Origin of the sequence: Tepidiphilus thermophilus (genome assembly GCF_001418245.1) — a bacterium.
GTDB classification, from domain to species: domain Bacteria; phylum Pseudomonadota; class Gammaproteobacteria; order Burkholderiales; family Rhodocyclaceae; genus Tepidiphilus; species Tepidiphilus succinatimandens.
On record NZ_LIPU01000011.1, the window covers coordinates 1 to 54,159 of the forward strand.

Sequence of the window (54,159 nt, forward strand, 5' to 3'; positions counted from 1 at the left end):
CACGACCGTGACCTCAACGCGGCGATCAACCTTCAACGGCTGGCCACCGCAACGGCCCTACCCGTGGCGAGTCCGTCCGGTAACGGCGGCGCTACTTCAGGAGGGGTTCCTGAAGTAGTCGGGAAAGTCACGCCTGTCAGGCACGAGCACGGTCATCAAGACGGCTCGGGGCAGGAAGAGAACCGTGCGCACTTTTGCGTGCGTTTTTGAGAGCAGTTCCGAACGACGAGCGACAGGGGTGAAACGATGGTTGAAACGAACGGCGCAATGCGCCAGAAGATGGAGTTCCAGGCCGAGGTGCAGCAGCTTCTGCACCTGGTGGTGCATTCGCTCTACTCGAACAAAGAAATCTTCCTGCGCGAGCTCGTCTCGAACGCCTCGGATGCCTGCGACAAGCTGCGCTTCGAGGCGGCGCAGCATCCCGAGCTCTTCGAGGGCGACGGCGAGCTCAAGATCTGGATCGACTACGACCGCGACGCGCGCACCGTGACGATACGCGACAACGGCATCGGCATGAGCCGCGAGGAGGCGGTGGCGCATCTGGGTACCATCGCCAAGTCGGGCACGCGCGAGTTCCTGCAAAGGCTCGGCGCCGAGGGGCAGGCCGATGCGCGCCTGATCGGGCAGTTCGGCGTCGGTTTCTACTCCGCCTTCATCGTGGCCGATCGCGTCACCGTGCGCTCGCGCCGCGCCGGGCTGCCAGCGAGCGCCGGCGTGCTGTGGGAATGCGCCATGACGGGGGATGCCGCCGGCACCTTCGAAGTGACCGAGATCGAACGTCCCGAGCGGGGCACCGAGGTGGTGCTGCACCTGCGCGAGGGCGAAGACGAGTTCCTCTCGGGGGTGAGGCTGCGCGAGCTCATCCGCAAGTATTCCGATCACATCCTCTGGCCCATCCTGATGCGCAAGGAGCGCTGGGACGAGGGCCGCGGCGAGCTCGTCAAGGAAGAGGAATGGGAGCAGGTCAATCGCGCCTCCGCCCTGTGGGCCCGCCCCAAGCAGGAGATCGCGGAGGAGGAATACGTCGAATTCTACAAACACGTGGCGCACGACTTCGAGGCGCCGCTTTCCTGGGTGCATGCCAAGGTGGAGGGGCGGCACGAATACACGATGCTCCTCTACCTGCCGCAGCGCGCGCCGTTCGACCTCTTCGAGCGCACGCCGCGCCATGGGCTCAAGCTCTACGTGCGGCGCGTCTTCGTGCTGGAGGATGCCGAGCGGCTGCTGCCGCGCTACCTGCGCTTCGTGCGCGGGGTGGTCGACGCGGCCGACCTGCCGCTCAACGTCTCGCGCGAGATGCTGCAGGATTCGCGCGAGATCGAGGCGATCCGCGCCGGCGTCACCAAGCGGGTGCTGGGGCTACTCGAGCAGCTCGCCAAGAACGAGCCGGAGAAATACGCCCGCTTCTGGCGCGAATTCGGCCGCGTGCTCAAGGAAGGCATCATCGAGGATCCGGCCAACCGCGAGCGCATCGCCGCGCTCCTGCGCTTCGCGTCTACCCACAGCGACTCGCCCGAAGAGACGGTCTCGCTCGACGACTATCTGGGGCGCATGAAGCCGGGTCAGGAGCGCATCTACTACCTCACGGCCGAATCCTTCGCCGCGGCGCGCCACAGTCCGCACCTCGAGGCTTTCCGCAAAAAGGGGGTCGAGGTGCTGCTGCTCACCGACCGCATCGACGAATGGTGGGTGGCCTATCTGCCCGAGTACAAGGGCAAGCCCCTGGCGTCGGTGGCCAAGGGCGAGATGGACGCGGCGCTGCTCTCGGAAGAGGAGAAAAAAGCGCGCGAGGAGGCCGACGAGCGGCTCAAGCCGCTCCTCGAGCGGCTGCAGGCGGCCTTGGGCGAGCGCGTCAAGGCGGTGCGGGTTTCCTCGCGGCTCACCGAGGCGCCCGCCTGCCTGGTGGTCGAGGAGCACGAGCCGGGGATGCAGCTTGCGCGGCTGCTGCGTGAGCTCGGGCAGGACGCGCCGGCGCACAAGCCCATCCTCGAGCTCAATCCGACGCACCCGGTGATCGCAAAGCTGCAGGCGGCCTCCGACGAAGACTTTGCCGAGTGGGCGCTGCTCCTCTATGAAGAAGCGCTCCTCGCCGAGGGCGGCAAGCTGGAAGATCCGGCGGCCTTCGTGCAGCGCATGAACCGGCTGCTTCTTACGGCGTGACGCCACCATGGCGAGGCGCCATGCCTCGCCGCTTCAGCCGTGCTGGCGCAGCTTGCGCATCCGTTCGGCCGGCGTGATGATGTCGGTGAGGCGGATGCCGAACTTTTCGTTGACCACGACCACTTCGCCCTGGGCGATGAGCGTGCCATTGACGAGCACGTCCATCGGCTCGCCGGCAAGCCCTTCGAGCTCGATCACCGAGCCGTGCGCCAGTTGCAGCACGTCGCGGATCGCGAGTTTCGTGCGCCCCAGCTCCACGGTGACGCGCACCGGGATGTCGAGGATCAGCTTGAAGTCGTTGAGCTTGTCGGTCTCGCTGCCGCCGGTGCCGAATTCGGGGAAGAGATCCTTGGCCGGCTTGGCCTGGTAGGGGTCGCTCGCCTGCTTGAGCTCTTGGGCCACGCGCGCCATCTCGGCGTCGTGCTGCGCCTGCTCGGCGAGCGCCGCCGCCCATTCGTCTTCAGGGGTGGCGGCGCCGCCTTCGCCGGTCTGGGCCTGTTGCTGCTGCATGGCCGCAGCCCAGTCTTCAGCGCTGACCTTGTCTTCTTCCTGCGGGGTGTCGTTTTCGGCCATGGGGAGAATCCTCGCACGGGGATCAGGAGGGGGTTGAGGAAGCCGTTCCCGTCAGGGTCGGTGGCGGGGCGGAGGCTTCTTCCTCTTCCGGTTCTTCTTCGGCGACGAAGTGGTCGACCTCGAGCGCGTAATGCCCTTCGCGTGTGCCGTAGCGGCCACGCAACACCGGGATGTTCTCGCAGAAGAGGGTGGTGAGCTCGGGAATGTCGAGCGGGATGACATCGCCCACACGCAGCTCGACCAGATCGCCCAAGGTCATGTCGGCGTAGCCCAGCTCGGCGCGTAATTCGACTTCGGCCTCCATCAGACGCCGCCCGAGGTTGCGCGTCCAGCGCGTGTCCTGCGTCATCTGGTCGCTCTGCATGGTCGAGTAGAGGAGATCGCGTACCGGTTCGAGCATGGAGTAGGGCCAGCACAGCAGCAGGTTCGCCTGGCCGATGCCGAAATCCAGGGCGAACTGGGAAGTGACGACGATCTCGGAGGGCGTGGCGATGTTGGCAAACTGCGGGTTCATCTCCGAGCGCACGTAGTTGAGCTCGATCTTATAGACCGGCGCCCAGGATTTCTGGTATTCCTCGAAAACGACGTTGAGCAGCCCCAGGATGATGCGCTGCTCGGTGGGGCTGAAGTCGCGCCCTTCGATGCGGGTGCGAAAGCGCCCGTCGCCGCCGAAGAGGAGGTCGACCACGAGGAAGATGAGGTTGGGCTCCATCACGATCAACCCCGTGCCGCGGAAGGGTTTCATCTGCACCAGATTGAGGTTGGAGGGGATGACGAGGTTGCGCAGGAACTCGGCGTATTTCTGCACGTGCAGCGCGCCCACGGCCACTTCGACGTTGCGCCGGATGTAGTTGAAGAGTCCGATGCGCAGGTTGCGGGCGAAACGCTCGTTGATGAGCTCGAGCGTGGGCATGCGCCCGCGTACGATGCGCTCCTGCGTGGCGAGGTTGTAGGGGCGGATGCCGCCTTCTTCCTGCGGAGCAGTCTCCGGTTCTTCGCTCTCCCCGGTGACATCCCTCAGAAGTTCATCGACTTCTTTCTGGGTGAGGAACTCGCCGCCGCCGACCATGGTATGCGTCCGTCACGGTTACTGGATGATGAAGGAGCGGAAGAGCACGGCTTGCACCGGGCCGGTCGGCCCCAGCGCTTGCTGGCCGGGAGGCGGAGGGGGATAGCCGAGCACGCGGTTGATCTCGTCGGTGAGCTCGCGCGCGAGCTGCTCGCGCCCTTGCGGGGTGACGAGCTCCGAAGGGAGTTTGCTCGATAGCAACAGGTTGATGCGATGCTGCACTTCCGGGAGATATTGCTTGAGGACGGGGTCGAACTTCGCATCGGCCAGCCGCAGGACGATGATGGTCTGCAGGTAGCGTTCGCCTTCGCCGGGCGCGAGGTTGACGACGAAAGGATCGAGGGTGACGAAGACGGGCGGGGCCCCGGGGGTGACCATGACGGGGGGTGGGCTGCCGGGTTGGGCGGTGGCGGTCGCATGTGCGGTGTCGTTTTCACTCGATGCGGCCGCGCGCTGCTTGATGAGGAGCAGCGTAAGGGCGCCTGCTGCCGCCAAGGAAAGAGCGAGAAGGACGACGAGCACGAGGATGAGCAGCTTGGCCTTCTTGCTCATGCCTGCAGTCGGCTCGGCTGAGGTTTCGGTGGCGGGTTTTTCTTCCGGTTTGGCCATGGGTTTTCTCGCTTGCCCTCGTCAAGAGACAGGATAGCGAAACATTATCCCCCACCGAAGGCGGAAAAGCGCCCCTTCCCCGGCGCAATTCCCGTTCAGGCGTAGTGATCGATCAGGCTGGAGCCGGCGCGCGTGCCCTGCAAGGAAAGAGGAGCGGGATTGGCCCCCGCGCGTGGCGTCGTGCCGGGCAGTGGGCGGCCAGATGCGGGATCTTCCTGCGATTGCGCGTTCGAGCCTTCCCCTCCCGTACTCACGCTCGTCTGGCCCAGCGACAGACCGGATTGGGCGAGCTGTTCGCGCAGTTGCGGCAGGGCGTGTTCGAGGGCGTCGCGCGCGGCCTGGCTGGCGGCGACGAAATGGGCGGTGAGCTGGTCGTGGTTGAGCTGCAAGGTCACTTCGAGCTTGCCCAGCGAGGGCGGGGTGAGCTGCAGTTCGGCCTTGGTCTCGCCGCGGCCGGCCACCCAGACGAGGCGTTGCGTGGTTTCGCTCGCCCAGCGATCCGCGTCCGCGGGCGGGGTATGGACGGTGAGTACGGTCGGCGCCGAAGCATCGGCGCGGGACGAAAGGTGAGGATTGGGCGTGAATCCGTCGCTGCGTACGGTCGGGGAGGGGGTTTGCGTCGAATCGGCATGTTCCGCGCGGACGGAGGACGGCGTTTCACTGGTCAGCGTTTTCTCGGGTTTGAGGGCATCGGCTGGCGATTTTTCGCTGGGAGCGGCGGATGCGGCCGCATCGAGCAAGGGAGAGGGGTCATGTTTCCCGCTGGGGGAATTTTTTAGGGTGGCGCCGGCCTCGGCGGGGGATTCGGCGGACGCCGCTTCGCCGCTTTGACCTACTTCAGGAGTCTGGGCGCCTTCCTTGGGCGCGTTGGATAGTTTCTCGAGCGCCGCGCGCAGCAGCGCCAGAGGCGAGCCCGGCACGGCGTTGCTATCGCTAGCCGTCGGTGCGGCCGCAGCGTCGTCGTTCGGTGGTGTCGGCGAAGAGGTGCTGGGCAGTGCCAAATTCGCGTCGGGGGCGGCGCCCGAGGAAGGGGGGAATGCGGCGGCATCCGTGGCCGTAGAGCTCGTCTGCTGCTGGGCGCTGCCGTTCGTGGCGGCAAGAGTGGAAACGACGGGAGCGCGCGCTGCAGAGAGGGGCTTTCCGTCACCGTCCGCGGAGGGAAGCGCCTCGGAATGCCCCGCGCTCGCTGCCGTCGGCATGGCGGCTGCGGCAAGAGCTGCCGCTGCCGCGTCGGCAGGCGCGGCAACTTCTGCCGCCGTTCCAGGTTCTTCCGCCGACTTCTCTTTCTTGGAATCGGACTTGTCCGACGTGGCAGAAGGAGAGGCTTTCTCCTTCGCTGTCTCGGCCTTCGCGGGGGGCGTCGGTGCAGGATCGTCGTCTTGGGACGACTGCGGGGATTTTGCCGTCCCGCTCGCCTCGGCCGGCGCGGTTTGCGCCGTCTCGGCGGGAGCCGGCGCTGCCGCAGGGGCGGAGGATGAAGTTCCTTGCGACTCATGGACACGCCGCTCGAGGAGCCGGGCGAAGGTGTCGGAGGAGCCCGCGGCGGAGGAGCTCGGTATGCTGCCCGGGGGGTTCACCCCTAAAACCGGGTCGAGGCGGGCAGAGACGGCGGTTTGCAGGTTCATGACGGCCTCGCGAAAGGAATGGTCACCTTGCAGATAGCAATAAAGATGCCAGATTGAGGGTCAGCGCTCGTCAGCCCCTTCTTCACGGGCGCGACGGAGGTGTTTCTGGGACGCATGTTCGTCCAGCATCTTCTGCGCCAGTCGCTGGGCTTGGGCGAGCGCTTCGGCGTCGGCGCGCGCTTCCAGCACCTCGAAGGCGCGTCGCCGCGTGCGCACGGCCTGCCAGGCGCGGTGCGCCTCTTCCAGCCGTTGCGCACAGCGCGCAAGCTCCTCGCGCTGCAGGATCAGGGCGTCGTCGAGGCGGGCGAGGAAGCGGCGATGGTTGAGGATCAGCTCGGGCGAGGCGTCATCGCGCAGGGCCTGGCGCAGCCTTTCTTCGTATTCGTCGCGGAAACGTTCGAGCAGGGCGAGCTTTTCCTGCGCTTCGCGCTGGCGTCGGCTGCAGGCGCCCATGCGTTCGGCCGCCTCGTCCTCCTCGCGCTGGACCAGCTCTTTCAACAGGCGAAAACGGTTCTCGGCCATGATCTCGAAGCTCAGGAGAGCACGCGGCGCAGCCCGTCGAGCGCCTCGGCAAAGGGCACGGATTCGTTCATGCCCTGCTGCAGGAAAGCGGCCATCGCCGGCTGGCGCCGTACCGCTTCGTCGAGTTCCGGGTCGGCGCCGGGCTGGTAGGCCCCCACGGCGATGAGATCGCGTGCGCGCTGGTAGCGCGACCAGAGTTTCTTGAAGCGGCGTGCGAGTGCGAGGTGCTCTTCGCTCACCACTTGCGGCATCACGCGCGAGATGGATTGTTCGATGTCGATGGCGGGGTAGTGACCGCTGTCGGCGAGCGCGCGCGAGAGCACGAAGTGGCCGTCGAGGATGGCGCGGGCGGCGTCGGCGATTGGGTCCTGCTGGTCGTCGCCTTCCGTGAGCACGGTGTAGAAGGCGGTGATCGATCCCTGATCGTCGGCGCCGTTGCCGGTCCGTTCGACGAGCGCGGGTAGCCGGGCGAACACCGAGGGAGGATAACCCTTGGTCACTGGCGGCTCGCCCACGGCGAGCGCGATCTCGCGCTGGGCCATGGCGTAGCGGGTGAGGGAGTCCATGATGAGGAGCACGTGGCGCCCCTCGTCGCGAAACTGCTCGGCGATCGCCGTGGCGTAAGCCGCCCCTTGTAGCCGCAGCAGGGGGCTCACGTCGGCCGGCGCGGCCACCACCACGGCCCGCGCCAAGCCCTCGGGGCCGAGGTTCTGTTCGATGAATTCCTTCACTTCCCGGCCGCGCTCGCCGATGAGCCCCACGACGATCACCTCGGCCACGGTGAAGCGCGCCATCATGCCGATGAGCACCGATTTCCCTACCCCCGAGCCGGCGAAAAGCCCCAGCCGCTGACCGCGGCCGACGGTGAGCAGCGCATTGATCGCGCGGATGCCGACGTCGAGCGGCGTGTCGATGGGCGTGCGCGCGAGCGGATTGATCGGCGGGGCGAAGAGCGGACGCAACGCGGCGCCGGCAAGCGGCCCCTTGCCATCGAGCGGACGGCCCGCCGCATCGACCACGCGCCCCAGCAACGCTTCGCCTGCGGGGAGGTGCTTGGCACGGTCGGGCGAAGGGGCTTCGGGGACCTCGTCGGCGTGCAGCGCAATGGGCGGCGGTTCGGGCGGCAGGACCCGCGCCCCGGGCGCGAGGCCATAGACCTCCTCGGTGGGCATGAGAAAGAGCTTGTCCCCCTGAAAACCCACCACTTCCGCTTCCACGGTGCCGCCGGTGGGCGTTTCGATGCGGCAGCTCGCGCCCAGCGGCAGCTTGAGGCCCATGGCCTCCATCACCAGCCCGTTGATGCGCACCAGCCGCCCGGCCGGGGTGAGCACCGGCGTGCGGCGCAGCGCCTCGCGCCAGGTGCGCAGGCGCCGGCGCAAAGGGTCGAGGACGAGCGTTTCGGCCTCACTCATGGGGTACCTTCCCCGCCATCATCCGGCACGTCGGTTTCTTCTTCCCAGTTGGCGCTCTCGGGCCAGAGGCGGGCGACGAGGCGGCGCCAGCGGGTGGGCACGGTGGCATCGACGACGTGGGAATCCGATTCGACGAGGCAGCCGCCGCGCCCGATCGCGGCATCGGCAACGAGCCGGTGCCCGCCTTTGGCAAGTTCCGCTTCGAGCGCTTCGCGGACCAAAGGGAGATCTTCGGGGTGGAGGCGGATCGTGAGATGCGGCGCCCCGTCTTCTTCGAGCAGGCGGCGCACGAGGGAGACGATGCGCTCGGGGGAGGTGCGCAGCTCGTCCTGCAGCACGCGTCGCGCGATTTCCACGGCCAGTGCGGCGATCTCCTCGGCGAGCGTCTCGCGCGTGCGTTCCGCCAGATGTTCCAGCCCTTCGATCAGGGAGGCGGCCAGCGCCAGGCGCTGCTGCCATTGCGCTTCGTACTGCGCCCGAGCCCGGGCTTCCCCTTGGGTTCGCCCTTCGGCCTCGCCCTTGGCGTAGCCCTCCTGATGGCCCTGGCGCCGACCTTCTTCCTGCCCCTGGGCAAGCCCTTCGGCGCGGCCGGCGGCAAATCCTTCCTCGTGGCCGGCGGCGAATCCTTCGCGGCGGCTCTGCTCATAGAGGGCTTCGAGTTCCTCGACCGTGGGCAGCTGCACCCCTTGGCGCGCCGCTTCTGCGCCGGCTGGTGGCTGGTCGCGGCGGTTTTCCGCCTCGTCGAAGGAAGGCGGCTGCCAGGGACGGTAGAGGCCGGTGGCCTGATGGCGGTCGATCGGCATTCAGCGCGCGCTCCGGCTCACACGAACCCCTCTTCGCCGCCCTTGCCGGGCAGGACGATCTGCCCTTCTTCGGCCAGACGGCGCACGATCTTGAGAATCTCTTTCTGCGCCGCCTCCACTTCGGAGACGCGCACCGGCCCTTTCGCTTCCAGATCCTCGCGCAGCATCTCGGCGGCGCGCTGGGACATGTTCTTGAAGACTTTCTCGCGCAGCTGCTGGGAGGCTCCCTTGAGGGCGATGACCAGCTGGTCGTTCTGCACCTCGCGCAGCACCGTCTGCAGGCTGCGATCGTCCATGTCGATGAGGTTCTCGAAGACGAACATCTCGTCAAGAATCTTCTGCGCCAGGTCGGGATCGTATTCGCGCACGGCCTCGATGACCTCGTTCTCGAGCTGTGCGCCGGCGAAGTTGAGGATCTCGGCCACGTGTCGCACCCCGCCCATGGCCTTGCTTTTGGTGCTGGAGGCAGCGTTGGCGAGCAGGTTGCCCAGCGCCTCGTTGAGCTCCTTGAGCGCCAGCGGCTGCACGCCTTCGAGGGTGGCGATGCGCAGGATCACCTCGTTGCGCAGCCGCTCCGGGAAGTGCTTGAGGATCTCCGCCGCCTGGTCGAATTCCAGGTGCACCAGGATGGTGGCGATGATCTGCGGGTGCTCGTTCTTGATGAGATCGGCGGCGGTGGCCGGATCGAGCCACTTCAGGCTCTCGATCGCGGCGGTGTCCGAGCCCTGCATGATGCGGGCGATGATGTGGCTTGCCTTGTCGTCGCCCAGCGCCTGGGTGAGCATCTCGCGGATCTGCTCCGGATCGGGTTCGATCGGAGCGCCGCGCTGCACGTATTCGATGGCCTCGTCCAGCACCGGTTCTACTTCCTCGCGCGGTTTGGCCGGCAGCGCGGCCATGACGGTGCCCAGTTTCTGCACTTCCTTGGGACCGAGGTTCTTGAGCACCTCGGCGGCCTCGGCCGGCCCCAGGGTGAGCAGCAGCAAGGCGGCGCGTTCGACGGCATCTTCACTCATCTCAGCGTCTCTCCGCGGTACCGAGCCACTCTTTGATCATGTTGGCGAGCAGCTTGGGATTGTTCTGGGCGATGCGCCGCAGCTCGGCCACCTTGCGCTCGAACGGATCGCCGGGCCTGACCGTGCCCAGCTGCACGATCGCGCCTTCCTCTTCTTCCTCCGCGCCGGCCGGCGGCACCGCGGTGGGAGCGCCGGGCGCCGGCGTTTCGGCCTTGGTGGCGACCGTGCGCACCAGCGGCCGGATCACGCCGAAATAGACGATCACCAAGGCCACGGCCAGCAGCAGGTAGCGCAGCACCTCGCGCACGATCTCGACCATGACCGGGTCGTTCCACAGGCGTTTCCACCACGGCACGGGCGGCTCTTCGATCTTGCCGGCGAAGAGCGCCCCGGAGACGGTGATGCTGTCGCCGCGCGTCGGGTTGAGCCCCACTGCATTCTGCACCAATTTCTCCAGCTGGGCGAGCTCTTCGTCCGAAGGGATGGTCTTGACGCCTTCGCGCGTGGTCTCGGTCTTCTGGTTGATGACCACGGCCACGGTGAGGCGGCGCACGTCGCCGAGCGCCTTTTTCGTGTGCTGGATGGTGCGGTCGAGCTCATAGTTGATGGTCGCCGTGCGTTCGCGCTTGCCCGTGGGCGCCGCCGTCGCCGTACCGGTACCGCCTTGGCCGACTTCCGGCGTGGTGATGGGCGCAGTGGCGGGCACCGGTGGCTGGTTGGTGAGCGCGCCCGGCACGCCTTGCGGCGCCTGGTCGCCGCCGTAGCGCTCCTCGATGTGCTGGCTGCGGATCGCCTGATCCGGCGCCGGATTGGGACGGTAGGATTCGCTGGTGAGTTCCGTCTGGTTGAAATCGACCTCGACGGCCACCTGCGCCTTGAAGTTACCCGCCCCGACGATGGGTTCGAGGATGGATTCGACGCGCCGTACGTAGGCCGATTCCAGCTCCTGGATGAAGGCGAGCTGCTTGGCGTCCAGATCCCCCTTGTTCTGGTCGGGCGAGCGGGTCAGGAGATTGCCCGACTGATCCACCACCGTGACGCGATCGGGCGTGAGCTCTGGCACGCTCGAACTCACCAGATGCACGATGCCGGCAATCTGCGCTTCATCCAGCACCCGGCCCGGACGCAGCGTGACCATCACGGAAGCCGAGGGCTTTTCCTTGTCGCGCAGAAAACCCGTTTTCTTGGGAATGGCCAGATGCACGCGCGCGGCCGACACCGCGCCGATGTTCTGGATAGTGCGCGCGAGCTCTCCTTCCACCGCGCGCTGGTAGTTGATCTGCTCGGCGAACTGGGTGATGCCCAGTTTCTGATTGTCCATCAGCTCGAAACCGACGTTGCCGCCGCGCGGCAGCCCCTGCGCCGCCAGCCGCAGGCGCAGGTCGTGCACCTGGGAAGAGGGCACCAGGATGGCGCTGCCGTTGTCGGAAAAACGATACGGCACGTTCATCTGCTGCAGGGTGGTGACGATCGCCCCGCCGTCGCGCTCGTCCAGATTGGAGAAGAGCACGGCGTAGTCGGCGGGCTTGGACCACAGCAATAGCCCCACGATGAGGGCGATCGCCAGCGCGAGCGCCGCGCCGGCGGCAAGTTTCTGCTGCAGGGAAAGCGCCTTGACGCGCTCGAGCAGGTTCGCCAGCGCCGGCGGCAGGCGGGTTGCCGCGGGGGCTTGGGCGGTCAGCGTCGTGTCGGCCTCGGCCATGATGTCGTCTCCTGCCGCGAGGGCAACGGTCTCAGGCTGCATTATCGCGCCTCGGGCGGCAAGCCGTCGTGGAAATAACGGCAAAAATCGCCGGCAATTCCTGCCGCCGCCGCTTTGTCGTATAGTAGGAAAACCATGACCGCCGATTCCGCCGCCTCGCTCACGCCCGAACAGCTCGCGCGCGCCTTCGAACAGTTCGCCCGCGCCTCCGACGCGCTCACGCGCTCCTACGAGGCGCTGCAGGCGCGCGCCCAGATGCTCTCCGAGCGCCTCGAAGTGCTGCTGCAGGCGCTGCCGGCCGGCGTGCTGGTGCTCGATGCCCAAGACCGCGTCGTGCAGGCGAACCGGGCGGCCAAGGCGCTGTGGCCCGGCCTCGAGCCGGAAGGGCGCGCGTGGGCAGAGCTCGCCGCCACGCTCCGGCCGACCGACACGCCGCAGGAAGTGGAGTTACCCATGCCCGGGGGCACGGCCCGCCGGCTCAATCTTTCCTGGGCCGATCTCGCCGCCCACGGCGGGCGGCTGCTGCTGCTGCACGACGTCACCGAAGCGCACCGCCTGCGCCAGGCGATGGAGCGCAACCTGCGGCTCGCCGCCATGGGCGAGATGGTGGCGGCGCTCGCGCACCAGCTGCGCACGCCGCTTGCCGCCTCCATGCTCTACGTCGGCAACCTCGCCGCCGGCGAACTGCCGCCCGAGCGCCGCGCCCAGCTCGCCGAGCGGGCGCAGGAGCGGCTGCGTCACCTCGAACGGCTCATCGGCGACATGCTGCTCTTTGCCCGCGGCGAAGGCGGGGCGCGCGGTCCGGTGGCGCTGGAGACGCTCGCCCGCGACGCGCTGCACGCACTCGAACCGCTCGCCGCGGCCAAACGCGCCCGGCTCGAAGGGCGGCTCGAACCGCTCGCCGGCGCCTGGGTCCAGGGGGACGCCAAGGCGCTCGCCGGCGCCCTCACCAATCTGCTGGAAAACGCCCTGCAGGCCATCCCCGAAGGCGGCACGGTACGCCTCGAAGGGGAACGTGAAGGAGCGCGCGCGCGTCTTGGCGTGAGCGACGAGGGCCCCGGCATCCCCGCCGACAAGCTCGAGCGCATCTTCGAGCCGTTCTTCACCACCCGCAGCGAAGGCACGGGCCTGGGGCTGGCGATCGCCCGCGGCGTGGCCCGCGCGCACGGCGGCGACATCGAAGCCTACTCCCGCCCCGGCGAGGGCAGCCGCTTCGTGCTCTCGTTGCCGCTTTCCCCACCGCCAATGGAGCCAGACGCATGAGCGAACCGCTGCCGATCCTCATCGTCGAGGACGACGCGAACCTGCGCGACGCCGTCGCGCTCACCCTGGAAGTGGGCGGCTACCGGCCGATCGCCGTCGGTTCCGGCCCCGAGGCGCTCGCCGCCCTCGAGCGCGAGCCGGTGGCCATGGTGCTCACCGACCTCAAAATGTCCCCCATGAATGGGCTCGAAGTGCTCGAAGCGGTGCGCCGGCGCCTGCCGCAGCTGCCGGTCGCCCTCATGACCGCCTATGGCGACGTCGCCAGCGCCGTGGCCGCCATGCGCGGCGGCGCCTGCGAATTCCTCCTCAAGCCCTTCGAGCCGGCGGCGCTGCTCTCCCTCGTGCGCAAGTACGCCCAGCCGGGAGGCGACGACGAACTCGTCGCCGCCGACCCCGCCAGCCGCCAGCTGCTGCAACTGGCCGAACGCGTGGCCCAGACCGACGCCACGGTGCTCCTCGAAGGCGAATCGGGCGTAGGCAAGGAAGTCTATGCCCGATTCATTCACCGCCACTCCCCGCGGCACGACGGGCCGTTCGTGGCCATCAACTGCGCCGCCATCCCCGAGCACCTGCTCGAAGCCACCCTCTTCGGCCACGAGAAAGGCGCCTTCACCGGCGCGAGCACCGCCCAGCCCGGCAAGTTCGAGCAGGCGCAGCACGGCACGCTGCTGCTCGACGAAATCTCCGAGATGCCGCTCGCGCTGCAGGCCAAGCTCCTGCGCGTGCTGCAGGAAAAGGAAGTCGAGCGCCTCGGCGGCCGCAAACCGATTCCCCTCGACGTGCGCATCCTCGCCACCACCAACCGCGACCTGCCCGCGGAAGTCGCCGCCGGGCGCTTTCGCCAGGACCTCTACTACCGCCTCGCCGTCTTCCCCTTGCGCATTTCGCCGCTGCGCGAACGCCCCGGCGACATCCTGCCGCTCGCGCAGCGCTTTCTCGCCGTGCACGGCGCGCGCTTCGGCAAGAACGGCGCCACGCTCACCGACGAAGCGGCACGGATCTTGCTTCAATACGGCTGGCCCGGCAACGTCCGCGAACTGGAGAACACCTTGCAGCGCGCCCTCATCCTCGCCCCCGGCAGCGTGATCGACGACGCGGCGCTTGCCGCCTGCCTGCCGCTGCGTGCGCCGTCGCCCGCCGCTGCACCACCGGAACCGGCAGGCACTGCGGCAACTCCTGCCCCGACGGCAGCAGAAGGGGAGGGCAGCGCCCAGACGGTGCGCGAGCGCGAACGCGAGCACATCCTGCGCGTGCTGCGCGAAGTGGGCGGCTCGCGCAAGCGCGCGGTCGAGCGGCTCGGCATCTCCGAGCGCACGCTGCGCTACAAGCTGCAGCGCTACCGCGCCGAAGGCTACGCCATTCCGGGCGACGAACAATGCTAGAATGAACGAAGGGCCGGTGAAGGACAGGAGGCACGACCATGGACACCAACGGCATCAACCAACTGCTCGCCGAGATGCAGCGCGCCCAGGCGCTCGCGCAAGGCAAGCCTGCGGCCGCCGAAGCGCCGCAGGAAGCCGGTCAGGTCGATTTCGCCTCCGTGCTCGACTCCGCCCTCAAGGACGTGAGCCAGGCGCAGGGCCAGGCGCAGGAGCAGGCCAACCGCTTCAGCGCGGGCGACCCCAGCGTCGACCTGCAAAACGTCATGATCGACCTCGAAAAGGCGTCGCTCGCCTTCAACCAGATGGTGCAAGTACGCAACCGCCTGGTGAGCGCCTACCAGGACATCATGAACATGCCGGTGTGACTCACTCCACCCCCAGCCCCGCTTTTCGCGCGGCCAGCTGTTCCCGCTGCAGCTCGAAGAGGTAGCGATAGAGACGGTTCGCTACCGCCATGGGTATGCCGACGAAGCGAAAACCCACCCGCATGGGAATGGCCTTTGCCGGACCGGGAATATCGAGCGGCAGGACGTTGCGCACTTCCATCGCGGTTTCCAGCGAATCCATCGGCGGCAGGATCAAGCGCGCGCTGGCCAACTGCGTGCCGTGCGCTGGAGTGGGCACGTCCGGCGGAAAAAGCAGGGAAACGCCACCCACGCTCAGATCGAGGATGCGCAATTTCAGCTTGGCGTGCTCCGCCTCTTGGGGCGAAAGGGGAACGATGGCCGAGCGCGGCAGCTCGCACCACCAGGTGGGCGTGGGCGGCTTCAGACGGAAAAATTCCCGCCGCTGCAGGCGAAGCATGGTACGGGGCAGAGGAGCCGCCAGGGCGAGCACGCCCTGATGTTCCACCCGCTGCAGCCGTTCGGCGGCAAACTGCAGCGTGATTCCCTCCAGTTTCCCTTGGCAGACCACGCCGCGCTCCAGCGCCAGGGCGTTGAGCCGCTCGTCGCCGCACGGGTCGAGGAAAAAATGCTCCTCGGTCACCTGCAGCACCATGGAGGGGAAAAGATAGCGTCCGCCGCCGAAGACGGCGATCGGCGTGCGCCGCGCGGCCAGCGAACGCAAGAGCACGGCGATCTCGCGCGGCATGCGCAGCACGTAGTCGGGATAGCGTTCCGGATCGTAGAGCTCGAAACGGTCGGGGGCGAGGGACATGATGACGGCGAAGGACGCGGATACGGGGCTTTATAGCACGTTTCGTGCCGGCGTGAACGGCCCCGGCGGCGGGCCGCCGCGCTTGGCCTGCTCCAGACGGTAGACCCAGGCAAGGAGCTCCGCCACCGCCACGTACAGTTGCGGCGGAATGCGCTCGTCCAGATCGAGCTGCATCAGCAGCGCGAGGAGCTCGGGCGACTCATGCACATACACGCCGGCCTCGCGCGCCCGCGCCAGGATCTGCTCGGCGAGCACGCCCTTCCCCTTGGCCACCACCTTCGGGGCGGGTTCTCCTGCCTCGTAGCGCAGCGCCACCGCGGCGCGCCGGGAGGGCGAAGGGGGAAGCTCATCCTCCGGTGCTGCGTCCATCGCCGTTTTCCCCGCGGGTCACGTCGAGCCTCGTCAGACGAATGCCGTCCGCTTCCATTCTTGCGGCCAGCGCCGGCGCCGCGGCGCGCAGCAGGGCCGAGGTGTCCTCGGAAGGGGAGGAGACGCGCACCGCCAACGTCCCCGCCTGCCATTGCAGCTCCGCCTCCACTTCGCCCAGCGCCGGCAGGCTCAAGCGCAGGCGCGAGCGCCAGATCGGCGCCTCGCCCTCGTCCGGCGACGAGCGCGCCTCGCGCTCCTGCGGCGCTTCCAGGTCCCAGAACACCGTCCACCCCGGCCAGGGAGCAAACTGCACGTGGAGCTGCTGCGTCGCCAGGGCATCGAGCTGGTGCTGCACGATCGGCACGAGCCGCGCGGGAATCTGCGTGCCGGCGGGCGTCGTCTCGTCGGCCAAGGCCGCGGCGGCAAACCCGGATCGACTCGGCTCGGTGTCCGCTGACGCCGGCATCGCCCCGGCGAAGAAGGTGGCGAGCAGGCGCTCGGCGCCGGAGGAGGTGAGCGCCACCGGCGCCTGCTGCGCGAGCGCCGCCAAGAGGGCGGGGGGAAGAAGCGCCGCCGCGGGCGTGCCGGCTGCCGGCTCCTGGGCACCTGCCGGGATCGACGCCGCCGCGGCAAGGCGCGCCCCCTCCGCCTGCTGCGCCGTTCCGGCGGCGGTCGGTGTTTCGAGCCCCTCCGGGCGCGAGGGCGCTGCCCGCAGCGCGGCGCTTTGCGTAGCGGCGGACGAGGTCTCGCCCTCCTGCAGCGGGGGTGCCGGAGCGCCTTCGGCCGGGAAGGCGGCAGAAGGGGCCGTCTGCCCGGCTGCGGGGGCGCTTGGCGGAAGCGGCGCGCCCGCCAGATTTCCCTCCGTCGGCACGTTCTGCGGCTCGGCGCGCAGCGCCTCCAGGGGATAGCGTCCCTGTGCCCACTGTGCCAGATGCGATTCGTAGAAGAGGCCCGAGCGCTGCAGCGTTCCTTGCAAGGCCGCCGCCAGCTGCGGGACGTCGGCTTCGGAGCGCGGCGCCGCGGGCAGCAGCGGCGCCGCCTGCGCACTGCCCGCGGGTAAAGGCAGGCGCTCCGGCGCCGGCTGGGTCAGCACCTGGCGCAGCAATTCGCCGGTGGGCGAGAGCTGGGTGCGCACGGAGGCCGCGCCTGCGCCCGTCGCCGCTGCGGCCGCGCCCTCGTTCAGGCGGGCGTAGATCGTACCGCCCACCTGCCGCTCGACCACCAGCTCCAGCGTGTCGCCGCTCTTCACCGGCCGATCGAGCGCGAGCGTCATGTCGCGCCCCCCCACCAGCGCCTGGAAAGTGCCGTCGGGCAGCGGCCGCTGGATGGTGGCGCGCAGCACCTGCCCCGGCAGCACCTCCGGCAGGCGCTCGGGGATGGGGCGGATGCGCTCGACGCCCCCCACCTGCGGCTCGGGGCGCAGCAGATCCGCCTCCACCATCATGCGCAGGCGGGCGACGACGTCGGGCGGGATCATGAGGCCGCCTCGAACGCCCTACGGCGCGCTCGTTGCACGCGACGGCGCTGCGGGCTCCTCATGACGGTTGCGCCTCAGCCCGGCGGCGCGCCCCAGGCGCGCAGGAGCTTCGCCAGGCTCGCATGCGCCGGCAGCAGGTGTGCGCCGGCCGCCTCCAGCGCCGTGCGCGCCGCCGCGATCGCTGCCCGCCGCTCGGGCGAAGCCGGATCGTGCGCCGCGCACCAGGCGCGGTCGGCCTCGGCGAGCCGCGAGAGTTCTCCCATGATCGCCGCCGCGCGCCCCCAGTCGTTCGCCTCGGCGGCCGCGGCAAACGCCGCGCAGCCGCGCGCGAGCTCCGCCCACGGCGCCTCTTCGGCAAGCGTCGTCATCGGTTCACCCCGCCGTGGCCGCGGCCTGCTGGCGCGGCATCTCGGCCCAGGCCTCACGTAGGGTGCGCAGCAGCCCGCTCACCTCCTGCACCGCCGCGGCGTTGTTGGTGGCGTTCGCCTGCGTCAGGCGCTCCACCATGTAGTCGTACAGGGCGGCGAGGCGCTCGCCCAGCTCGCCGCCGCTCTCCACGTCCAGCGAGGCGTGCAGCCCGTCATGGATGATGGCGATGGCCCGGCTGATGGACTGAGCGCGCTTGGGGATGTCTTTTTGCTCCATGGCGACCACGGCCTGCGCGAGCGCCATCAGCGCACCGTCGTAGAGCATCAGGATGAGCTGGTGCGGATCGGCGCTTTGCACGGCGGTCTCCAGGCTGACTTGCGAATAGGCGTTGGCGCCTCGCATCCGGTTGAACATGCCTTCTCTCCTCGGCATCAATTCTTCGTACTCGCCAGCAGGGCGTCGAACTGCTGTTGCAGGTAGCTGCCCAGGCTGGTGTACTGCCCCACGATGCTGTCCATGGCGCTGAACTGGCGCTGGTAGTTCTGCTGGATGCGCTCGAGCTGCGCTTCCAGCCGTTCTTTTTGCTGGTCGATGAGGCTCACCTTGGCGTTGAGCCCCTGCACGCGCGTCTCGAGCAGCCCCCCTGTCTGCAGGTCGGCGGTCAGCAGCGTATCGAGCCGGCTCGCCAGCCCCGGCTGGGTGTCGGTGCCCACCAGCATCTGGTTCACCGCCTGCGGCTGGTCGCGCAGCGCCTGCGCGAAGGTGGCCGCGTCGAACGAGAGCGCGCCTTTGTCGTCGAAGCTCAGCCCCAGGTCGGTGAAGCTGCGCAAGCCCCCGCTGCCGCCGAGCGAATTGAGCGTGTTGCGCAGCTGGCTCTGGATGGTGCGCAGGGCCGAGTCACCGGAGAGCGGCCCGGCGGTCTTGCTCTCCGGGTCGTAGTAGGTGAGGGTGTAGAGGGTGTTGTTCACCGCATTGTAGGCATCCACGAACTCCTGCATCGCCTGGGTGAGCGCCGAATCGTCGCGCTGCACGCTGAGCGTGGACGTCTGCCCTGGCGTGGCCGACTGCAGGCTGAGCGTCACCCCCGGGATCAGGTCCTCGATCGTGTTCGAGGAGCGGGTGACCTCGAGGCCGTTGAACTTGAGCTTGGCATCCTGCGCCGCCTGCACCTGATAGACGGAATTTCCCGGTTCGGTCAAGGGGTTGGTCGGATCGAACGTCAGCCCTGCGAGCTCGCCCGTTCCCGTGAGCGAGAACGCTTGCCCCGTGCCGGTCTGCCGGCTGGTGAGGACGAGCTGCTGGGCCGTGCCGTTGTCGACGATGCTCGCGCTCACCAGCGAACCGGCCTGGTCGTTGATGGCGTTGCGCAGGTCTGCGAGCGAGCCGCCGCCGGAAAAATCGACCTCCACGCTCTGCCCGCCGGCGCTGATGGTGAGCCTGCCCGCGCCGGGAGTGAAAGGCTGCGTGGCGCTGGTGGCCACGCGCTGCGCCTGGGCGAGCTGCTGCACGCCGATCTCGTAGGTGCCGGTGCTCGCCCCGGCGCTCGCGCTGGCGGTGAAGCCGGCCCCTTCGCTCACGCTGGCGGTAGTGGCGTAGCGCACGCTCGGGTCGTCCAGCCGCTTGACGGCCGACTGCAGGGTGGAGAGCGCCGACTTCACCTGCCCGAAGGCCGAAATCTGCGTCTGCACCGTGCTCTTGCGCTGCTCGAGCGCATCGATCGGCTTGCGCTCCACCGCCATCAGCTTGTCGATGATGCCGTTGATGTCCAGCCCCGAACCGATGCCGGAAGAAGTGATGGTGGCCATGGTGCGCTCCTCGAATCAGGCTTTCTGGTGGACGAGCAGGCCCTGGAGCTTGTCGAGCGCCTGGGCGATCTCCAGCATCTCCTTGGGCGGAATCTGCCGGATCACTTCCTTGGTGGAGGTATCGATCACCTGCACCACCATGCGCTCGAAATCCTGGTCGAGGGTGAACTGGATGCCGGCGCTGGAGAGCGTCTGCACCGCCTGCTGCACCCGCTCGACCGCGCCCTGCAACGTGTCGCGGTCGACCGGCGCCGAAGAAGCCGCGGCACCTGCCGCCGTTGCCGCAGCGGCCTCGGTCGCGCGCGGTGTGGCCGTTGGGGAGGGTGCCGTGTCCGCCGCGGCAGCAGAAGGCGCCGGCGCGCGCGGCGGCTCGGTGAGCACCGCGCTCGCCGCGCCTTGCGGTAACGACACGGAAGAAATCGGGACGTTCATGACAATTCCCCTCAAAGCAAAGCGGGCGGCGTCAGGATCATCGTAGACCCTGCGCCGCCCGTGTCAAGCCCCGATCAGCGCAGGAGCGTCAGCACGTTCTGCGTCGAGGCGTTCGCCTGCGCCAGCATCGCCGTGCCCGCCTGCTGCAGGATCTGCGCCCGGGAGAGGTTCGCCGTTTCGGCGGCGAAGTCCGCATCCAGCACCCGCGACCGGGCGGCGGCCACGTTCTCGCTCGTCACCGAGTTGCTCGAGACCACCGAGCTGAAGCGGTTCTGGATCGCCCCGAGGTCCGCGCGCAGGTCATCGACGTAGGCCAGCGCCCCATCGACGATCTTGAGCGCGTCGTTGGCGCCTTGCTGCGTACCGATGTCGATGTCCGCAACCGATTTAAGCTCCCCGTAGTTAGCCGTGCCAGCTGTATCGAACAAATCTCCTGCCACGGAGACGCTGACACTGAAAGGTCCGGACGAATTGAAGGTGACTTCGCCACCGACGCGGGTGCTATTAGCTCCTCCGCTCGTCAAATTGACCGCATTACCCTCACTTCCGGCGACCGAGATCGTGCCCCCGGCGCTATTGTTGAACCCTTCGATCCCGATATCGTACCCTTCAGCCTGAACCAGCGTCAATTTGCCCGTTTCTTTATCAAAGGAGGCGGATACGCCGGTGGTGCCGGTCGTCTGGTTGATCGCATTGGCCAGTGCAGACAAATCATTGGGGTCGGTGATGTCGGCTGTGACCTGCGCGGTTTTGTCGTTAGCTCCATGCAGAGTAAAGCTGACCGTTCCTGCGGAAGCCAAGGAGCTCATCGTTACGGTTGTGCGTGCGGTGGCGGTTACGCCCGTTTTCTCGCTTTGACTATTGACCGCATCAGCGATTTGTTTGGCCGTTACGCCAGCGGTGATGGTGGTTGCCGAGGAGAGCGTGGCTTCGCCGCGCGGGCCTTGGATGGTAATGTCCTGAGCGGACATGTTGTTCGCTGTGGGATATCCGGCTGAGGCCGCAACCGCGGCTTCGATCCCTGCGGAGCCGGTGGTCGAAATTTGGTAGGTGCCGATTGATGCGGCCCGAGAGTCTCCGATGGAGAAACCGATGGTTTGGTTGGTGTAAGCCCCTACTTGGAACTGCTGGCCGGTGAAAGAGCCATCGAGCAGGTTCTTGCCGTTGAACGAAGTTTGGGTGGCGAGTCGCGTGATTTCCTGCTGCAGCTGGTTGACCTCCTTCTGCAGCGAGGCGCGGTCGGTGGCAGTGTTGGTATCGTTGGCCGACTGCACCGCGAGCACGCGGATGCGCTGCAGCGCGTTGGTGATTTCGCCCAGTGCGCCTTCGGCCACCTGGGCGATCGACATGGCGTCGTTGGCGTTGCGCGTGGCTTGGTTGAGGCCGTTGATCTGCGCCGTCATGCGGTCGGAAATCGCCAGGCCCGCCGCGTCGTCCTTGGCCGAGTTGATGCGCAGGCCCGACGAGAGCCGCTGCATGGCGGTCTGCATGTCGTTCTGGCTCTTCAGAAGGTTCCTCTGCGCGTTGAGCGAGGCGATGTTGGTGTTGATGACGGATGCCATGATGGTTCTCCTTGCGTGAGTGGATTGCCGGGTTTGGTAGGAGTGTTTACGGCATCATGCGGCGGGACTTGAGGAATTTTTCCCGTTGGGGGGCATGGCGCCCGCGCGCGGGGGCTTGGGCGTTTTGCCCTCACGCCGCCACAGTTCGTCGGGCACGCCAGCGCGGCGGTTATAGACGCGGGCGAGCACGAAGAGGAGGTCGGAGAGGCGGTTGAGGTAGCGCCGCGGGGCGGCGTGCAGGGGTTCTTCCTGCGCGAGCGCCACCACCGAGCGCTCGGCCCGGCGGCAGACGGTGCGGGCGAGGTGCGCCAGCGCAGCCGCGCGGCAGCCGCCGGGCAGGATGAATTCCTTGAGCGGGGGAAGGTCGGCGTTGTAGGCTTCGACGAGCGCTTCGAGGCGCGCCACCTGCGCCTCGCCGAGCACGGCCGCGCCGGGCAGGCACAGTTCCCCGCCCAGGTCGAACAGGGCGTGCTGGATCTCGGCGAGCACCGCGCGCAGGTCTTCATCGGCGGTTTCGCTCGCGAGCAGCCCGAGCACGGCGTTCAATTCGTCTACTTCGCCCAGCGCTTCGATGCGCCGGCTGCTCTTGGCCACGCGCGAGCCGTCCCCGAGGCCGGTGGTGCCGTCGTCGCCCGTGCGGGTGGTGATCTTGGAGAGGCGGTGTCCCATGGGTGACTCCTTCGTCGAGAGAGCGGCCCGCCAGGCTGGGGCCTGGCGTTTCGTGCCGGACCTGGGTATAATACCGCGCTTGCCGGAGAGGTGGATGAGCGGTTTAAATCGCACGCCTGGAAAGCGTGTTCAGGGGAATACCCTGACGCGGGTTCGAATCCCGCCCTCTCCGCCAGTTTGCCCGCGCTCCGGGAGGCCGGGATGCAACGATTCTTCTTCCTGCTCGGCATCCTCTTCCTGCTCGCGGCCCTGCTCTGGCCGTGGCTGTCGCGCTTTCCCTTCGGCCGCCTGCCCGGCGACATCGTCATCGAGCGCGAAAACTTCACCTTCTACTTTCCCCTCACCACGAGCATCCTCGTCTCGGTGCTGCTCTCGCTGCTTTTCTGGCTGTGGCGCAAGTAGCGCCCAGGCGCTCGACCGGCGCGAACTTGATTTTCGGGCGGGGAGAGGATAGAATTCCATTTCTTCCAGGCCGCAAGGCCGCGCACCACGCCGTTGTAGCTCAGCTGGTAGAGCAACTGATTCGTAATCAGTAGGTCGGAGGTTCGAGTCCTCTCAACGGCACCAAAGGCACCGCTCAGGTGCTTTTTTCATCCCGCTGAAACGCGCACGTTCTCGTTGTAGATCGAGAACCAAGCGCTGCCATCCGAGGCTTACTTGCCCGACTCCTCCATCGGAGCGAGCTCCAGCACCACCGGGGCGTGATCCGAGGGGCGTTCCCATCGCCGGGGCTCGACGTCGATCGTGCAGGCGCGCAGCCGCGGCAGCACAGCGGGTGAGACGAGGATGTGGTCGATGCGCAAGCCCAGGTTGCGCCGGAATGCTCCTTGGCGGTAGTCCCACCAGGAGTACGACTGCGGCGGCTGGGGAAAGCGGCGGAAGGCGTCGACGAGCCCGAGCGAGAGGAGCCGGGCAAAGGCGGCGCGCTCGGGGGGCGAAGCGAGGATGCCGTCCTGCGGCCAGTCGGGGTGGGTGTCTTCGGGCGCCGGGGCGATGTTGAAGTCGCCCATCAGCACGAAAGGGCGCTCCGTGAGCCGCTCCCGTTCGATCCAGCGGGCGAGCGCCTCGATCCAGGCGAGCTTGTAGGCGAACTTGTCGCTGCCCACCGCCTGGCCGTTGGGGAAATAGGCGCTCGCGACCCAAAGCGGCGCCTCGCTGCCGGGTTCGTCGATCTCGGCCACGATGAGGCGCGCCTGCTCGTCGTCGAACTCGGGAACGCCGCGCACCACCTCGCGCCACGGCAACCCCTCGCGCACCAGCAGCGCCACGCCGTTGTAGGTTTTCTGCCCGTGCACCGCGGACGCGTAGCCGAGTTCGGCAATCGCTTGCGCGGGAAATTTCTCCGCCGGGCACTTGAGCTCCTGCAGCGCGAGCACGTCGGGCCGGGCGGCGGCGATCCAGCGCTGCAGGTGCGGCAGCCGGGCGGCGATGGAGTTGACGTTCCAGGTGGCGAGTTTCATGGGCGGGATTGTACCGCCGCACTGCTATGATGAAAGCGCTTGCCGGCACGAGAGGGGACTAGATCATGGTCGATGATGTTCGCTGGAAACGGCGGTTCGAGAATTTTCAGCGGGCGCTGAATCAGCTGAGCGCGGCCGTTCGCTTGTCCGAGACGCGACCGCTCACCGACCTCGAAAAGCAAGGATTGATCCAAGGATTCGAATTCACCCATGAACTCGCCTGGAACGTGCTGAAAGATTATCTGGAAATGGAGGGGATCCAAGGGCTCGTTGGTTCGCGAAGCACAGTGCGGGAAGCCTTCAAGCGCGGATTGGTGCGCGATGGCGACGTGTGGATGGACATGATCGAAAAGCGCAACCTGTCCAGCCATACCTACAACGAATCGGTGGCCGAAGCGATCGTCTCGGCGGTCGTCGAACGCTACCACGCCGCTTTTCTGGAACTGCGCGACCATCTGGCGCGCCTGGCGAGGGGATCGTGAGCGCGTCGCCGGATTTCGGCTTGCCGCAGCGCACGATCGACACCATCCGGCGCATCCTGGCCGAAGTTCCCGAAGTGGAGAAAGCGGTGATCTTCGGCTCGCGCGCCAAGGGAACGTACCGACCGGGGGCGGACATCGATCTGGCCTTGTTCGGCCCCAAGCTCGACCTCGATACGCTCGGCCGCATCGCGGGACAACTGGATGAATCGCCCATCCCTTATCAGGTCGATCTGTGCCTCTTCGACCTGATCGATCATCCCGGTCTGCGCGAGCACATCGAGCGTGTGGGCAAGGTGTTCTACGAGCGGGAGAGGCAGGATCGGACGCCGGGCTGCGACGGAGGCTAGCGCAGCCGCATGCTCGAACCCAAGAGATTTGGTTACAATGCCTCTGACACAAGCGCCGGATGCGGCGTTGGGGAGGGGGAATGAAGTGCGTGATCCTCGCCGGGTGTTATTTTTAAGCCATATTTTTTTATGTAAAATAAATTTTTCCTGATTTGGTGAAAAAATGATCCCTAAAATTTTTCATAGAATTTGGTTCGGTGAAAACAAGAAACCTGAAGAATACGATATGTGGTGGGAGGCATGGCAGAGACAATATCCAGATTGTGAGTTTAGGACATGGACTGATAATGACATTGGTGAATTATATCTTACATCAGAAATCATAAAATTAGCAAAAGGCTATGCCAGGAAATCTGATGTTGCGAGATATGAAATATTATATCGTTTTGGTGGGGTTTACTTAGACTGTGATTTTATGCCTTGGCATTGGTTTGATTTCTTTTCTTGTGATGATGATATTGTTGTTTGTAATGAAGATGAAAGTAATGATTACTGTAGCATAGGGATGATAGCAGCAAAAATTAAGCATCCAATTTTCTTGGAGATAATTGATGATATAAAAAATAATAAAGGTAAATTAAATGAAATTCCTCCAAATATTGGAACCGGGCCTTGGTTATTTGGAAAGCATTTGAAGGAATATAGAAATAAAAGACTTGATGCTAAAAGTTTTTATCCGTTTCATTATAATGAAACGTCCGCTAAGTTAATAATAAATAACCTGAGAAATTCTTATGGTATTCATTGGTGGGGTGGGTCTTGGCTAGGGGAAAATGAATTAATAAATAAAATTGAAAATGCATTAATAAATGAAGATTTTTTTGAGGCAAAAGCTCTTATAAAAAAAATATCTCCAAAAAGAGGGAAGGAATATGAAATTTACATAAATGAAAAAATAAAAAATAAAAAATACAAATGGGATCAAGTGAAAAGCGATTTTAAAGTTAGTAATGTTAATATTTTTGATTTTGAAAAAATATCTATATATTTTATTGATGCTAATCCTGATGGTATTATTTGGCAAATTGGTTCGGCGGATGGAATTTTTGTTGACCAATTACGTCCTGTTTTAGTTAACAAAGATCCGAAAACAGTTCTTTTTGAAGCAAATCCTTATTTATTTGAAAAATTGAAAAGGAATTATGCTAAAAATAAAAATGCAATATTTATTAATTTTGTTTTTGGATCCAGTAATGGATTTGTTGAATTTAATGCAATTAATCCATATAAAATATATGAGTATAAGTTGCCAGATTGGGTTTTAGGGATTTCTTCTTTATATAATGATAAAAATGCGCTTGGAGGATTTACAATAAATGAAGATTTAAAAAATAAAATATGGAAATGCGTTGAAAAAATTAAAGTAAGGCAAATAAATTTTGAAAAATCTAAGTCAATGACTTACGGAGTTGGTCCAGATATATTATTAATAGATGCAGAGGGAATGGATGCTGAAATTATTGATTTGATAGTAATTAAAAATAACCATAAACCAAAAATTATTCAATTTGAACATCAATGTTTGTCCAATGCTGAAAAAGAATTTATTGAAAAATTTCTTTCTCATGATTATAAACTTATTTTTGCTGGTAATGATTTAATTGCGATTAAAAAAGATTTTTTTATTGATTACTGTTCTTATTTATATATTTATCGAGGTTTATCTTATTTATTCGAAGAGCCTTTATGCTGCGGGGTATTAAAAAATAGTTCGCCCATCGTTTCTGTAATTATTCCCTGCTACGATCAAGCCTATTTTCTTGAAGAATCCGTATCAAGCGTTCTTGCCCAAACATTCGAAAACTGGGAGTGTATTATTGTCAATGACGGCAGTCCTGACGATACGTCTGACGTTGCACGCAATCTTATGAAAAAGGATCCAAATGGGAGAATTCGCCTTCTTGAACAAGAAAATAAAGGTTTGGCTGGTGCCCGAAATTTTGGAATTGAGGCTGCCCGTGGTCGATATATACTCCCTCTTGATGCGGATGATAAGCTTGATCCAAATTTTTTGAAAGAAACAGTCGCAATACTGGATAATAACCCGGAATTTTCTACCATTTATACCGATGAACAGAATTTTGGTGATGCGAGCCACATTCACGTCAAAGGTGAATCTCGACTTGATATTCTCAAATTAGTCAATGTGCATGACTACTGTTCTCTTTACCGGAGAGAAGTGTGGGAAAAAGTTGGTGGTTATTCTCCTGCAATGTATCTTGGGGGTGAGGATTGGAATTTCTGGGTGGCGGCGGCAAAACTTGGGTTTAGATCATTTCATCTGCGAAAGCCTCTGTTCTTGTATCGCAACCGACCCAATACCATGGTATCAGGTACGCTTGCGAGCCTTGATGAAGTTTGGGCGCACATAGTTTTTCATCACCCAGAAATATATTCGTCAAGCGAAATAGAAAAAGCAAATATTATTCTTGCCAATTCAAAAAAAGCAAATATTGAAAAATTAAAGATTGCATTGAAAAAACATACTGATAATAAATATCTTCAAAAAATTGCTGAAGCTGTTTTTGGCAGAAAAGATGACTTGCTGGTTTCTGTAATTGTTCCGACTTATAATCGCCCTGATCTGTTGATTCGCGCAATTAGAAGTGTAAAAGAGCAAACATATAAAAACATAGAAATTGTTGTTGTCAACGATGCCGGAAAGGAAGTTTCTGAGATTGTCAATTTCTTTTCGGAAGATTTGAATATTGTCTATATCCGTTATGGACAAAACAGAAAACACGCCGGGGCGCGAAATGTTGCTCTGCGCGTTGCCAGAGGCGACATTATATGCTATCTTGATGATGATGACGTTTTTTTGCCGGAACATGTTGAAAGAGTTGTGGATGAACTCCTTCGTGCTCCAGAGGCAAAATTTGTTTATACCAAGGCTGTATATGTCATTGAATCCTATGGACGTGGTCAGCCTCATGAAGTGGATCGGACGGATCCCCATGGCGAGTCTTTTTATTCCAAAGAGCGCCTCCATGTTTGCAATTATATTCCTATCAATACCTGGGGTCATTGGAAACATGTGATTGATGAAGTGGGTTTTTTTGATGAATCTCTCGATACTTTCGAGGATTGGGATTTTCTTCTTCGCTGTTCCAGATCGTTTGATCTGGTTCATATTCCGGTGGTTACCGTTGAGGTTCACCAGCGTCTTGATCCTGACAATGTATTGCGCCGCGAACGCCCCAAATTCCTTGACACGTATCGTTTGCTTTATTCCCGATACGATGATATGGGTAATCTGGAAATCCGGCAGGGTAGGGAGCGGATGTTGCAAAGTTTCGTGGAGGGTGAGCAAGCTCTTGAAGTGCGGCAGATAGACCCTTACCGTGTGTATCTGCAACGCCACCACCCCCCCTTCCACCCCGACGATCCCCTTCCCGCCGACAGCCCCACCGTCACCTTCGTCGTGCCTTGCCCGGCGTCCGAGCTGCCGCTACTGGCCGATACGCTCGACAGCCTGGGCGTGCAGTCGGCGCCCTTGTGGCGGCTGGTGGTGGTGGCGGATACGCCAGCGCCGGATGCGATGTGGACGGAGTTGCCGATGCTGCGCTGGCGTGAGGTGGAGTCGGCGGAGGGGTTGGAGGCGGCGATCGCGGAGGAGCTGGCGGCGGAGTCGGGTTGGGTGTCGGTGCTTGCGCCAGGGGTGCGGCTGTCTGGCGATGCGGTGGAGCAGCTTGTGCGCCATGCGCTGGCGTTTCCGCAGTGGCGCTTGATGTATGGCGACTCGGACACGGTGGAGGCGGACGGGGCGCGGCGCGATCCGCTCTTCCGGCCGGACGTCAACCTCGATCTGCTGCGCTCGATGCCGTATCTGGGCCCGTGCCTATGGGTGGAGCGCGAGGCGTTTGCGGCGGTGGGCGGACTGGGGGAGGGTGCGTCGGCGTGGCGCTACGATCTGGCGCTGCGCGTGCTCGATGCGTTTGGCGAGGAGGCGATCGGGCACGTGGACGAGGTGCTCTATTCGGTGCCGGCGGGGCGCGAAGAGGCGGTGGACGAGCCGGCGCACCAGCAGGCGCTCGCGGCGCATCTGGCGCGCCGGGGGCTGGAGGCGGAGGTGGCGGAGGGTTACGTACCGGGCACCTGGCGTGTGGTGTATCACTGGCCGCGGCAGCCGCGCGTGTCGATCATCATTCCCACCAAAGACCAGGCGGATTATCTGCAGTCCTGCGTCGAGAGCATCCGGGCGAAGACGGCCTATCCTGACCATGAGATTCTGGTGGTGGATAACGGCAGCACGCAGCCGGAGGCGCTCGCCTATCTGGAGCGCCTGAAAGCGGAGGGGGTGCGGGTGTTGCCCTATCCCAAACCGTTCAATTTCTCGGCGATGTGCAATCTGGCCGCGCGCGAGGCGAGCGGTGAGTATCTGCTCTTGCTCAACAACGACACCGCGGTGCTGCAGGAGCATTGGCTGGAGCGCATGGTGGCCTATGGCCAGCGGCCGGACGTGGGCATCGTGGGAGTGAAGCTGATGTTCCCGCACCCGCAGACGGTGCAGCACGTTGGAATGCTATTGGGATTGGGCGGTATCGCGGATTTTCCTTATATGGGGCTATTGGGACTGACCGATGGCGGGTACATGAACCGTGCCTTGGTGGATCAGGATCTCTCGGCCGTGACGGCGGCGTGTCTCTTGATCCGCAAGTCGGTGTGGGAGGAGGTGAAGGGGCTGGACGAGCAGGCGTTTCGCGTCTCCTACAACGACGTGGATCTGTGTCTAAAGGTGCGCGAGCGCGGCTACAAGATTCTGTGGACGCCCTTCGTGGTGCTGGTGCATCACGGCAGCGTGAGCCAGCAGCAGGAGGCGGCGGAGCCTGCCAAGGCGCGCAAGGCGCAGCAGCGCTTTGGCAAGGAGCAGGAGGCGATGTTGCGCAAGTGGCTGCCGCAGCTCGCGCGCGATCCGGCCTATAACCGGCACTTGAGCCTGACGCACCGCGATTACCGGGTGGAGTCGGAGATCGTGGTGAATTGGGATCCGCGCTTGCCTTCGGAGAAGGTGCGGGTGTTGGGCTGGGAGCAGCTGAGCGGGGTGATCGAGTACCGCATCAAGCAGCCGCTGGAGGGGTTGTGGCAGGCTAGGGCGGCGGAGCGCAGTTTCATCCATGCGCCGGGGGTGCGGCAGACGCGCATTCCCTTGCTGGTGGAGGTGGAGCGGGCGAAGCCGGACGTCTTCACCGCGAGCGCCTTTCTGGAGTTGAGCGACCATCTGGAGACGGTGCGCCAGGTGCAGGAGGTCGCCAGAATTCCTTTCCTGTTGCATCTGGACGATCTCATCAGCGAGATTCCGCGCCAGAGCGAGGTCTATGAGCACCGCAACACGCCGGGCGAGATGAAGCGGGTGGTGCGCACCGCCGACCGGGTGGTGGTGACGACTGAGCCGATCCGCTCGGCGATCGAGAAGTATGCCCGCGAGGTGCGCCTGATTCCGAACTATCTGCCGGGATGGGTGTGGAATGGGTTGAAATCCGAGCGGAGGGTAGGGCCCAAGCCGCGCGTGGGCTGGGCCGGGGCGATGCAGCACGCCGGGGATCTGGCCCTGATCCGCGAGGTGGTGGAGGCGACGAGCGAGGAGTGCGACTGGGTCTTCTTCGGCATGTGCCCGGAGGAGCTGCGCCCCTTCGTGAAGGAGTTCCACCCCTTCGTGCCGTTCGAGCAGTATCCGGCCAAACTCGCGAGCCTCGACCTGGACCTGGCGGTGGCGCCGCTGGAGGTGAATCGCTTCAACGAGTGCAAGTCGAACCTGCGCCTGCTGGAGTACGGCATCCTTGGCTGGCCAGTGGTGTGCTCGGACGTGCTGCCCTATCGCGGCGCGCCGGTGACGCGGGTGCCAAATCGGCCGGAGGCCTGGCTCGAGGCGATCCGCGCCCGCATCCACGACCTGGACGAGGCGCAGAAGGAGGGCGAGGCGCTGCAGCGGTGGGTGCGCGAGGGCTGGATGCTGGAGGATCACCTCGGCGAGTGGATCGAGGCGTATCGGTTCGGGGGGTGATGAGTTGCCCATGGGTCTGGGGCGCAGCATGCCCCAGGGGATAGGGCAATAAGTGGGTGTTTTGGTTTACTTGGTTACTGGTAGTGGTAACGACAAGCAATCACTACCAGGGCCTGCGCATCCACGCAGTAGACCAGCCGGTGGGTATCGTCAATGCGCCGCGACCAGAAGCCCGAAAGGGTTTCCTTGAGAGGTTCGGGTTTGCCGATGCCTTCGAATGGGTGGCGCAGGCAGTCCTTGATCAGGGCATTGATGCGCTTGAGCGTCTTGCGGTCCTGGCTTTGCCAGTATTCGTAATCCTCCCAGGCGGCCAGGGTCCAGGTGAGCTTCAGTAGCTTGTCTTCACTGGGCATCGACCAGGTCCTGCTGCTTCACCTGTCCCTGGCGGTACTGCTCGATCGAGCGGGCCAGGTGTGCCGCATTGGCAGGCGATTTCAGCAGATGGACAGTTTCCATCAGGCCGTTGAATGTGTCCAGCGACATCACCACCGCATCGGGGGCATCCCGGCGTGTGATGACCGTGTAGTCGGCATCGTCGATGACCTGATCGATCACCTTTTTAAGGTTGTTTCGTGCCTCAGAGAAATTCACTACGCGCATGACGAGAGCCCTGCTTCTATTGTGCGATTTACTGTACAACTATAACGCATTGCGTGCATGCGTGCAAGAGGGTGGGCTCATAACGGGAGGATGGTGCGGTACGAGGTGGCAGCGGGTGTGATCGAAGCGAACCATGGGTTCAACCGTCCTCTCCCTACCCGAGAGGTACACTGCACGTACGCGGCAGATTTTCGAGTATGACGACGAAGCAGTAACTTATTGATTTTCTTGATGGGCCCAGCTGGATTCGAACCAGCAACCAACGGATTATGAGTCCGCTGCTCTAACCGTTGAGCTATGGGCCCAGCAGCGAAGATTATCGCATGAAAAAGCCCCGCCCAGAGGGCGGGGCCGAGGCGGTGAGAGGCTTCAGACTTCGTTGTCGAGGAAGCTGCGCAGGCGCTCGGAGCGGGTGGGGTGGCGCAGTTTGCGCAGGGCTTTGGCTTCGATCTGGCGGATGCGCTCGCGGGTGACGTCGAATTGCCGCCCGACTTCTTCGAGGGTGTGGTCGGTGTTCATCTCGATGCCGAAGCGCATGCGCAGCACCTTGGCTTCGCGCGGGTTGAGCGTTTCGAGCACTTCGCGCGTGGCTTCGCGCAGGTCGGCGATGAGCGCGGCATCGACCGGGGCGAGCACGGAGGTGTCCTCGATGAATTCGCCCAGATGCGAATCCTCGTCGTCGCCGATGGGCGTCTCCATGGAGATCGGTTCCTTGGCGATCTTGCGGATCTTGCGGATCTTTTCTTCGGGCATCTCCATGCGGCGCGCGAGTTCGGCGGCGTCGGGCTCTTCGCCCGTCTCCTGCAGGATCTGGCGGCTGATGCGGTTCATCTTGTTGATGGTCTCGATCATGTGCACCGGGATGCGGATGGTGCGGGCCTGATCGGCGATCGAGCGGGTGATGGCCTGCCGGATCCACCAGGTGGCGTAGGTGGAGAATTTGTAGCCACGGCGGTATTCGAATTTGTCGACGGCTTTCATCAGGCCGATGTTGCCTTCCTGGATGAGGTCGAGGAACTGCAGGCCGCGGTTGGTGTATTTCTTGGCGATCGAGATGACGAGGCGCAGGTTGGCTTCGATCATCTCGCGCTTGGCGGCGCGCATCTTGGCTTCGCCCATGGACATGCGTTTGTTGATGTCCTTGAGTTCCTTGAGCGGAATGCGGGCGCGTTGTTCGATCTCGCGGATGCGGTTCTGCTCTTCGAGTACGGAAGGGTAGATTTTGACCATCGACTCGGACCAGGGTTTGCCGGCTTCGATCTCGCGGGTGATCCAGTCGAGGTCGGTTTCGTGCTCGGGGAAGACCTTGATGAAGTAGTCCCGCGGCATGGTGCCGATCTCGGTGCACAGCTTCGAGACCGCCCGTTCGTGCTGGCGCACCTGTTCGATCATGCTACGGATGACGTCGCACAGTTGTTCGATGTAGCGGGCGGTGAAGCGGATGTGCAGCAGTTCGCCGGCGATCTGGTCGCGCAGCGCGGTGTAGCGCGGATCTTCGCTGCCGTAGGCTTCGAGCGCGCGGTCGAGCTCGGCGTAGAGGCTGCGCATGCGCTCGAAGTGCTGCATGGCGCCGCGTTTGAGCTCGGCGAGGTTGGCGGCCTGGATGCGGGCGGCGCGGTCTTCGTCGCTTTCGTCGTCCAGATCCCCTTGGGCTTCGGTTTCGCCGTCTTCGGCGGCTTCTTCGTCGACTTCCGCTTCGTCTTCTGCGAGGGCATCGAGGTCGACGTCGGTCGCGGCCGCTTCGGCTTCGCTGTCTTCTTCGGCAAGCGGCGCGAGATCTTCATGGTCGATGAGGCCGTCGACGACTTCGTCGATGCGGATTTCGTCGCGCTCGATCTTGCCGATGGTCTCGATCATGTGCGCGATGGTGAGGGGGCAGGCGGCGATGGCCTGCACCATGTTCTTCAGGCCTTCTTCGATGCGTTTGGCGATCTCGATCTCGCCTTCGCGCGTGAGCAGCTCGACCGAGCCCATTTCGCGCATGTACATGCGCACGGGGTCGGTGGTGCGGCCGAATTCGGAGTCGACCGAGGAGAGCGCCTGCTCGGCTTCTTCTTCGATGTCGTCATCCGCACCGCCCACGGCAGGGGCTTCGGCCATGAGCAGCTCTTCGGGCGCGGGGGCTTCTTCGAAGACCTGGATGCCGAGGTTGTTGAAGGTGGTGATGATGCCTTCGATCTGCTCGGAGTCGACGATGTCGTCGGGCAGATGGTCGTTGATCTCGGCGTAGGTAAGGTAGCCGCGTTCCTTGCCCAGCGCGATGAGCGCTTTGATCTGGGTGCGGCGCTTTTCGGCGTCGGCCGGAGAATGATTGGCGGCCACCGCTTCGATGAAGGCGCTCTCGGCCTTGGGATTGGCGCGCTTGGAGGATTTGCGCTTGAGGGAATTCTTGGGAGTTTGAGCCATGGCAGCAGCGTGTTTTTCCCGGAAAAACCAACGATTATAAACGACTCGCCGCACATCGGGCGGCTTGCTTTTTTGTTATAGCAGCTTCGACACCCGGCGTCGCTTCTAGGGAGGTTGGGGAGCGGGAAGCGTACCCAAGGTGCCGACGGGGGTGAGACGGGCTTTCTCGCGCAAAAGTTCGCCGATGCGCAGGGTTTCCTCTGGCGTGAGCTTGCGCTGGCGGCCGAGGGCGATGAGGGAATCGATCTCGCGCTCGAGGCGGCGGCGGCGCAGGGTGTGTACGACGTCGTTCAGGGTGGATTCGGCGTCTTCCCAGGAGTGCGTTTCTTCGAGGAGCGCCGCGGCGTGGCGGGAGAATGCTTCGCCATGCTCGCTGCTGCGGAAGTGCTCGACGAGGATGGCGGGGGTGGCGCTCGCATCGAGCGTGCCGACTTCGATGGCGTCGATGAGCGCGGCGCAGGCGCGCCATTCGGGTTCGGGCTCGTCGAGTGGCAGGAGTTCGACCGGGAGCCGGGCGGCGAGCAGCGGATGGGCGATGAGTAGCCGCAGCAGCAGCGCGGCGAGCGGCAGAGGGGCGCGGCGGGCGGGCGGGCGGGCGCGGCGCGGCGGTGCCGCCCGGGGCGAGGAAGGGGGGGCGGCTTCTGCGGGCGGAATCCACTCGTGCAGGGTTTCGATGGCGAGCCCGGTGCGATCGGCAAGTTCCTTTTCTAGCTGCAGACGCAGCATGGGGGCGCGGATTTTGGCGATCAGCGGCTTGGCGAGGTGGGCGAGCCGGGCGCGTCCTTCGGCGGTGTGCAGGTCTTCGTCCCGCGTGAGTTCGTCGAAGAGGTACGTGGTGAGCGGTTTGGCCGCGTCGGCGATGAGGGCACGGAAGGCGTCGGCGCCGTTCGCGCGCACGAAGCTGTCGGGGTCGTGTTCGGGAGGGAGGAAGACGAAACGCAGGCGGCTGTCGTCCTTGAGCGCTTCGAGGGAGTTTTCCAGGGCGCGCCAGGCGGCGCGGCGGCCGGCTTCGTCGCCATCGAAACAGAAGACGACGTGGTCGGTGAGTGCGAGCAGCGTGCGCACGTGCTCGCCGGTGGTGGCGGTGCCCAGCGCCGCGACGGCGTTGGTGAGGCCGTGCTGGGCGAGCATGATGACGTCGACGTAGCCTTCGGTGACCAGGGCAAAGCCCGCCTCGCGGATCCCGTCGCGTGCGAGCGCCAGGCCGTAGAGCGTGCGGCCTTTCTCGAAGAGGGGGGTCTCGGGGGAGTTGAGGTACTTCGGTTCGCCGCCGTCGAGGCTGCGCCCGCCGAAGGCGATGATCTTCCCCTGTCGGTCGTGAATGGGAAAGATGAGCCGGTCGCGGAATCGGTCGTAGCGTTTGCCGCTGTCGGGGTTGGCGATGACGAGGCCGGCTTTTTCGAGCAGCGGCTCGCCGTAGTGGGGGAAGACGGCAGAGAGCGCCTGCCATTCGGGCGGGGCGTAGCCCAGGCCGAAACGCTCGGCGGTGGCGGGAAGGATGCCACGCTGTTCGAGGTAGGCGCGGGCTTTGGGGCTGCGCTCGAGGCTGCGGCGGTAGAAGTCGGCCGCTTTGGCGTGCGCTTCCAGCAGGAGCTGGCGCTCGCTTTTTTGCTGTGCGGCTTCGGCGGCGGAGAGTGTGCCTTGGGCGCGCGGCACCTGCATTCCCGTTTCGGCAGCGAGTGCTTCCACCGCCTCGACGAAGCCCAGCCCTTCGTATTCCATGAGGAAGGTGATGGCGGTGCCGTGCGCGCCGCAGCCGAAGCAGTGGTAGAACTGCCGGGCGGGCGAGACGGAGAAGGAGGGCGTTTTTTCGCCGTGGAAGGGGCAGCAGGCGAAGTAGTTGGCGCCGGATTTCTTGAGCTTGAGGCGCTTGCCGACGACGTCGACCAGGTCGACGCGGGCGAGCAGCTCGTCGATGAAGTCGCGCGGGATCATGGCCGGACGACCAACGTCAGACGTCGGGCGATCGGCGTTCTTGGATGAGGACGGTGCCGGACGAGGGAGCGGGTCACGGCAGCAGAGGCGAAACAGGGGCTGACGCGCAGCGCCGCCCCAGCCTGAATTCCATCAATACATCTTGGGCGGCAACATTTGGCTGCGCAGGCGCTTTTGGTAGCGCTTGATCGCGGCGGCACGCTTGCGCTTGCGTTCGGCGGTGGGCTTTTCATAGAACTCGCGCTTGCGCAGCTCGGTGAGGATACCGGCTTTCTCGACCGTGCGCTTGAAGCGGCGCACGGCGACTTCGACGGGTTCGTTTTCTTTGACGCGGATACCGGGCATCTCGATCCTCGATTCGAATGGATGATACGAAAACTCGCATTATAAAGGTTGAGAAAATGGCTGGCAAGGCGATTTTCGCGCACGAGGCGAACGACGGTACAATTTTTGCTTTTGCGTGAGGACGGGGCGTGCGTATTCTCGGGATCGAGTCTTCGTGCGACGAGACGGGCGTGGCGCTCTACGACACGTCGCGCGGCTTGCTCGCGCATCGCCTGCATACGCAGGCACAGATGCATGCGACGTACGGGGGGGTGGTGCCGGAATTGGCGTCGCGGGATCACGTGCGGCGCTTGCCGGCGCTGGTGCGCGAGGTGATGGCCGATGGGCGCATGGATTGGACGGAGCTCGACGTGATCGCCTATACGGCCGGGCCAGGATTGGCGGGGGCCCTGCTGGTGGGGGCGAGTTTCGCAGAGAGCCTGGCATTGGCCCTGAACAAGCCGACGTTGCCGGTGCACCATCTCGAAGGGCATCTGCTCTCGCCGCTTCTGACCGAGCCGCGGCCGGAGTTCCCGTTTCTCGCCTTGCTCGTCTCGGGCGGGCATACGCAGTTGATGGCCGTCGAGGCGGTGGGGGATTACCGCCTGCTGGGCGAGACAATCGACGATGCGGCCGGAGAGGCGTTCGACAAGACGGCGAAGCTGTTGGGTCTGGGCTATCCGGGCGGGCCGGCGTTGGCGGCGCTCGCCGAACGGGGAGATCCCACGCGCTTTGCCTTGCCGCGCCCCTTGCTGCATGCGCCGACGCTGGACTTCAGCTTCAGCGGCCTGAAGACCGCAGTGGCGCTGAAAGTGGGTTCGCCCGACTGGCGAGCGGAGTATGCGGCGGATCTGGCGGCTGCTTTCCAGGAGGCGGTGGTGGAGGTGCTGGTGACGAAGACGGTGGCGGCCGTGCGCGCGGCGGGTTTGAGGCGCGTGGTCGTGGCCGGCGGGGTCGGGGCGAATCGCCGTCTGCGCGAAATGCTGGCCGAGGCCGGCGCGAAACAGGGGTTTGCGGTGTTCTATCCGGACGTGGCGCTATGCACCGACAACGGGGCGATGATCGCTTTTGCGGCGGCGCTGCGGCTGGAAGCGGGGGCAGAGGTGAAATGGGACCGTCGCATCGAGGTGCGTCCGCGCTGGGCGCTGGAGGGGCTTCGTCAGGGGTGATCGGCCGGGGGCTTGCGTTGGGGCCGTCCGCGGCCGAATTTGGGTTCGGTGCCGTTGAGCAGCTGGCGGATGTTGCGTCGGTGTCGCCAGAAGAGGACGGCCGACATGGCAGCGATGACGAGGATGACTTCACGGGGTAGGTCGAGCAGCAGGGCGAGGAAAGGGGCCCCGGCAGCGGCAGTGAGGGCGGCGAGCGACGAGTAGCGGGTGACGAAGGCGACGACGAGCCAGATGCCGGCCACGGCAAGCGCGAGTGCCGGCTGCAGGCCGGCGAGGACGCCCAGCGCCGTGGCGACGCCCTTGCCGCCGCGAAAGCGCAGGAAGAGGCTGTAGACGTGCCCGAGGAAGGCGGCGAGCCCGGCGAGCGCGGCGACCGTGACGTCCGCGCCCAGCCGATGCACGAGCCAGACGGCGAACCAGCCTTTGGCGGCGTCGCCTGCGAGCGTGAAGAGCGCCGCGGCCTTGTGGCCGCTGCGCAGCACGTTGGTGGCGCCGGGGTTGCCCGAGCCGTAGGAGCGCGGATCGGGCAGGCGAAAGAGGCGGCTTGCGAGGATGGCGAAGGGAATCGAGCCGATCGCGTAGCCCATCAGGACGAGAAGCAGGATCTTGGGCATCGTGCGATGATCCGGAGGAAAGTATCTTAGTTTACCCCAGCTTTGACGGGGGCGTTGCAACGGCGAAGAAGGAAGGAAAGATGGACAGTATCTTCATCGAGGGGCTGCGGGTAGAGGCGCGGGTGGGGGTGTATGCGCGCGAGCAGGTGGCGCCGCAGTCCTTGACGATCGACTTGAGTCTGGGCATTCCGCCCGAGGCCGGGCGAGGCGATGAGTTGGCGACGACGATCGATTACGCCCGCGTGATCGACCGGGTGAAGGAGGAGCTTGCCGGACGGCATTTCCGTTTGCTCGAGCGGCTGGGGGAGCATCTGGTTGGGATGCTTTTTGCCGAATTCGACGCTTCCTGGGTACGCGTGAAGATCGCCAAGATTGGCGTGCGCCCGGAGGTGAAGAACGTGGGAATCCTCTTGGAACGGAGGCGGGATGTGGGGTGAAAAGCAGAAAGAAAAACCGCCGGCGGGAGCCGGCGGATCGAGCGCTTCAGGCGATCATTTGATTTCGAGTTCTTCGGCGGAACGACCGGAATTTGTCCACTCGGTGAACCATTTGGGCGCGCGGCCGTGGCCGTTCCAGGTGATGTTGGGATTTTCGGGGTGGCGGTATTTGGGCGGTTTTTTGCCGGAATCCCGTTCCTTTTTTTCTCCTTTCAGAAGCCCCAGGGCTTCGTCCAGCGAGATGCCCATTTCTTTGGCGAGCTGGGTGACTCGGGCTTTGAATTGGGCCCGGGCTTCGCGGCGGCGCCGTTCGAATTCGTGGTCGATGTCTTTCTTGAGCTGTTCGAGTTCTTCGATCGTGAGCGAGGTGAGATCCATGATGTTTTTCAAATGGAGTGGATGAAGCCGCTATTATAGCCAATATTTCGTTCTTGGAAAGGGCTCTTTTCATGCTCTGGGATGATGCTGGCGATAAAGGGCTTCCAGACGGGCTCGGGCGATGTGGGTATAGATTTGGGTGGTGGAAATATCGGCGTGCCCCAGGAGCAATTGCACGGCGCGAAGGTCGGCGCCGTGATCGAGCAAATGGGTGGCAAAGGCGTGGCGCAGGGTATGGGGGGAGAGGCGTTCTGGGGCAATGCCGCAGCGAAGCGCATGTTCCTTGATGATCTGCCAGCAGCGTTGCCGCGTCATGGCTTGGCCGTGGCGGTTGAGGAAAAGGGTCTCTTCCCGCTTTCCATTGAGAAGCACGGGGCGCGCTTCCTGCCAATAGCGTTCGAGCCAGGAGGCGGCTTCTTCACCCAGAGGAACGAGCCGCTCTTTGTTGCCTTTGCCGAGCACGCGCAGCCAGCCTTCGTTGCGCTCGATCTGGTGCGTCTGCAAGCCCACGAGTTCGCTCACGCGCAGTCCCGTGGCGTAGAGCACTTCGAGCATGGCTTTGTCGCGAAGCCCGAGCGGCGTGGTGACGTCGGGGGCGGCAAGCAGGCGCTCCACGTCTATTTCGGTGAGCGTCTTGGGGCGACGCGGCGGCAGCAGCGGCGGCTGCAGGGTGGCGGTGGGGTCGCGGGCGATGGCGCCTTCACGCAGCAGCCAGTGGTAGTAGCGCCGCCAGCTCGCGAGCAGCCGCCGCTGGCTGGTGGCCTTGTTGCGGCGGCTGAAGTCGGCGAGATAGGAGAGGAGCTCGGCGCTGCCCGCGGCGCGCGGGTCGAGCCCGGCGCGCTGGGCCCAGAGGAAAAACTGGCTGAGGTCGCTGCGGTAGGCGGCGAGGGTGGCCGGCGCGAGCCCTTCTTCGAGCCAAAGAGTCTGCACGAAGGCGTCGAGCGAGGCTTCCAGCGCCGGCGCGAGGGGCTCGGCCGTCTCGTTCAGCGCCGGATCTCGCCTTGGCCGAGCACGATCCATTTCTGGCTGGTGAGCCCCTCGAGCCCGACCGGGCCGCGGGCGTGGATCTTGTCGGTGGAGATGCCGATCTCGGCGCCGAGCCCGTATTCGAAACCGTCGGCGAAGCGCGTGGAGGCGTTGACCATCACCGAGGCGGAGTCGACTTCGCGCAGGAAGCGCATCGCGGCGGCGTAGTCTTCGGTGAGGATGGCGTCGGTGTGATGCGAACCGTAGCGTTCGATGTGCTCGATCGCCTCGTCGAGGTCGGCAACGACGCGGATGGCGATGATGGGGGCGAGGTATTCTTCGCGCCAGTCTTCCTCGGTGGCGGCTTTGAGGAGCGCCGCGGGCAGGCCGTGGCGCTGCAGCAGGGTGAGCGCGCGCGGGCAGCAGCGCATTTCGACGCCGTGCCCGGTGAACATGCGTCCGATCTCGGGGAGATGGCGCTCGGCCACCGCTTCGTCGATCAGCAGCGTCTCGGCGGCGTTGCACACGCCGTAGCGGTGCGTCTTGGCGTTTTCGACGATGGGGAGCACCTTGGCCGGGTCGGCGGCGGCGTGTACGTAGACGTGGCAGTTGCCGTCGAGGTGCTTGATGACCGGCACGCGGGCGTCTTTCATCACCGCTTCGATCAACCCCTTGCCGCCGCGCGGGACGATGACGTCGACCACTTCGGGTGAGGCGACGAGCCGGGGGACGAGCGCGCGTTCGGTGGTCTGGACGAGCTGCACCGCGGCAAGCGGCAGTCCGGCGGCTTCGAGCCCGGCGCGGATGCAGCGGGCGATCGCCTGGTTGCTCTGCAGGGCTTCCTTGCCGCCGCGCAGGATGGCGGCGTTACCGGACTTGAGGCACAAGGCGGCGGCATCGGCCGTGACGTTGGGGCGCGCTTCGTAGATGATGCCGATCACGCCCAGGGGCACGCGCATCTTGCCGACCTGGATGCCGCTGGGGCGGCGCTTGACTTCGTCGATCTCGCCCACGGGATCGGGCAGCGCCGCGACCTGGGCCACGCCTTTGGCCATCGTCTCCAGCCCTTTCTCGCTCAGGGTGAGGCGGTCGATGAGCGCGGGGGAGAGTCCCGCCTCGCGGGCGGCGGCGAGATCGGCGGCGTTGGCGGCGAGCACGTCGTCGCGCTGGCGCCGCAGCGTTTCGGCCGCGGCAAGGAGGGCGGCGTTCTTCGCCTGAGTCGAGGCTTTGGCCATGGCGCGCGCGGCCTGGCGGGCGGCGCGGCCGAGGTCGGCGAGGTAGCGGTCGAGTTCCGTCATGGCGTACTCCGGTGGTCGAATGGGATCAGGCAGCGCGGCCGCGGGGCGGGGCCGCGCTCAGGGAGAGGAGGAGTCGCTCGGCTTCCAGGGCGAAGTCACCGGTCTCGGCGCCCTTGGCGATGCGGTCGAGCCGGGCGCAGACGATGAGCGCGGTGCGCAAGGGCGGGAGCCTGCGGGCGCTGTGTTCGATGGTACGTTTTTCTTCGGGGCGGAAGACGCGTTCCTGGCGAAAGAAGGCTTCGAGCGGCGCGCCGCGTGCGAGCGCTTCCTGGGCGAGGGCGATGAGGCGCAGGGCCGAAGCGATCGCCCAGACGATGAGCGGGGCGGCGCAGCCCTCTGCCATGAGGGTGCGCAGCAGGCGCAGGGCGCGCAGCGCGTCGCCTTCGAGCACGGCCTGGCGCAGTGCCTCGGGGTCGTAGCGGGCGAGGTCGAAGACGACGGCGCGCACTTCTGCTTCCGGCAGCGGCCCCTCGGGGAAGAGCAGGGCGAGTTTTTCCAGCTCCTGACGCGCGGCGAGGAGATTGCCTTCCGTGCGTTCGGCGAGCAGGTGCAGCAGTTCGGGCGAGGCGCTCTGTTCCTGGCGGGCGAGGCGCTCGCGCCACCACTGGGGAAGTTGCTCGCGCGGCGGGGTGTTTGCCTCCACGACCACGGCGTGTTGCTCGAGGGCGGCGAACCAGGAACTTTTGCGTGCCTGCCAGTCGAGCGCACCGAGTGTGATGAGGAGGATCGTCTCGGGCAACGGAGCCTTTGCCCGTTCGGCGAGCCAGGAGGAACCTTCCGTGCCGGGCTTGCCTTGCGGCAGGCGCAGTTCGAGGAGGCGGCGAGCGGCAAAGAGCGAGAGGCTGTCGGCTTCCTGGCTGAGTCGTTCCCAGGAGAAATTGGCCTCGGCGACGAAGACGAGCCGCTCTTCGAAACCGAGCGCACGGGCGCGGGCGCGGATGGCGTCGGCGGCTTCCAGCACGAGCAGCGGCTCGTCGCCGTAGACCGCCCACACGGGCTCCAGCGTTTGGCGTTCGAGGTGGCGGGCAAGTCGCGCGAGGGGCAGCTTCATTTACGGCTGGCGATCGTGCGGCCGATCATGAGGAACATCTGGTCGACGAGCTGCTGGCGCATGTCGTCGTAGAGGAGCATCTCCTCTTTTTCCCGTGCAGTGATCAGATTGTCGTCGTAGCTGTAGTCGCGCTCGGCGCTGAGCTCGGTAGCGGGGAGGAGCTCCTGCCCTTCCTTGTCGAGCACGCGGAAACGCAGGGACGCCCGGATCAGGTATTCCCGCACCTTGCCGTCGGGAGTGAGCGAGAGGATGTCGCGCTCTTCGCGGTAGGAGAGGATGTCGAGGCGCAGCTCGGCTGCTTCGGGCGGCTCGACCCAGCGCGTTTCGCTGCCGGCAAGGCGCCGGGCGATCGCCCGCCCCAGCGGACTGGTGCGCGGGACGTTGTTGATCTGCACCGTGGGCGCGCCGAGCCCGGCCATGCCACGAGGCCGAAAGCCGCAGCCGGCGAGCGTCAATCCTGCGGCGGCGAGCAGCAGGCGGCGCCGGGAGACGGAACGAAGCGAAGGCTCGGGCATCGGGATTTCCTCACACCACGAGATTGACGAGGCGACCGGGGACGACGACGACGCGCTTGGGCGTGCGTCCTTCGAGGTGATGCGCTGCTGCCTGCAGCGCCGCCGCTTCGATCGCCGCTTGGTCGGCTTCGGCCGGCACCACGATCTTGCCGCGGGTCTTGCCATTCACCTGCAGCACGAGCTCGACTTCGCTGCGCTGCAACGCCGTCGGATCCGGTTCGGGCCAGGGGGCGTCGAGCACGTCTTCGCCGAAGCCGCATTCGCGCCACAGCACGTGCACGAGGTGCGGTGCGATGGGGGCGAGCACGCGCAGCAGGAGGGAGAGCCCTTCTTCGGCGAGTCGCGCTCGAGCAGCCGGTTCGGCCTCGGGCAGGCGTTCGAGGACGTTGAGCATCTTCATCGTGGCCGAGGCGACGGTATTGAGCTGCTGTTTGCCCATGTCGTGGTTGGCCTGCTGCAGGATGGTGTGCAGCTCGCAGCGGGCGGCAGCCAAGGAGGCGGGAAGCGCGCTCACGGCGGGGGCCGAGGGAAGCAGCGGCTGCAGCTCACGGCGGTACTTGTGGCCGAAGGCCCAGACGCGGCGCAGGAAGCGGTGGGCACCCTCGACGCCGGAGTCGGACCATTCGAGCTGCGCTTCGGGCGGCGCGGCGAAGATGATGAAGAAGCGCGCCGTGTCGGCGCCGTAGCGGTCGATGAGCGCTTGCGGATCGACACCGTTGTTCTTGGACTTCGACATCTTTTCGATGCCACCGATGTGCACCGGCTGGCCGTCGGTCTTGAGCCGGGCGGCGACGATGCGCCCTTTGGGGTCGCGCTCGACGAGCACGTCGGCCGGGTTGATCCACTCTTTCCTGCCCTCGACCGTGAGGCGGTAGTAGGTCTCGGCCACCACCATCCCTTGGGTGAGGAGTCGCGTGAAGGGTTCGGAGAAGCCGACGAGGCCCAGGTCGCGCAGCGCCCGGGTGAAGAAGCGGGAATAGAGCAGGTGCAGGATGGCGTGCTCGATGCCGCCGATGTACTGATCGACCGGCATCCAGTATTGGACCCGCTCATCGAGCATGGCCTGGTGGTTGTCGGCGCAGCAAAAGCGCAGGAAGTACCAGCTCGACTCGACGAAGGTGTCCATCGTGTCGGTTTCGCGCCGGGCGGGCTTGCCGCAGCGCGGACAGGTGGTCTCGTAGAATTCGGGCATCTGCGCGAGCGGCGAGCCGCGGCCGGTGAGGGCGACGTGCTCTGGCAGCACCACCGGCAGCTGTTCGTCGGGCACCGGCACGTCGCCGCAATCGTCGCAGTGCACGATGGGGATGGGGCAGCCCCAGTAGCGCTGGCGCGAGATGCCCCAGTCGCGCAGGCGGTACTGCACGCGTTTGGCGCCGAGCCCTTTTTCGGCGAGCGCCGCGGTGATCGCTTCCTTGGCTTCTTCCGAGCGCATGCCGGTGTAGGGGCCGGAGGCGACGAGGAGGCCGAGCTCGGCGTAGTCTTCACGCCAGGGGCCCTGCGGGTCGACGTCGAGGTCTTTCCCCGCCGGACGGATTACCTGCTTGATCGGCAGGCCGTACTTCTGGGCGAAGGCGAAGTCACGCTCGTCGTGGGCCGGCACGGCCATCACCGCGCCCTCGCCGTAGCCCATCAGCACGTAGTTGGCCACCCACACGGGGAGTTTTTCCCCGGTGAGGGGGTGCAGCACGTAGAAGCCGGTGGGGCGGCCTTTCTTCTCCATCGTGGCGATCTCGGCCTCGGCCACGGCCCCGCGCCGGCACTCTTCGATGAAGGCGGCCAATTCGGGGTCGCGCTGGGCGGCGGTGAGCGCCAGCGGATGTTCGGCGGCCACGGCCACGTAGGTGGCGCCATAGAGGGTGTCGACGCGGGTGGTGAAGACGCGCAGGCTTCCTGCCTGGCCGACGCTCGCTTCATCGTAGGGGAAGACGACCTCGGCGCCTTCCGAGCGCCCGATCCAGTTGGCCTGCATGCGCTTGACCTGCTCGGGCCAGCCGGGAAGGTCGTTCAGGGCGTCGAGCAGCTCGTCGGCGTAGGCGGTGATGCGCATGTAGTACATGGGGATCTCGCGCTTCTCCACCAGCGCCCCGGAGCGCCAGCCGCGCCCGTCGATCACCTGCTCGTTGGCGAGCACCGTCTGATCGACCGGATCCCAGTTCACCAGCCCGAGCTTGCGGTAGATGAGCCCCTTTTCATACAGGCGGCGGAAGACCCACTGCTCCCAGCGGTAGTACTCGGGCCGGCAGGTGGCGAATTCGCGCGACCAGTCGATGCCGAAACCCAACCGCTGCAGCTGGCGCTTCATGTAGGCGATGTTGCTGTAGGTCCACTGCGCCGGGGGAATGCCGTTCTGGATGGCGGCATTTTCGGCCGGCATGCCGAAGGCGTCCCAACCCATGGGCTGGAGCACGTTGTAGCCACGCATGCGGTGGTAACGGGCGAGCACGTCGCCGATGGAGTAGTTGCGCACGTGCCCCATGTGCAGTTTCCCTGAGGGGTAGGGGAACATGGACAGACAGTAGTACTTTGGACGTGAGGAGTCTTCGACCGCCTTGAAGCTCTGGCGTTCGTCCCAGTAGTGCTGAGCGGCACGCTCGACGGCCAGCGGATCGTATTTTTCTTGCATGATGGGATGGTGGATGGCGCGAACGAAAAAGAAAGTATAGCCGGTTTGGCGGGGTCGGGGCAAAAGCACCGTGAGCCGCAGGGGAGGGCAGGGCTTGCGGACGTCGTTCTTTGTGTATAATCGAAAAGATATTAATTATCATTTGAACTATGTACTCACGGAGGACGTATGAAAAAAACGCTCACGACGATGGCGGTGCTGACGGCGATGCTCTTCGCCCCGGGGCTGCGGGCCGAAGAATCGGTGGTCAACGTCTATTCGACGCGCCACTATCCCACCGACACCCGCCTCTACGAGAATTTCACCGCCGCCACCGGCATCAAGGTGAATCTGGTCGAGGGGCAGGAAGACCCGCTCATCGAGCGCATCCGCGCCGAGGGGGAGAACAGCCCGGCCGACGTGCTCATCACGGTCGATGCCGGGCGGCTGTGGCGCGCCGAGCAGATGGGGCTGTTCGCGCCCGTGCGCTCGGAGCAGCTGGAAGCGCGTATCCCGGCGCATTTCCGCCATCCGGAAGGGAAGTGGTTCGGGTTCTCCTATCGTGCGCGCGTCATCGTCTACAACAAGGCGGCCACCTCGCGCGACGAGATTAAGAACTACGCCGATCTGGCCGATCCCAAATGGAAAGGGCGCGTGTGCGTGCGCTCTTCGGGCAACGTCTATAACCTCTCGCTGCTCGCGGCGCTCATCGAGCACTGGGGGGAGGAGAAGGCGCGCGCCTGGGCGCAGGGCGTGAAGGACAACATGGCCCGCCCGCCGCAGGGTTCCGACACCGACCAGATCAAGGCGGTGGCCGCTGGCGAGTGCGACGTGGCGCTGGTCAATCATTACTATTACGCGCGCTTGCTTGCCTCCGACAAGCCCGAGGACATGAACCTCGTGCGCAAAGTGGGGCTGGTGTGGCCCGACCAGGACGGCAACGGTACCCACGTGAACGTTTCCGGAGCTGGGGTGGTACGCACCGCGCCGCACAAGGAGGCCGCGATCCGCTTCCTCGAGTATCTGGCGAGCGACGAGGCGCAGGGCTATTTCGCGGTGGGTAACAACGAATGGCCCACGGTACCCGGGGTGGCCTATCGCAACCGCGTGCTCGCCTCGCTGGGCGAATTCAAGATCGATCCCCTGCCGGTGGCGGTGCTGGGCAAGAACCAGCCGCTGGCGCAGAAGATCTTCGACGAGGTAGGCTGGCGCTGAGGCGGCGGTCGGCCCGGCCGTGCCGGGCGATCTGGCGCGCGAGCAGCAGCACGGGCCCGAGCGCGACGAGCACGAGGGTGAGCGCCGGCAGCCCCAGCTCGGCCAGCCGCTCGTCGGCCGCGAGCGTATGGACCCGGGTGGCGAGCGTGTCGAAATTGAAAGGGCGCATCACCAGCGTGGCCGGCAGCTCCTTCATCACGTCGACGAACACGAGCAGGGCGGCGGTGAGCAGGCTTTTCGTCAGAAGTGGCGCGTGGATGTGCGCGAGGGTGCGCCAGGGGCCGCTGCCCAGCGTGCGGGCGGCCTCGTCCAGCGCCGGGCGGATCTTCGCGAGACCCGCTTCCACCGTGTGCAGCGCCGTGGCGAGAAAACGCACGAGATAGGCATAGACGAGGCCGGCGATGCTGCCGGTGATGAGCAAACCCACTGACCAGCCGAAGAGCGCGCGCAGCTGGGCGGCGAGCAGGTTGTCGAGCGCAGCCGCGGGCAGCAGCACGCCCACGGCGATGACCACGCCCGGCAGGGCGTAGCCCAGCCCCACGAGCCGGTTGAGTAGCCGCGCGAGCGCTGATGGATTGAGCCGCGCGTGGTAGGCGAAAAGAAGCGCCAGGGCAACGGCGAGCAGCGCCGTTAGGCCAGCAAGCAGCAGGCTGTTGCCGGCGGCACGCCAGAACCGCGGATCGACGGCCGCCAAGGGCTCGCGCAGGCTCATCGTCAGCAGCAGCACGGCCGGCAGCAGGAAGCCCAGTATCGCCGGCAGGGCGCACACGCAGGTGGCCAGCGCCGCGCGCCAGCCGGCAAGCCGCGTGCGCGGCGCAGCGGCGTGATGCCTGCCGCCGTCGAACTTCGCCCGCCGCCGGCTGGTCTGTTCCAGCCACAGCAAGACCAGCACGAAACCCACGAGCATCGCGGCAAGCTGGGCCGCCGCCACCCGGTCTCCCAGGGAATACCAGGTGCGAAAAATGCCCGTGGTGAAGGTCGGAATGCCGAAATAGGCCACGGTGCCGTAGTCGGCGAGCGCCTCCATGAGCGCAAGCGCCGTGCCGGCGGCGATCGCTGGACGGGCGAGCGGCAGGCTCACCCGCCAAAAAGTGCGCCAGGGAGAGGCCCCGAGGGTACGGGCGGCTTCGTGCATGGCGGCGCTTCGCTCGAGGAATGCCGTGCGCGTGAGCAGGTAAACGTAAGGGTAGAGCGCGAGCACGAGGATGGCCACGGCGCCGCCCAGCGAGCGGATGGGCGGAAACCAGTACTCCCGCACGCCCCAGCCGGTGAGCTCGCGCAGCGCGCTTTGCAGCGCACCGCTCACCTGCAAAAAATCGGTGTAGGCGTAGGCCATCACGTAGGCCGGCATGGCGAACGGCAGGATCAGCGCCCACTCCAGCAGGCGTCGCCCGGGAAACTCGTGCGCGGCGGTAAGCCAGGCGCAGCTCACGCCCACGGCCACCGTGCCCAGCGCCACGCCCAGCGCGATCCAGCCGGTGTTGGCGAGGTATTCGGGCAAGACGGTGCGCAGGAGATGGGCCCAGATCTCGCCCGTGCTCGGCTGCAGCAGCTGCGCGAGCACGCTCGCCAGCGGCACCACCGCGAGCAGGGCCAAGAGGGTGGCGAGCAGAGTCAGGAAAGAGAAGGACCGGCGCATGATCGTCCCATACATCGAATCATACATTATAATGAGAATCGATCTATTTTAAGCGAGGAAGGTTGAAGGTGTCGGCGGCTCTGGAAATTCGCGGCTTGCATCACGCCTACGGCGCGCACCCCGTGGTGCGTGATTTGTCGCTGTCTTTGCCGGCAGGCACGATTGGGGTGCTGCTCGGCGCCAGCGGCTGCGGCAAGACGACGGTGCTGCGCTGCGTGGCCGGGTTCGAAGCGCCCCAGCGCGGCGACATTTTCCTCGATGGCCGGCCCGTGACCCGTCCGGGCCTGGTGGTGCCACCGCAGCGACGCCGCATCGGCATGGTGTTCCAGGATCACGCCCTCTTTCCGCACCTCACCATCGCCCAGAACGTCGCTTTCGGCCTGCAGGGGCTGGACCGGCGCGAGCGGGCGCGGCGGGTGGCGGAGATGCTGGAGGTGGTGGGCTTGAGCGCCTGGGCCAATGCCTGGCCGCATCAGCTCTCGGGCGGGCAGCAACAGCGGGCGGCGCTTGCCCGGGCGCTGGCGCCGCAGCCGGCGCTGCTGTTGCTCGACGAACCTTTCTCCAGCCTCGACGAGGCGCTGCGCGCGCGCCTGGCGCACGAGGTGCGGGCGTTGTTGCGCGAGCGCGGCATGACGGCGCTGGTGGTGACCCACGACCAGCACGAGGCCTTCGCCATGGCCGACGCCGTCGGCCTGATGCACGAAGGGCGCATCGAGCAGTGGGGCAGCCCCGAGGCGCTCTATCGTACGCCGGCCACGCGCCACGCCGCGCAGTTCGTCGGCGAGGGGGTTTTCCTGCGCGGGCGCCTCGCGGGGGAAGGGGAGGTCGAGACCGCCCTGGGTCGCCTGCCGGTGCGCTTCGCCGGCGAAGGAGAGGCCACGGCGGGGCAGGGCAACGTGGAAGTGCTGCTGCGGCCGGAAGACGTGCGGCTGGAGGCCGCTTCACCGGTGCGCGCGCGCGTGGTGGATGTCCTTTTTCGCGGGGCGCAGTGCCGCCTCACGCTGCGGCTGTCTTCCGGCGAAGACGTCTTCGCTTTGGCAGAGGAGGCTCCGCTTCCGAGCGAGACGGTGGGGGTGGCGGTGCGTCGGGGGAATTTCCGCGCCTTCGCCGGATAAAAAAACGCCCGCACGGGGCGGGCGTGAACTCCATCGAGATGGAGAGGGAGGGAGACAAGATTCGGTCAGGCGGCGCGGCTGCGCTCGAGTATTTTTTCGCTGGCGCGCAGCAGATCGCTGGCCGCGCGCAGGGGCATGGTCATGAGGCGATGCTGCAAGCGCAGCCAGCTGGTGATCGGGTGCAGGCGCTGCGACTCGGCTTCGGCGAGTCGATGGAATTCGTTCCAGGCGGTTTGCCAGTAGAGAGAGGAGCCGATCCAGCCGGTGGCCAGCGTGGCGCGGCGCACGGCTTCAGCCCACAGCGCCTGGGCGCGCTCTTCGGGCAGGCCATATTGCTTGGCAAACCAGGGCAGGAGTTTGGGTGCTTTCATCGCTCGTTCCTTGCCGCTTCGTGGGCGGCGATTCCGTTTCGCAGCATGTTGTGCCGCAACACACGCTCGCATTATCGTGATCCGGGCGGGGAAATGCAAGTCCGACTTACTTTTTGTTGCACCCGCGCAACGTCTTGCATCCATGGCCGCCCAAATTTCAATCGGGTTTTTTTACGAGACGTCTCGTTCGATGTTGCGATGCAACAAAAGTTCCCTGCCGCCGTCCTTCGTCGAGGAAGGTTACAATCGGGGCCGGGAGAAAACGCCGGCACGGAGCCGGAGGACGCACGATGCACGAGGTCTTGCAGGGACTCAATCCAGAACAGCGCGCGGCGGTGACCCTGCCGCCGCAGCACGCCCTCATCCTGGCCGGTGCTGGCTCGGGAAAAACCCGGGTGCTCACGAGCCGCATCGCCTGGCTGCTGGAGACGGGCGAGGCGGGGCCGCACGAGATCATGGCGGTGACCTTCACCAACAAAGCGGCGCGCGAGATGGCCTCGCGCCTGGCGGGGCTCTTGCCCGAAGCGCTGCGCCCGGGCTTGCGCCGCATGTGGGTGGGGACCTTCCATGCGCTGGCGAACCGCCTGCTGCGCATCCATCACCAGGCCGCGGGCCTGCCGCAGATGTTCCAGATCCTGGATACGGCCGACCAGCTCTCGGCCATCAAGCGCCTGCTCAAGCGGCTCAACGTCTCCGAGCAGAGCGCTCCGCCACGCGAGCTGCTTTCCTTCATCAACGCGCACAAGGAGCAGGGGCTGCGCCCGGACAAGGTGGCGGCCGAGTCGCGCCGCGCCGAGCGGTTTCTGCCGCTGTGGCAGGAGTACGTGGCGCAGTGCCAGCGCGAGGGGGTGGTGGATTTCGCCGAGTTGCTCCTGCGCAGCGACGAGCTGCTCGCGCGCGACGAGGCGCTGCGGGCGCATTACCGCGCGCGCTTCCGGCACGTGCTGGTCGACGAATTCCAGGACACGAACGCGCTGCAATACCGCTGGCTGCAGCGCTTCGCCGCCGATCCGGTCACGGGCGAAGCCGGGGCCTTTCTCTTTTGCGTGGGCGACGACGACCAGTCTATCTACGGCTTTCGCGGGGCGCTCGCGCGCAACCTGATGCGCTTCGAGCAGGAATTCCGCGTGCAGGCGGTGATCCGCCTGGAGCGCAACTACCGCTCGCACGGCAACATCCTTGCGGCGGCCAACGCCATCATCGCCCACAACCGCGAGCGTCTGGGCAAGAACCTGTGGACCGAGGCGGACGAGGGCGAGCCGATCCGCGTGTTTCAGGCACCCGAGGACGGCGCCGAGGCCCGTTTCGTGGCCGAGGAGATCGGCAATCTGCTGCGCGAGGGCGTCTCGGCGGATGAAATCGCCGTGCTCTACCGGGCGAACGCCCAGTCGCGCGCGCTGGAGCATGCCCTGCTCGCGGCCGGCATTCCCTATCGAGTTCATGGTGGGCAGCGCTTCTTCGACCGCGCCGAAATCAAGCACGCGCTCGCCTACCTGCGGCTGCTCTTGCTGCCCGACGACGAGACGGCCTTCCTGCGGGTGGTGAATTTTCCGCCACGCGGCATCGGGGCGCGCACGCTGGAGGCTCTGGCGGCGCAGCGTGACGGGCAGACCGACATCAGCGCGGCGGCCACGCGCCTCGCCGGCCGGCCGGGTGCGGCCTTGCAAGGATTCCTGCAACTCATCGAACGCCTGCGCGAGCAGACGCGCGAGGTGCCACTGCCGGAACTCGTCGAGCGGGTGATCGCCGGTTCGGGGCTGCGCACGCACTACGCCGCCGAGCGCGACGGGGGCGACCGGCTGGAGAACCTCGACGAACTGGTGAGCGCGGCAAGCGACTTCGTCGCCCAGATGGCGAGCGAGGGGATCGAGGCGCAGGGACACGAGATGCTCGCCCTCTTCCTGCAGCATGCCGCGCTCGAATCCGGCGAACAGCAGGCCGAGGCGGGGCAGACGGCGGTGCAGCTGATGACGGTGCACGCCTCCAAGGGGCTGGAATTCGACGTCGTCTTCCTCACCGGGCTGGAGGAAGGGCTCTTCCCGCACCAGAACAGCCTCTACGCCGACGGCGGGGTGGAAGAAGAGCGGCGCTTGATGTACGTGGCGGTCACCCGCGCGAAGAAGCGACTCTATCTCTCCTGGTCCGACATTCGCATGCTGCACGGGCAGACCGAATACCATCAGCCTTCGCGCTTCCTCGAAGAGATTCCGCCGGAGCTGCTGCTGTGGCTCAACGCCAAGCGACGGGAACGGAAAGGAGGCGATTTGGCGCCCTCGCGCGTGACCGCCGTGCCGCAGTCCTCGAGCGGGGCAGCCAACGGCTGGCGCAGCGGCGAGCGCGTGCGCCATCCCAAGTTCGGCGAAGGGGTGATTCTGGCGGTGGAAGGGGCCGGGGCGCACGCGCAGGCGAGCGTGAAGTTTGGCCCCGAAGTAGGCGTCAAGCAGCTGCTGCTGTCGGTGGCGCCGCTCGAACGGCTCTAGCCGGCGGTGCGCGCCTCGATCGCCTCGAAGAGGGCGGCGAATTCCTGCGCCAGGCGGTGCCCCGGTTCGAGCGCGGCGAGCGGCAGGCTCTTCTGATGTGATTCCTTCACCTTGACCGAGCTCGACAGATACGGTTCGAGCACCGGCAGCCCCTGGTCGATGAGCGCTTCCACTGCCTGGCGCGGCAAGGTGGCGCGGCTCTGGAACTGGTTGACCACGATGCCCGCCAGTTGCAGCTCCGGGTTGTGGTCGGCGCGGACTTCTTCGAGCGTGTCGAGGAGCTGCAGGAGCGCCCGGCGGGCGAATTCGTCGCAGTCGTAGGGGATGAGGCACCAGCGCGCGGCGATGAGCGCCGAGCGGGTGTAGAAGTTGAGCGCCGGGGGCGTGTCGATATAGATGCGGTCGAACTGCGCCGCGAGCTCGCGCAGGGCCTCGCGCAGCTTGAAGATCTTGTAGCGCGATTCGAGTTTGCCCTGCAGCTCTTCGAGCGCCCCGTGCCCCGCCAGCAGGGCGAGGTTCTCGTGCGCCGTGGGTAGGACGAATTCCTCGGTGCGCCGCGGGTTGAGCTTGAAGTTGAGCGTCTGGTCGAAAAACTCGGCGAGCGTCGGTTCGGCGCTCTCGGCCGCCTCGCCCAGCAGGTAGCGCGTGGTGTTGGCCTGCGGGTCGAGATCGACCACCAAGGTGCGCAGCCCGCGCCGGGCGGCGATGGCGGCAAGATTGACGGTGATGGTGGATTTCCCCACCCCGCCTTTCTGGTTGAAGACGACGGTGATCATGACGCAAGGCTCCGAAGGTCGGCCGACGGCTGCATTGTGGCAGAAAATGCCCGTTTCGACGACGGGGCGCTCAGGCCGAACCGAGCGGACGGCGGGTGGCGGTGCGCAAGTGGGTGGTGCCGAGCGCGTCGTAGGTGGTGAGGCGCTCTTGGGCGCCGAGGAGCACGTCGAGCGCCTGCTGATTGACTGCCAGCCGCTCGCGGATGAAGGTGCCGTTTTCGAGGTTGGCGCGGCGGCAGCGCTCGGCAAGCGCCCGGATGCGTTCCCACGCCGGGGCGAGCGAAGGCTCCTGCATCCATTCCTGCAGCACGAGGGCGGCTTCCTCGTCCGTCTTGCCGGTGCTTTTTGCCGCGAGCAGCAGTTTTTGCCGGCTGCAGTTCTGCAGTGTTTCCGCCACGCGGTTCTTCTCTTCGACGGCGGCGGCGATCGCTTCGGCCTCGCCGGCGAGCAGCGCCCGACGCTCTTCCTCGAGCACCGCAAGGAAGCGTTCGAGCGCGCGCTCTTCCTGCGCGAGCAGCTGCGACAGCAAGGCGAGGACGGCGGGCGGCAGGTGCATCATCCCTCACGCGAGAGCAGGTCGCGCATTTCGGAGAGCAGCCCCTCGGCGATGCGCTCGGCGTCGACGCGGAAACGCCCGTCGCGGATCGCCTGCGAGAGTTCCTGCACCCGGGCCGAATCGATCTCCGGCGTGCTTTCCATGGCGCTTTCCCCTTGCGCGAGCAGGTTGGCCAGGCGCGAGACGGCGACCGTTTCGTTGCCGGCGGCCGATTCCTCCGCCGTGGCATCGGGCAGCTTTTTTCCGCCCGGAGCCGGCGGCCGCAAGAGCTCGGCGCTGCCCGTTGCCGGCGGGGTTGGAGTACCGATTTTCATGGCCAATCCTCATTCGTCCAATGGCATCTTGAATGGGATTACGGCAGGTATGAGCGGAAACTTTAGCATTTTTCAGGGGTTGATGAGGACCGAGCCGTCGGCCTGCGCCTGCCCCGAGACGACGCGGCCGCCTTCGAGCCGCACCCGCACCGTTTCGCCCGGCGCGGCGCGATTGAGCGCCTTGCCGCGATTCTCCACCACGAAGCCCGGCCCAGCGACGCGCACTGCCACCTCCATGCCCGGCGAGACGACGTCGGGCAGCACCAACTGGCTCTGACGCAGGGGTTGGCCAGCTGCCATGCTGCCGCGCAGACGCGCCCCGACCACGCGGGAGGCATCGAGTACCACGTCTTCCGGCAGCGCTGTGAGTTCCCCCTCTTCGCGGCGCAGATCGTCGGGCGAGAGGATCTGCCCCGCGCGCAGCGGCCGCGCGCTTTGGTAATAGGCGCCGAACACCGCCACCCGGGCGGTGAGGTAGGCCGTCCAGGCCGTGGGCTCGGTGCAGCGTACGCCCACGGCCACGCGCCCCCACAGCCGCACGTTCTCCGGTACGAAGGCTTCCAGCCTGCGGCAGGAAGGAAGCTGGTTGTAGGGATCGAACGGATCGACCTCGATCTGCACCCGCCCCGGCAGCCCCGCCGTGGCCTGCTGCAGGAAGGCGCGCACGGTCTGTTCCACCGCCAGCGGCTCTTGGCGCGCCTGGGCCATACCAGGGCCCAGGGCGAGCGCGACGGGGAAGAGAAAGAGGAAGAGACGGGCGGCGTTCATGGGCCGCAGTTCTAGCACGGATCGGCAAGCCCGGCAATCCTTGCCGGAGGGAAAGCGCGGATTTGCCGGGAGGAACCCCCGATGTTCCGCCCTTTGCCTTGCGGGGAAGGGACTTATCCTGACAGGCATGGAACGTGCTTATGCCTCGTCGTCCCAAACCGGAGGATGACCATGTTGGAAAAACTCGAACAAGCGCTCGCCTTTCAACGCCAAGCCCTCGAGGTGCAGGCCCGGCGGCAGCAGCTCATCGCCTCGAACATCGCCAATGCCGACACGCCCAATTACAAGGCGCGCGACCTCGACTTTCGCGCCGCGCTCTCCAAGGCCCAGTCGAGCCGCAGCGCGCCGGGGCTCAAGAAAACC

At 65.2% G+C, this 54,159-nt stretch carries 51 protein-coding genes, 3 tRNA genes and 1 pseudogene (1 of these 55 only partly in view); 17 read left to right on the top strand and 38 right to left on the bottom strand.

Features of this window, described 5'->3' with window-relative positions:
• Together ASC37_RS11760 and htpG are read left to right on the top strand one after the other, a co-directional pair.
• Nucleotides 1-210: pseudogene (locus ASC37_RS11760) on the top strand (RNA-guided endonuclease InsQ/TnpB family protein); the annotation flags it as partial.
• Between the two features lie 36 nt (nucleotides 211-246).
• Entirely contained in the window at nucleotides 247-2,160 is a 1,914-nt protein-coding gene (gene htpG, locus ASC37_RS08555; protein WP_055423990.1) for a molecular chaperone HtpG, read from the top strand.
• 33 nt (nucleotides 2,161-2,193) lie between these two features.
• On the opposite strand, the gene fliN is transcribed toward htpG, so the two are convergent.
• From fliN to fliF, 9 genes are all read right to left on the bottom strand, one after another.
• Nucleotides 2,194-2,733: a flagellar motor switch protein FliN gene (fliN, locus tag ASC37_RS11930; RefSeq protein WP_055423991.1), complete on the bottom strand. Its 540-nt coding sequence runs from the start codon at nucleotides 2,731-2,733 to the stop codon at nucleotides 2,194-2,196.
• A gap of 22 nt (nucleotides 2,734-2,755) precedes the next feature.
• Entirely contained in the window at nucleotides 2,756-3,802 is a 1,047-nt protein-coding gene (gene fliM / locus ASC37_RS08565) for a flagellar motor switch protein FliM (RefSeq protein WP_055423992.1), read from the bottom strand.
• Between the two features lie 18 nt (nucleotides 3,803-3,820).
• Nucleotides 3,821-4,411: a flagellar basal body-associated FliL family protein gene (locus tag ASC37_RS08570; protein WP_072247967.1), complete on the bottom strand. Its 591-nt coding sequence runs from the start codon at nucleotides 4,409-4,411 to the stop codon at nucleotides 3,821-3,823.
• Nucleotides 4,412-4,506: 95 nt separating this feature from the next.
• Nucleotides 4,507-6,036 carry a flagellar hook-length control protein FliK gene (locus ASC37_RS11300; protein WP_082438435.1) on the bottom strand — a complete coding sequence of 510 codons (1,530 nt, stop codon included), beginning with the start codon at nucleotides 6,034-6,036 and terminating at the stop codon, nucleotides 4,507-4,509.
• A 60-nt stretch (nucleotides 6,037-6,096) separates the two neighbouring features.
• Entirely contained in the window at nucleotides 6,097-6,558 is a 462-nt protein-coding gene (gene fliJ / locus ASC37_RS08580) for a flagellar export protein FliJ (protein WP_055423994.1), read from the bottom strand.
• 11 nt (nucleotides 6,559-6,569) lie between these two features.
• On the bottom strand, nucleotides 6,570-7,970 hold the full coding sequence (fliI, locus tag ASC37_RS08585) for a flagellar protein export ATPase FliI (RefSeq protein ID WP_082438436.1): 1,401 nt from the start codon (nucleotides 7,968-7,970) through the stop codon (nucleotides 6,570-6,572).
• Nucleotides 7,967-8,773: a flagellar assembly protein FliH gene (locus ASC37_RS08590; protein ID WP_055423995.1), complete on the bottom strand. Its 807-nt coding sequence runs from the start codon at nucleotides 8,771-8,773 to the stop codon at nucleotides 7,967-7,969. Before ASC37_RS08590 ends, fliI begins: the two co-directional genes overlap by 4 nt.
• A gap of 17 nt (nucleotides 8,774-8,790) precedes the next feature.
• On the bottom strand, nucleotides 8,791-9,789 hold the full coding sequence (fliG, locus tag ASC37_RS08595) for a flagellar motor switch protein FliG (protein WP_055423996.1): 999 nt from the start codon (nucleotides 9,787-9,789) through the stop codon (nucleotides 8,791-8,793).
• A 1-nt stretch (nucleotide 9,790) separates the two neighbouring features.
• Entirely contained in the window at nucleotides 9,791-11,491 is a 1,701-nt protein-coding gene (gene fliF, locus ASC37_RS08600; RefSeq protein WP_055423997.1) for a flagellar basal-body MS-ring/collar protein FliF, read from the bottom strand.
• Nucleotides 11,492-11,626: 135 nt separating this feature from the next.
• On the opposite strand from fliF, the gene ASC37_RS08605 reads away from it, so the two are divergent.
• The 3 genes from ASC37_RS08605 to fliE are packed head-to-tail and all read left to right on the top strand — an operon-like array spanning nucleotide 11,627 to nucleotide 14,501.
• Entirely contained in the window at nucleotides 11,627-12,754 is a 1,128-nt protein-coding gene (locus ASC37_RS08605; RefSeq protein ID WP_055423998.1) for a sensor histidine kinase, read from the top strand.
• Nucleotides 12,751-14,136, top strand: coding sequence for a sigma-54-dependent transcriptional regulator (locus ASC37_RS08610; protein ID WP_055423999.1), 1,386 nt, complete (start codon nucleotides 12,751-12,753; stop codon nucleotides 14,134-14,136). Before ASC37_RS08605 ends, ASC37_RS08610 begins: the two co-directional genes overlap by 4 nt.
• A 38-nt stretch (nucleotides 14,137-14,174) precedes the next feature.
• Nucleotides 14,175-14,501 (top strand): flagellar hook-basal body complex protein FliE, encoded by a 327-nt coding sequence (gene fliE, locus ASC37_RS08615; RefSeq protein WP_055424000.1) that lies wholly within the window; start codon nucleotides 14,175-14,177, stop codon nucleotides 14,499-14,501.
• A gap of 1 nt (nucleotide 14,502) precedes the next feature.
• Here the strand turns inward: fliE and ASC37_RS08620 are convergent, their stop codons facing one another.
• The 9 genes from ASC37_RS08620 to ASC37_RS08660 form a co-directional block, all read right to left on the bottom strand.
• Nucleotides 14,503-15,294 (bottom strand): flagellar brake protein, encoded by a 792-nt coding sequence (locus ASC37_RS08620; RefSeq protein WP_055424001.1) that lies wholly within the window; start codon nucleotides 15,292-15,294, stop codon nucleotides 14,503-14,505.
• A 30-nt stretch (nucleotides 15,295-15,324) separates the two neighbouring features.
• Complete coding sequence (locus ASC37_RS08625) at nucleotides 15,325-15,663, bottom strand: EscU/YscU/HrcU family type III secretion system export apparatus switch protein (protein ID WP_055424002.1); 339 nt, start codon at nucleotides 15,661-15,663, stop codon at nucleotides 15,325-15,327.
• Nucleotides 15,641-17,140, bottom strand: coding sequence for a flagellar hook-length control protein FliK (locus ASC37_RS08630; protein ID WP_055424003.1), 1,500 nt, complete (start codon nucleotides 17,138-17,140; stop codon nucleotides 15,641-15,643). Before ASC37_RS08630 ends, ASC37_RS08625 begins: the two co-directional genes overlap by 23 nt.
• 74 nt (nucleotides 17,141-17,214) lie before the next feature.
• Nucleotides 17,215-17,508, bottom strand: a complete 294-nt coding sequence (locus tag ASC37_RS08635) for a hypothetical protein (RefSeq protein WP_055424004.1) — start codon at nucleotides 17,506-17,508, stop codon at nucleotides 17,215-17,217.
• Between the two features lie 4 nt (nucleotides 17,509-17,512).
• Nucleotides 17,513-17,923 carry a flagellar export chaperone FliS gene (gene fliS / locus ASC37_RS08640; protein WP_055424005.1) on the bottom strand — a complete coding sequence of 137 codons (411 nt, stop codon included), beginning with the start codon at nucleotides 17,921-17,923 and terminating at the stop codon, nucleotides 17,513-17,515.
• Nucleotides 17,924-17,940: 17 nt separating this feature from the next.
• Entirely contained in the window at nucleotides 17,941-19,314 is a 1,374-nt protein-coding gene (fliD, locus tag ASC37_RS08645; protein WP_055424006.1) for a flagellar filament capping protein FliD, read from the bottom strand.
• A gap of 15 nt (nucleotides 19,315-19,329) precedes the next feature.
• Complete coding sequence (locus tag ASC37_RS08650) at nucleotides 19,330-19,746, bottom strand: flagellar protein FlaG (protein ID WP_055424007.1); 417 nt, start codon at nucleotides 19,744-19,746, stop codon at nucleotides 19,330-19,332.
• 74 nt (nucleotides 19,747-19,820) lie between these two features.
• Nucleotides 19,821-21,308: a flagellin N-terminal helical domain-containing protein gene (locus ASC37_RS08655; protein ID WP_055424008.1), complete on the bottom strand. Its 1,488-nt coding sequence runs from the start codon at nucleotides 21,306-21,308 to the stop codon at nucleotides 19,821-19,823.
• A gap of 54 nt (nucleotides 21,309-21,362) precedes the next feature.
• Nucleotides 21,363-21,977, bottom strand: a complete 615-nt coding sequence (locus tag ASC37_RS08660) for a cob(I)yrinic acid a,c-diamide adenosyltransferase (RefSeq protein ID WP_072247968.1) — start codon at nucleotides 21,975-21,977, stop codon at nucleotides 21,363-21,365.
• 84 nt (nucleotides 21,978-22,061) lie between these two features.
• On the opposite strand from ASC37_RS08660, the gene ASC37_RS08665 reads away from it, so the two are divergent.
• The 3 genes from ASC37_RS08665 (at nucleotide 22,062) to ASC37_RS08675 (ending at nucleotide 22,544) form a co-directional block, all read left to right on the top strand.
• Nucleotides 22,062-22,152, top strand: a tRNA-Ser gene (locus ASC37_RS08665).
• Nucleotides 22,153-22,178: 26 nt separating this feature from the next.
• Complete coding sequence (locus ASC37_RS08670) at nucleotides 22,179-22,379, top strand: DUF2905 domain-containing protein (RefSeq protein WP_055424009.1); 201 nt, start codon at nucleotides 22,179-22,181, stop codon at nucleotides 22,377-22,379.
• A gap of 89 nt (nucleotides 22,380-22,468) precedes the next feature.
• Nucleotides 22,469-22,544: transfer RNA gene (locus ASC37_RS08675), tRNA-Thr, on the top strand.
• 86 nt (nucleotides 22,545-22,630) lie between these two features.
• Here the strand turns inward: ASC37_RS08675 and xth are convergent.
• Complete coding sequence (xth, locus tag ASC37_RS08680; RefSeq protein ID WP_055424010.1) at nucleotides 22,631-23,437, bottom strand: exodeoxyribonuclease III; 807 nt, start codon at nucleotides 23,435-23,437, stop codon at nucleotides 22,631-22,633.
• A 65-nt stretch (nucleotides 23,438-23,502) separates the two neighbouring features.
• On the opposite strand from xth, the gene ASC37_RS08685 reads away from it, so the two are divergent.
• The 3 genes from ASC37_RS08685 to ASC37_RS11305 all read left to right on the top strand — a co-directional run bounded on the left by ASC37_RS08685 (nucleotide 23,503) and on the right by ASC37_RS11305 (nucleotide 30,267).
• Entirely contained in the window at nucleotides 23,503-23,919 is a 417-nt protein-coding gene (locus ASC37_RS08685; RefSeq protein WP_055424011.1) for a nucleotidyltransferase substrate binding protein, read from the top strand.
• A complete protein-coding gene (locus ASC37_RS08690; protein ID WP_055424012.1) occupies nucleotides 23,916-24,266 on the top strand; it encodes a nucleotidyltransferase domain-containing protein in 351 nt (116 codons plus the stop codon). The genes ASC37_RS08685 and ASC37_RS08690 overlap by 4 nt, the downstream gene beginning before the upstream one ends.
• Nucleotides 24,267-24,429: 163 nt before the next feature.
• Nucleotides 24,430-30,267, top strand: coding sequence for a glycosyltransferase (locus ASC37_RS11305; protein WP_082438437.1), 5,838 nt, complete (start codon nucleotides 24,430-24,432; stop codon nucleotides 30,265-30,267).
• A gap of 74 nt (nucleotides 30,268-30,341) precedes the next feature.
• Here the strand turns inward: ASC37_RS11305 and ASC37_RS08705 are convergent, their stop codons facing one another.
• The 6 genes from ASC37_RS08705 to rpsU all read right to left on the bottom strand — a co-directional run bounded on the left by ASC37_RS08705 (nucleotide 30,342) and on the right by rpsU (nucleotide 35,553).
• Nucleotides 30,342-30,620 (bottom strand): Txe/YoeB family addiction module toxin, encoded by a 279-nt coding sequence (locus ASC37_RS08705; RefSeq protein ID WP_055424015.1) that lies wholly within the window; start codon nucleotides 30,618-30,620, stop codon nucleotides 30,342-30,344.
• A complete protein-coding gene (locus ASC37_RS08710) occupies nucleotides 30,610-30,867 on the bottom strand; it encodes a type II toxin-antitoxin system Phd/YefM family antitoxin (RefSeq protein ID WP_055424016.1) in 258 nt (85 codons plus the stop codon). Before ASC37_RS08710 ends, ASC37_RS08705 begins: the two co-directional genes overlap by 11 nt.
• Nucleotides 30,868-31,099: 232 nt before the next feature.
• Nucleotides 31,100-31,172 (bottom strand) — tRNA-Ile (locus tag ASC37_RS08715).
• Between the two features lie 64 nt (nucleotides 31,173-31,236).
• A complete protein-coding gene (gene rpoD / locus ASC37_RS08720) occupies nucleotides 31,237-33,273 on the bottom strand; it encodes an RNA polymerase sigma factor RpoD (RefSeq protein ID WP_055424017.1) in 2,037 nt (678 codons plus the stop codon).
• Between the two features lie 105 nt (nucleotides 33,274-33,378).
• Nucleotides 33,379-35,208, bottom strand: coding sequence for a DNA primase (dnaG, locus tag ASC37_RS08725; RefSeq protein ID WP_055424018.1), 1,830 nt, complete (start codon nucleotides 35,206-35,208; stop codon nucleotides 33,379-33,381).
• Nucleotides 35,209-35,340: 132 nt separating this feature from the next.
• On the bottom strand, nucleotides 35,341-35,553 hold the full coding sequence (gene rpsU / locus ASC37_RS08730; RefSeq protein WP_028874628.1) for a 30S ribosomal protein S21: 213 nt from the start codon (nucleotides 35,551-35,553) through the stop codon (nucleotides 35,341-35,343).
• Between the two features lie 128 nt (nucleotides 35,554-35,681).
• On the opposite strand from rpsU, the gene tsaD reads away from it, so the two are divergent.
• On the top strand, nucleotides 35,682-36,701 hold the full coding sequence (gene tsaD, locus ASC37_RS08735) for a tRNA (adenosine(37)-N6)-threonylcarbamoyltransferase complex transferase subunit TsaD (RefSeq protein ID WP_055424019.1): 1,020 nt from the start codon (nucleotides 35,682-35,684) through the stop codon (nucleotides 36,699-36,701).
• Here the strand turns inward: tsaD and plsY are convergent.
• Nucleotides 36,692-37,315: a glycerol-3-phosphate 1-O-acyltransferase PlsY gene (gene plsY, locus ASC37_RS08740; RefSeq protein ID WP_055424020.1), complete on the bottom strand. Its 624-nt coding sequence runs from the start codon at nucleotides 37,313-37,315 to the stop codon at nucleotides 36,692-36,694. The genes tsaD and plsY overlap by 10 nt on opposite strands.
• Before the next feature lie 80 nt (nucleotides 37,316-37,395).
• On the opposite strand from plsY, the gene ASC37_RS08745 reads away from it, so the two are divergent.
• A complete protein-coding gene (locus tag ASC37_RS08745) occupies nucleotides 37,396-37,752 on the top strand; it encodes a dihydroneopterin aldolase (RefSeq protein ID WP_055424021.1) in 357 nt (118 codons plus the stop codon).
• Between the two features lie 54 nt (nucleotides 37,753-37,806).
• Here the strand turns inward: ASC37_RS08745 and ASC37_RS08750 are convergent, their stop codons facing one another.
• The 6 genes from ASC37_RS08750 to leuS all read right to left on the bottom strand — a co-directional run bounded on the left by ASC37_RS08750 (nucleotide 37,807) and on the right by leuS (nucleotide 44,583).
• Nucleotides 37,807-38,130, bottom strand: a complete 324-nt coding sequence (locus ASC37_RS08750) for an H-NS histone family protein (protein WP_072247973.1) — start codon at nucleotides 38,128-38,130, stop codon at nucleotides 37,807-37,809.
• Nucleotides 38,131-38,199: 69 nt separating this feature from the next.
• Nucleotides 38,200-39,150, bottom strand: coding sequence for a site-specific tyrosine recombinase XerD (gene xerD / locus ASC37_RS08755; protein ID WP_082438438.1), 951 nt, complete (start codon nucleotides 39,148-39,150; stop codon nucleotides 38,200-38,202).
• On the bottom strand, nucleotides 39,114-40,394 hold the full coding sequence (locus ASC37_RS08760) for a glutamate-5-semialdehyde dehydrogenase (RefSeq protein WP_055424023.1): 1,281 nt from the start codon (nucleotides 40,392-40,394) through the stop codon (nucleotides 39,114-39,116). Before ASC37_RS08760 ends, xerD begins: the two co-directional genes overlap by 37 nt.
• 25 nt (nucleotides 40,395-40,419) lie before the next feature.
• Nucleotides 40,420-41,445 carry a DNA polymerase III subunit delta gene (holA, locus tag ASC37_RS08765; RefSeq protein ID WP_055424024.1) on the bottom strand — a complete coding sequence of 342 codons (1,026 nt, stop codon included), beginning with the start codon at nucleotides 41,443-41,445 and terminating at the stop codon, nucleotides 40,420-40,422.
• Nucleotides 41,442-41,960, bottom strand: coding sequence for an LPS-assembly lipoprotein LptE (locus tag ASC37_RS08770; RefSeq protein WP_055424025.1), 519 nt, complete (start codon nucleotides 41,958-41,960; stop codon nucleotides 41,442-41,444). The genes holA and ASC37_RS08770 overlap by 4 nt, the downstream gene beginning before the upstream one ends.
• A 10-nt stretch (nucleotides 41,961-41,970) precedes the next feature.
• Nucleotides 41,971-44,583 carry a leucine--tRNA ligase gene (gene leuS, locus ASC37_RS08775; protein WP_055424053.1) on the bottom strand — a complete coding sequence of 871 codons (2,613 nt, stop codon included), beginning with the start codon at nucleotides 44,581-44,583 and terminating at the stop codon, nucleotides 41,971-41,973.
• A 168-nt stretch (nucleotides 44,584-44,751) separates the two neighbouring features.
• Between leuS and ASC37_RS08780 the strand changes: the two genes are divergently transcribed.
• Nucleotides 44,752-45,777, top strand: coding sequence for a Fe(3+) ABC transporter substrate-binding protein (locus ASC37_RS08780; protein ID WP_055424026.1), 1,026 nt, complete (start codon nucleotides 44,752-44,754; stop codon nucleotides 45,775-45,777).
• Here the strand turns inward: ASC37_RS08780 and ASC37_RS08785 are convergent.
• The gene (locus tag ASC37_RS08785) at nucleotides 45,692-47,416 is read right to left on the bottom strand and encodes an ABC transporter permease (protein ID WP_082438441.1); all 1,725 of its coding nucleotides are present in this window, start codon (nucleotides 47,414-47,416) and stop codon (nucleotides 45,692-45,694) included. The two genes, ASC37_RS08780 and ASC37_RS08785, sit on opposite strands and share 86 nt — an antisense overlap.
• Before the next feature lie 68 nt (nucleotides 47,417-47,484).
• Between ASC37_RS08785 and ASC37_RS08790 the strand changes: the two genes are divergently transcribed.
• A complete protein-coding gene (locus ASC37_RS08790) occupies nucleotides 47,485-48,531 on the top strand; it encodes an ABC transporter ATP-binding protein (RefSeq protein WP_055424027.1) in 1,047 nt (348 codons plus the stop codon).
• A gap of 65 nt (nucleotides 48,532-48,596) precedes the next feature.
• On the opposite strand, the gene ASC37_RS08795 is transcribed toward ASC37_RS08790, so the two are convergent.
• Nucleotides 48,597-48,902, bottom strand: a complete 306-nt coding sequence (locus ASC37_RS08795) for a hypothetical protein (protein ID WP_055424028.1) — start codon at nucleotides 48,900-48,902, stop codon at nucleotides 48,597-48,599.
• A gap of 290 nt (nucleotides 48,903-49,192) precedes the next feature.
• On the opposite strand from ASC37_RS08795, the gene ASC37_RS08800 reads away from it, so the two are divergent.
• Nucleotides 49,193-51,382 (top strand): UvrD-helicase domain-containing protein, encoded by a 2,190-nt coding sequence (locus tag ASC37_RS08800; RefSeq protein WP_055424029.1) that lies wholly within the window; start codon nucleotides 49,193-49,195, stop codon nucleotides 51,380-51,382.
• Here the strand turns inward: ASC37_RS08800 and ASC37_RS08805 are convergent.
• The 4 genes from ASC37_RS08805 to flgA all read right to left on the bottom strand — a co-directional run bounded on the left by ASC37_RS08805 (nucleotide 51,379) and on the right by flgA (nucleotide 53,796).
• Nucleotides 51,379-52,158, bottom strand: a complete 780-nt coding sequence (locus ASC37_RS08805; protein WP_055424030.1) for a ParA family protein — start codon at nucleotides 52,156-52,158, stop codon at nucleotides 51,379-51,381. The genes ASC37_RS08800 and ASC37_RS08805 overlap by 4 nt on opposite strands.
• 70 nt (nucleotides 52,159-52,228) lie before the next feature.
• Complete coding sequence (locus ASC37_RS08810) at nucleotides 52,229-52,714, bottom strand: flagella synthesis protein FlgN (protein WP_055424031.1); 486 nt, start codon at nucleotides 52,712-52,714, stop codon at nucleotides 52,229-52,231.
• Nucleotides 52,714-53,028, bottom strand: a complete 315-nt coding sequence (gene flgM / locus ASC37_RS08815) for a flagellar biosynthesis anti-sigma factor FlgM (RefSeq protein WP_055424032.1) — start codon at nucleotides 53,026-53,028, stop codon at nucleotides 52,714-52,716. The genes ASC37_RS08810 and flgM overlap by 1 nt, the downstream gene beginning before the upstream one ends.
• Before the next feature lie 72 nt (nucleotides 53,029-53,100).
• The gene (gene flgA / locus ASC37_RS08820; protein ID WP_072247971.1) at nucleotides 53,101-53,796 is read right to left on the bottom strand and encodes a flagellar basal body P-ring formation chaperone FlgA; all 696 of its coding nucleotides are present in this window, start codon (nucleotides 53,794-53,796) and stop codon (nucleotides 53,101-53,103) included.
• 171 nt (nucleotides 53,797-53,967) lie between these two features.
• On the opposite strand from flgA, the gene flgB reads away from it, so the two are divergent.
• A protein-coding gene (gene flgB / locus ASC37_RS08825) for a flagellar basal body rod protein FlgB (RefSeq protein ID WP_055424033.1) crosses the window boundary here: on the top strand, nucleotides 53,968-54,159 show its start. It continues 210 nt past the right edge of the window; only the first 192 of its 402 coding nucleotides appear in the window; the start codon lies at nucleotides 53,968-53,970; the stop codon falls past the right edge of the window.

Excerpts from the sequence above, each read along its gene's own strand:
- htpG (WP_055423990.1), top strand. The coding sequence starts at position 247 with ATGGTTGAAACGAACGGCGCAATGCGCCAGAAGATGGAGTTCCAGGCC.
- fliN (WP_055423991.1), bottom strand. The coding sequence starts at position 2,733 with ATGGCCGAAAACGACACCCCGCAGGAAGAAGACAAGGTCAGCGCTGAA.
- fliM (WP_055423992.1), bottom strand. The coding sequence starts at position 3,802 with ATGGTCGGCGGCGGCGAGTTCCTCACCCAGAAAGAAGTCGATGAACTT.
- ASC37_RS08570 (WP_072247967.1), bottom strand. The coding sequence starts at position 4,411 with ATGGCCAAACCGGAAGAAAAACCCGCCACCGAAACCTCAGCCGAGCCG.
- ASC37_RS11300 (WP_082438435.1), bottom strand. The coding sequence starts at position 6,036 with ATGAACCTGCAAACCGCCGTCTCTGCCCGCCTCGACCCGGTTTTAGGG.
- fliJ (WP_055423994.1), bottom strand. The coding sequence starts at position 6,558 with ATGGCCGAGAACCGTTTTCGCCTGTTGAAAGAGCTGGTCCAGCGCGAG.
- fliI (WP_082438436.1), bottom strand. The coding sequence starts at position 7,970 with ATGAGTGAGGCCGAAACGCTCGTCCTCGACCCTTTGCGCCGGCGCCTG.
- ASC37_RS08590 (WP_055423995.1), bottom strand. The coding sequence starts at position 8,773 with ATGCCGATCGACCGCCATCAGGCCACCGGCCTCTACCGTCCCTGGCAG.
- fliG (WP_055423996.1), bottom strand. The coding sequence starts at position 9,789 with ATGAGTGAAGATGCCGTCGAACGCGCCGCCTTGCTGCTGCTCACCCTG.
- fliF (WP_055423997.1), bottom strand. The coding sequence starts at position 11,491 with ATGGCCGAGGCCGACACGACGCTGACCGCCCAAGCCCCCGCGGCAACC.
- ASC37_RS08605 (WP_055423998.1), top strand. The coding sequence starts at position 11,627 with ATGACCGCCGATTCCGCCGCCTCGCTCACGCCCGAACAGCTCGCGCGC.
- ASC37_RS08610 (WP_055423999.1), top strand. The coding sequence starts at position 12,751 with ATGAGCGAACCGCTGCCGATCCTCATCGTCGAGGACGACGCGAACCTG.
- fliE (WP_055424000.1), top strand. The coding sequence starts at position 14,175 with ATGGACACCAACGGCATCAACCAACTGCTCGCCGAGATGCAGCGCGCC.
- ASC37_RS08620 (WP_055424001.1), bottom strand. The coding sequence starts at position 15,294 with ATGTCCCTCGCCCCCGACCGTTTCGAGCTCTACGATCCGGAACGCTAT.
- ASC37_RS08625 (WP_055424002.1), bottom strand. The coding sequence starts at position 15,663 with ATGGACGCAGCACCGGAGGATGAGCTTCCCCCTTCGCCCTCCCGGCGC.
- ASC37_RS08630 (WP_055424003.1), bottom strand. The coding sequence starts at position 17,140 with ATGATCCCGCCCGACGTCGTCGCCCGCCTGCGCATGATGGTGGAGGCG.
- ASC37_RS08635 (WP_055424004.1), bottom strand. The coding sequence starts at position 17,508 with ATGACGACGCTTGCCGAAGAGGCGCCGTGGGCGGAGCTCGCGCGCGGC.
- fliS (WP_055424005.1), bottom strand. The coding sequence starts at position 17,923 with ATGTTCAACCGGATGCGAGGCGCCAACGCCTATTCGCAAGTCAGCCTG.
- fliD (WP_055424006.1), bottom strand. The coding sequence starts at position 19,314 with ATGGCCACCATCACTTCTTCCGGCATCGGTTCGGGGCTGGACATCAAC.
- ASC37_RS08650 (WP_055424007.1), bottom strand. The coding sequence starts at position 19,746 with ATGAACGTCCCGATTTCTTCCGTGTCGTTACCGCAAGGCGCGGCGAGC.
- ASC37_RS08655 (WP_055424008.1), bottom strand. The coding sequence starts at position 21,308 with ATGGCATCCGTCATCAACACCAACATCGCCTCGCTCAACGCGCAGAGG.
- ASC37_RS08660 (WP_072247968.1), bottom strand. The coding sequence starts at position 21,977 with ATGGGACACCGCCTCTCCAAGATCACCACCCGCACGGGCGACGACGGC.
- ASC37_RS08670 (WP_055424009.1), top strand. The coding sequence starts at position 22,179 with ATGCAACGATTCTTCTTCCTGCTCGGCATCCTCTTCCTGCTCGCGGCC.
- xth (WP_055424010.1), bottom strand. The coding sequence starts at position 23,437 with ATGAAACTCGCCACCTGGAACGTCAACTCCATCGCCGCCCGGCTGCCG.
- ASC37_RS08685 (WP_055424011.1), top strand. The coding sequence starts at position 23,503 with ATGGTCGATGATGTTCGCTGGAAACGGCGGTTCGAGAATTTTCAGCGG.
- ASC37_RS11305 (WP_082438437.1), top strand. The coding sequence starts at position 24,430 with ATGATCCCTAAAATTTTTCATAGAATTTGGTTCGGTGAAAACAAGAAA.
- ASC37_RS08705 (WP_055424015.1), bottom strand. The coding sequence starts at position 30,620 with ATGCCCAGTGAAGACAAGCTACTGAAGCTCACCTGGACCCTGGCCGCC.
- ASC37_RS08710 (WP_055424016.1), bottom strand. The coding sequence starts at position 30,867 with ATGCGCGTAGTGAATTTCTCTGAGGCACGAAACAACCTTAAAAAGGTG.
- rpoD (WP_055424017.1), bottom strand. The coding sequence starts at position 33,273 with ATGGCTCAAACTCCCAAGAATTCCCTCAAGCGCAAATCCTCCAAGCGC.
- dnaG (WP_055424018.1), bottom strand. The coding sequence starts at position 35,208 with ATGATCCCGCGCGACTTCATCGACGAGCTGCTCGCCCGCGTCGACCTG.
- rpsU (WP_028874628.1), bottom strand. The coding sequence starts at position 35,553 with ATGCCCGGTATCCGCGTCAAAGAAAACGAACCCGTCGAAGTCGCCGTG.
- plsY (WP_055424020.1), bottom strand. The coding sequence starts at position 37,315 with ATGCCCAAGATCCTGCTTCTCGTCCTGATGGGCTACGCGATCGGCTCG.
- ASC37_RS08745 (WP_055424021.1), top strand. The coding sequence starts at position 37,396 with ATGGACAGTATCTTCATCGAGGGGCTGCGGGTAGAGGCGCGGGTGGGG.
- ASC37_RS08750 (WP_072247973.1), bottom strand. The coding sequence starts at position 38,130 with ATGGATCTCACCTCGCTCACGATCGAAGAACTCGAACAGCTCAAGAAA.
- xerD (WP_082438438.1), bottom strand. The coding sequence starts at position 39,150 with ATGGATCGTGCTCGGCCAAGGCGAGATCCGGCGCTGAACGAGACGGCC.
- ASC37_RS08760 (WP_055424023.1), bottom strand. The coding sequence starts at position 40,394 with ATGACGGAACTCGACCGCTACCTCGCCGACCTCGGCCGCGCCGCCCGC.
- holA (WP_055424024.1), bottom strand. The coding sequence starts at position 41,445 with ATGAAGCTGCCCCTCGCGCGACTTGCCCGCCACCTCGAACGCCAAACG.
- ASC37_RS08770 (WP_055424025.1), bottom strand. The coding sequence starts at position 41,960 with ATGCCCGAGCCTTCGCTTCGTTCCGTCTCCCGGCGCCGCCTGCTGCTC.
- leuS (WP_055424053.1), bottom strand. The coding sequence starts at position 44,583 with ATGCAAGAAAAATACGATCCGCTGGCCGTCGAGCGTGCCGCTCAGCAC.
- ASC37_RS08780 (WP_055424026.1), top strand. The coding sequence starts at position 44,752 with ATGAAAAAAACGCTCACGACGATGGCGGTGCTGACGGCGATGCTCTTC.
- ASC37_RS08785 (WP_082438441.1), bottom strand. The coding sequence starts at position 47,416 with ATGCGCCGGTCCTTCTCTTTCCTGACTCTGCTCGCCACCCTCTTGGCC.
- ASC37_RS08795 (WP_055424028.1), bottom strand. The coding sequence starts at position 48,902 with ATGAAAGCACCCAAACTCCTGCCCTGGTTTGCCAAGCAATATGGCCTG.
- ASC37_RS08800 (WP_055424029.1), top strand. The coding sequence starts at position 49,193 with ATGCACGAGGTCTTGCAGGGACTCAATCCAGAACAGCGCGCGGCGGTG.
- ASC37_RS08805 (WP_055424030.1), bottom strand. The coding sequence starts at position 52,158 with ATGATCACCGTCGTCTTCAACCAGAAAGGCGGGGTGGGGAAATCCACC.
- ASC37_RS08810 (WP_055424031.1), bottom strand. The coding sequence starts at position 52,714 with ATGCACCTGCCGCCCGCCGTCCTCGCCTTGCTGTCGCAGCTGCTCGCG.
- flgM (WP_055424032.1), bottom strand. The coding sequence starts at position 53,028 with ATGAAAATCGGTACTCCAACCCCGCCGGCAACGGGCAGCGCCGAGCTC.
- flgA (WP_072247971.1), bottom strand. The coding sequence starts at position 53,796 with ATGAACGCCGCCCGTCTCTTCCTCTTTCTCTTCCCCGTCGCGCTCGCC.